This window comes from Cereibacter changlensis JA139, assembly GCF_003034985.1.
Classification (GTDB): Bacteria; Pseudomonadota; Alphaproteobacteria; order Rhodobacterales; family Rhodobacteraceae; genus Cereibacter; species Cereibacter changlensis.
The window spans coordinates 1-42,398 of the sequence record NZ_PZKG01000029.1; the positions used below are offsets into that span (position 1 = coordinate 1).

The following is a 42,398-nucleotide window of genomic DNA, read 5'->3' on the forward strand; positions in this document are numbered from 1 at the left end:
AGCATCTGCTCCTTCAGCGGGATGCCGAGCTTGGCATAGGTCGCCAGCAGCTTGGGGTCGACCTCGTCCAGCGACTTCGGCTTGCCCTCCATGCTCTTGGGGCTCGCGTAGTAGTAGATGTCCTGGTAGTCGATGTCCGGGTAGTTCAGCATGGCCCAGCGGGGCTCCTGCATCTGCAGCCAGCGGCGATAGGCGGTCAGCCGCCACTCCAGCATCCACTCCGGCTCGCCGTTCTTGGCCGAGATCAGCCGCACGATGTCCTCGTTCAGCCCCTTGGGGGCGAAGTCCATCTCGATCTCGGTGTCCCAGCCATACTTGTACTTGCCGGACATCGCATGGACGGTCTCGATCGTCTCCCGGTCGACGCCTTCGCGGACCTCGGGAACGTCGATCTCTTCAAGTGCTGTCATCGGTGTCAATCTCCGTTCCTGTGCGGGGCTATCCCCTGTTCCTTACGCGGCCCGCGCCCGGTGCCTCGCCCGCGCGGCGCGCCAGGCGTCGGCGAAGCGCATCACCTCGGCCTCTGTCGTCATGGGCCCCAGCGAGACCCGGATCGCCGACGCGGCGGCGACCTCGTCGAAACCCATCGCCTTGAGTACGCGGCTGGCGCGCACCTTCCCCGACGAGCAGGCCGAGCCCGCGGAAACCGCGAAACCGGCAAGGTCCATCTGCATCACCTGCGTTTCGCCCTTCCAGCCCGGCGTGACAAGGCACAGCGTGTTGGGAAGCCGCATCGCGTCTTTCCCGACAGAAATAGTTCCTTTCTCGTCACCACACAATGCCGAATCTAGAATATCTCTAAGTTGCGCAACTTGTTCCCAGACGCCGGCGGAAAGATCGCGCGCCGCCGCCTCGGCCGCCGCGCCGAAACCGGCGATGCCGATCAGGTTCTCGGTGCCGGCGCGACGTCCCATCTCCTGCCCGCCGCCTTTCAGCTGCGCCGGAACGTCCAGCCCCCGCCGCAGGATCAGTGCGCCGATCCCCTTCGGACCGCCCAGCTTGTGCGCCGAGATCAGCGCCATGTCGCAGCCGAGCCAGTTGAAGGCGAAGGCCACCTTGCCGAAGGCCTGCGTCAGGTCGCTGACCGCCAGCCCCTCCGGCAGCGCCTGCATCACCCCCGTCTCGGAATTTGCCAGCTGCAGCGCGCTCCGCGCCGGATCGGTCACCGCCACCCGCCCCGACGCATCGACGGCGAGCGAAGGTTCGCACCAAGCGGCTACCGCCTCGTGCTCCAGATCGGCACAGACGAGGCCCCGCCCGGCGCAGGCCAGCGCCGCCGCTTCGGTCGCGCCGGAGGTGAAGACGATATCCGCCCCCTCGGCCCCCAGCGCCGCGGCGATCTGCCCGCGCGCCCGCTCCACCAGCGCCTTGGCCGCCCGCCCCTCGGCATGGACCGAGGAGGGGTTGCCCACGAGGTCCATCGCCTCGATCATCGCCGCCCGCGCCTCGGGGCGCAGCGGCGTCGTCGCGTTCCAGTCGAGATAGCCGCGCGTCACCATCCCCGCGCCTCCGGTCCCCGCCGCCTCACTCCTCGTCCACCACGCGGAACAGCGCCGGCACCGCCGGACAGGGGCGCATCTCGTTCTTGATCACGTCCGACAGCCGGGTCTGGTGCAGGAAAACATAGACATGCGCCGAAAGCCCCTCCCAGAGCCGATTGGTCAGCGACTGCGCCCGGCTGCCCGAGACGCCGCCATTGGCCCCCGCCCCGGTATGCATCGCGTTCACCGTCTCCTCGACCGCCTCCATGATCTCGCTGACCCGGATCGAATCCGCCGAGCGCGCCAGCCGGTAGCCGCCGCCCGGACCCCGCACCGCCTCGACCAACCCGGCGCGGCGCAGCTTGACGAAGAGCTGCTCCAGATAGGGCAGCGAGATGTCCTGCCGCCGCGACACTTCGGCCAGCGACACCAGCCCCTCGTCCGGGGTCTTCTTCTGGGCCAAGGCCAGATCGGCCAGAGCCACCATCGCATACCGTCCCTTGGTCGACAGTTTCATCGCAGTCTCCGCCCAAATCCATTGACGCCAAGCGGCAGGCCGCTTAACTCCTCTACACTTCCGGGGCGCCCTGCCCTTTGGAACCGTTCTAAGTTCTCCGACCGATTTCGTCAACAATCGTCGGACAAGAAAGAGGCGAGCGATGCCCGAAGTCATTTTTGCCGGCCCCGAAGGTCGGCTCGAAGGTCGCTATCATCCGCAAAAGGAACGAGACGCCCCCATCGCCATCGTGCTGCACCCCCATCCGCAGTTCGGCGGCTCGATGAACAACAAGGTTGTCTACAACCTGCATTATGCCTTCTATCGCCTCGGCTTCACAGTGCTTCGCTTCAACTTCCGTGGCGTCGGACGGTCGCAGGGCGAATACGACCAGGGCATCGGCGAATTGTCCGACGCGGCCTCTGCGCTCGACTACCTGCAGTCGATGAACCAGAACGCCAAGCACTGCTGGGTCGCGGGCTTCTCCTTCGGGGCCTGGATCGGCATGCAGCTCCTGATGCGCCGCCCCGAGATCACCGGCTTCATCTCGGTCTCGCCGCCGGCCAACATGTATGATTTCTCCTTCCTCGCGCCCTGCCCCTCCTCCGGCCTGATCATCAACGGCACCGCCGACCGGGTGGCCCAGCCGAAGGATACGGTGACGCTGGTGAACAAGCTGCACGAGCAGAAGGGCATCAAGATCACCCACGAGCAGATCGAGGGAGCCGACCACTTCTTCAAGGACGAGGAAGCCCATATGACGCCGATGATCTCGACCGTGTCGAGCTATGTGAAGCGGCGGCTCACCGAGGCCTCGCGTTGACCGACCGGCTGGAGGCCCAGTTCGCCTTCCTGAACGAGGCCGACAGGCTGAAATCGGTGCTGCGCGCCACCACGCTCTGCGACGGCTCGCGGCGCGAGAATTCGGGTGAGCATTCCTGGCATCTGGCGCTCTACGCGCTAGTGCTGGCCGATCAGGCCGGCCCCGGCGTCAACATCGACCGGGTGGTCAGGATGCTGATCCTGCACGATCTGGTCGAGATCGACGTGGGCGACGTGCCGATCCATTCGGCGAATGGCGCGGCGCATGGCTCGGAGGCCACGCTGGTCGCCGAGGCCCGCGCCGCCGACCGGATCTTCGGCCTGCTGCCGCCCGACCTCGGCGCCGAACTGCGCGCCCTCTGGGCCGAGTTCGAGGCCGCCGAAACCCCCGACGCCATCTTCGCCAAATCGCTCGATCGGGTGCAGCCGGTGATGCACAACATCGAAAGCGGCGGCGGCACCTGGACTGAATATGCCGTCACCGCCGAGCAGCTCGAGGCCCGCGTCGGCGCCAAGATCGCCCGCGGCGCCCCGCGGCTCTGGGACTATGTGAAGGCGCGCAGCGCCCGTTTCTTCAAGGTATCCGCATGACCCCGCAGTACGACCCCGCCCTTGACGACGAGGCCCTGAAGCAGCTGCTGGAAGACGGCGCGCTCTCCGTCGGCTCGCTCGACGCTCTCGCCCATCTCGCCGGCCGGCTCGAAGCGCTCGACGAATGGGTGCACACGCTGGAAGTGACCGAATGCCGCGGCGAGCGCGAGGTGGGCCGGATCGACCTCTCGATCATGGGGCTCGACGGCGAGGACGAGTGGGATGTGCCGCTGGAACCCGCGCGGATGCGGGCGCTGCTGCAGGACAAGCTCGCCCGGATGCGCGAGACCGGCGCCGCCTTCCGCTTCGATCTCTGGCTCGGCGAAACCGCCGAAGACCCCGCCTGAACGGTATACCGCCGCATACAACTCTTTCCAATTCCGGTGGGATCGGCTATGTCCGGGCCACCGCAACCAGCCTCAGGAGGCCTCATGTCGAAGATCAAGGTAGCCAACCCCGTCGTCGAGCTCGACGGCGACGAGATGACCCGGATCATCTGGGACTTCATCAAGCAGAAGCTTATCCTGCCCTATCTCGACATCGATCTGGCCTATTACGACCTCGGCATCGAGGAGCGTGACCGCACCAACGACCAGATCACCATCGACGCGGCGCATGCGATCCAGAAGCACGGCGTCGGCGTGAAATGCGCCACCATCACCCCGGACGAGCAGCGGGTCGAGGAATTCGGCCTGAAGCAGATGTGGAAATCGCCGAACGGCACGATCCGCAACATCCTCGGCGGCGTGATCTTCCGCGAGCCGATCATCTGCAAGAACGTGCCGCGTCTGGTGCCGGGCTGGACCCAGCCGATCGTCGTCGGCCGCCACGCCTTCGGCGACCAGTACCGCGCGACCGACTTCCGCTTCCCGGGCAAGGGCAAGCTGACGATCAAGTTCGTCGGCGAGGACGGGACCGTCATCGAGCGAGACGTGTTCGACGCGCCCTCGGCCGGCGTGACCATGGCGATGTACAACCTCGACGACAGCATCATCGATTTCGCCCGCGCCTCGATGAACTACGGCCTGGTCAAGGGCTGGCCGGTCTATCTCTCGACCAAGAACACCATCCTCAAGGCCTATGACGGCCGCTTCAAGGACCTGTTCCAGAAGGTCTATGACGAGGAGTTCGCCGACAAGTTCAAGAAGGCCGGCATCACCTACGAGCACCGGCTGATCGACGACATGGTGGCCTCGGCGATGAAATGGTCGGGCGGCTATGTTTGGGCATGCAAGAACTACGACGGCGACGTGCAGTCCGACACCGTGGCCCAGGGCTTCGGCTCGCTCGGTCTGATGACCTCGGTGCTGATGACGCCGGATGGCAAGACGGTGGAGGCCGAGGCCGCCCATGGCACGGTGACGCGGCACTTCCGCCAGCACCAGCAGGGCAAGCAGACCTCGACCAACTCCATCGCCTCGATCTTCGCCTGGACCGGCGGCCTGAAGCACCGCGCCAAGCTCGACGACAACGCGCAGCTCCTGCGCTTCGCCGAGACGCTTGAGAAGGTGACTGTGCAGGCGGTCGAGGACGGCCACATGACCAAGGACCTGGCGCTGCTGGTCGGCCCGGACCAGAAATGGCTGACCACCATCGGCTATCTCGAGAAGGTCGACGAATACCTGAACAAGGCCCTCGTCGGCTGAGAAGACACAGGGCGGCCCCGATGCGGGCCGCCCCCTCCCATTTCACCTTGCCTAAATATCCCACGGGGTGATGAGCGAGGTGAAATCCTCCAGTGGAGGATTTCAGCGAAGAACGCCCGGCCCGTGGCCGGGCTGGGGGGCGTGAAGCGCCCGGCGCTCCCCGACAGGCGCGACCTCTCCAAACCGCGCCAAAGTTTCGCAGAAACTTTGTCCCCGTTCCGAGTTCCCCGATGACCGATCCCGCCCGCCACAGCCTCACCGAAGACGCGCAGGCGCTGGCCTATGGCGCGGGGATGGCGGCCTTCGGCATCACGCTCCTTACGCATCTCGGCCTCGTCACCGGCCAGACCGCCGGGCTCGCCGTGCTGATCTCCTACGCCACCGGCTGGGGCTTCGGCCCGGTGTTCTTCGTGATCAACATCCCCTTCTACTGGATCGGCTACCGCCGCATGGGCTGGCAGTTCACGCTGAAGACCTTCCTCGCCGTCGGCCTGCTCTCGGCCCTCAGCCTCTGGATGCCCGGCTGGGTCAGTTTCGCCAGCCTGAACCCGATCTTCGGCGCCATCCTGTTCGGCGCGGTCTCCGGCTCGGCGCTCTTGGCGCTGTTCCGCCACGGCGCGAGCCTCGGCGGCGTCGGCATCCTCGCCCTCCTCCTGCAGGACAAGACCGGCTTCCGCGCCGGCCATACCCAGCTCCTGTTCGACGCCGCGCTCTTCGCCGTCGCGGCGACGCTGCTCGACTGGCGCACCGTGGCGCTGTCCTTCCTCGGGGCGCTGGTGGTGAACCTCGTCATCGCCATCAACCACCGCCGCGACCGCTATATCGCCACCTGAGCCGGAAATCTGCCGCCCGCGATGCTGCCGGTGCGAAGACCTCTGGTGTTTTCGGGGCTTCTCCTGTAACGCCGCCCCAACTTCTGACAAAACCAAAGAGAGTCCCCCGATGGAGCTTCGCAACATCGCCATTATCGCGCACGTCGACCATGGCAAGACAACCCTGGTGGACGAGCTGCTCAAACAGTCCGGCGCCTTTCGCGACAACCAGGCCGTCGCCGAACGGGCGATGGACAGCAATGACATCGAGCGCGAGCGCGGCATCACCATCCTCGCCAAATGCACCTCGCTCGAATGGGCGGGCAAGCGCATCAACATCGTCGACACCCCCGGCCACGCCGACTTCGGCGGCGAGGTGGAGCGGATCCTGTCGATGGTCGATGGCGTGGTGCTCCTCGTCGACGCCGCCGAAGGCCCGATGCCGCAGACCAAGTTCGTCACCGCCAAGGCGCTGGCCCTCGGCCTGCGCCCGATCGTGGTGCTGAACAAGGTCGACAAGCCGGACGCCGAGCCCGACCGCGCGCTGAACGAGGTCTTCGACCTCTTCGCCAACCTCGGCGCCGATGACCACCAGCTCGATTTCCCGGTGCTCTACGCTTCGGGCCGCTCCGGCTGGGCGGACGAGGCGCTGGACGGCCCGCGCAAGGACCTCTCGGCCCTCTACGAGCTGGTGCTGCGCCATGTGCCGCAGCCCAAGCAGCTGTCGCGCCGCGACGAGCCGTTCCAGATGCTGGCGACCACGCTCTCCGCCGACCCCTTCATCGGCCGCATCCTGACCGGCCGCGTCGAGGCCGGCACGCTGAAGGCCGGCGACACGATCAAGGCGCTGCACCGCGACGGCGAGAAGATCGAGCAGTTCCGCGTCTCCAAGGTCCTCGCCTTCCGCGGCCTGTCGCAGACCCCGATCGATCTGGCCGAGGCCGGCGACATCGTCACCCTCGCCGGCATGTCCAAGGCCACCGTGGCCGACACGCTCTGCGACCTCTCGATCGACGTGGCGATCCCGGCGCAGCCGATCGACCCGCCGACCATCTCGGTCACCTTCGGCATCAACGACTCGCCGCTGGCCGGCAAGGACGGCTCCAAGGTGCAGTCCCGCGTCATCCGCGAGCGGCTGATGAAGGAGGCCGAGATCAACGTCGCGATCAAGGTCACCGACTCGCCCACCGGCGATTCCTTCGAGGTCGCCGGCCGCGGCGAACTTCAGATGGGCGTGCTGATCGAGAACATGCGCCGCGAGGGCTTCGAGCTCTCGATCTCGCGCCCGCGCGTGCTGTTCCAGGAGATCGACGGCGTCCGGCACGAGCCGATCGAGGAAGTCACCATCGACGTGGATGACGAATTCACCGGCGCGGTGATCGAGAAGCTGACCGGCCCGCGCAAGGGTGATCTGGTCGAGATGAAGGCCGCGGGCGCCGGCAAGACCCGGATCATCGCCCATGTGCCCTCGCGCGGCCTGATCGGCTATCACGGCCAGTTCCTGACCGACACCCGCGGCACCGGCGTCCTGAACCGCGTATTCCACGAATGGGCCCCGCACAAGGGCCCGATCGAGGGCCGCCGCGCCGGCGTGCTGATCTCGATGGAAAGCGGAACCTCGGTCGCCTATGCGATGTGGAAGCTGGAAGACCGAGGCCACTTCTTCATCGGCGTTCAGGAAGCGGTCTACACCGGCATGATCATCGGCGAGCACAACCGGGACAACGACCTGGAAGTGAACCCGCTGAAGGGCAAGCAGTTGACCAACGTCCGCGCCTCCGGCACCGACGAGGCCGTGCGCCTGACGACGCCGGTTAGGCTCTCGTTGGAGCAGGCCATCGCCTATATCGACGATGACGAGCTGGTCGAAGTGACGCCGAAGAACATCCGCATGCGCAAGCGCTACCTCGACCCCCACGAGCGCAAGCGCCAGTCGCGCGCCAGCTGAGCCGCCGACGCCCGAAAACCAGAAGGCCGCGCCCAGAGCGCGGCCTTTGTCTTTTGTGGCATGGTTCGCGCCGCCCGCCGCCTAGGCCGCGGCGCGGCGCGCCTCGGGCAGGAAGGGCTCCACCGTCACCGCCTCGCCCTCGAAGGTGCAGAACGACCCCGGCGCCACCGCCTGCCAGTCCCCCTCGTCGCTCTCCAGGGGCTCCGACACCACCGCCCGGCCCTGCCGCCGCGCGCTCCAGCGGTGATAGAGTGTCGGCGCATGCTCGTCGCTGGCATAGCGCACCGCATGGAGCCGCTCGCCATCCGACAGCGCCGCCGTCAGCCGCAGATGCGGGGCGCAGCCCTTCTCGCGGCTGATCGTCTCGAAGCGCCGCACCGCCCGCTCCAGCGCGCCCTTGGGGTCCTCCGCAAGCCCCTCGGCCAGGGCGACCAGAAACAGGGCCTCACTGTCGGTCGCGCCGCGCCGGTGCGGGTAGAGCCCGTCCGGCACCAGCATGTCGGCATCGCGGCGGAAACTGTCATAGCCGCCGACCTGCCCGTTGTGCATGAAGCTCCAGCGACCAACCGCGAAGGGATGGCAATTGTTGCGGCTGGTCGCCGTGCCGGTCGAGGCGCGGACATGGGCGAGGAACAGCCGCGACTTCACCTGCGCGGTCAGGCTGCGCAGGTTCGGGTCCGACCAAGCCGGCAGCACGTCGCGGTAAAGCCCCGGCTCGGGCCGCTCGCCGTACCATGCGATGCCGAAGCCATCGGCATTGATCGCCGTCTTGCATTCGGTGGCGCAGTGGCTCTGGTGGATCAGGGAATGTCCGGGGCGGCTGACGATCTCCTCGAGGAAGATCGGCGCGCCGATGTAGGCGGCCCAACGGCACATCTCAGAAAGCCCCCGCTCGAAGGCCCGAAGTCACAAAAGCCTGCCCGTTCATCGCTGCCCCGGTTCTTGTTTGGCCAAGCATAGCAAAGCCCCGAACCGCAGGCATCATCAAAACGTCACAGACCGGAGCCCCCAATCATCATCTCGGCCCAAAAATCCCACGGGGGTGGAGTGCGGCAAGGATATCCTCCGGTGGAGGATGTCCCGCGCGGAACGCCCGGCCCCTGGCCGGGCTATGGGGCGTGAAGCCCCCGGCGGGTAGCCGCCAGAGCCTCACTCGGACTCTTCGACCACCACCAGATCGCGCACCGAGGCGCCGCGGGCATTGTCCAGCGCCGCCTGATACTCGGCCGAGTTGTAGCAGGCCACCGCCGCCTCCAGCGACGGAAAGCGCGCCACCACATTGCGCGAGCGGTCACGCCCCTCGAGCTGCACATGCCGCCCGCCGCGGGCGAGGAAAACCCCGCCATGCGCGGCAATGGCCGGCCCCGCGCCTTTGGCGTAGAGCGCATAGGCCTCCGCGTCGGTCACCTCGACATTCGCGATCCACAATGCCGTCGCCATCTCAGCCTCCGATCACGGCTTCCGCCGCCTTCACTGCCGCTTCCGCTTGCGAGGCATCCGCCGCCCCGGCCTGCGCCATGTCCGGACGGCCACCGCCGCCCTTGCCGCCAAGCGCCTCGGCCGCCGCCTTCACCAGCGTCACCGCCGAGATCCGGTCGGTCAGATCCGCCGTGACACCCGCCGCCAGCGCCGCCTTGCCGCCGGTGTCGGAGATCAGCAGCACCGCGCCCGAGCCGACCCGTGCCTTCATCTCGTCGATCAGCCCCGGCATGTCCTTGCCGGCAACGCCCTGCACGATCTGCGCGAGGAACTTCACCCCGCCGATCTCCTTGGCCTCCGCCGCGGCGCCGCCACCCATCGCGGCCTCGCGCCGCAGCTGCGCCACCTCGTTGGAGAGCTGCCGCCGCTCCTCGACCAGCGCCTTCACCCGGTCGACGACCTCCGCCGGCGCCGCCTTCAGCGCCCCGGCCACCTCGGCCAGACGCTTCATCTGCTCGTTGAGATAGGCCAGCGCCCCCTCGCCGGTCAGCGCCTCGACCCGCCGCACACCGGCGGAGGAGGCGGAATCGCCGAGGATCACGCAGAGCCCGATATCGCCCAGCCGCGCCACATGGGTGCCGCCGCAGAGCTCGAGGCTGTAGGTCCGCCCGTCGGCGCCCTTGCCCGAGCCCTCCTGCACGCCCATCGACACGACGCGCACCTCGTCGCCGTATTTCTCGCCGAACAGCGCCTGCGCCCCCAGCGCCCGCGCGTCGTCGGGGGTCATGATCCGGGTCTCGACGGCGCCGTTCGAGCGGATGAAGCCGTTCACCTCGGCCTCGACCTGCGCCAGTTCCTCGGGCGAGAGCGCCTTGGAATGGCTGAAGTCGAAGCGCAGCCGGTCCGGCGCGTTGAGCGAGCCGCGCTGAGCCACATGGTCGCCGAGCGCGCGCCGCAGCGCCTCGTGCAGGAGGTGCGTCGCCGAGTGGTTCGCCCGGATCGCCGAGCGCCGCGCGTGATCCACCACCAGCGAGGCGCCCTGCCCCTGCCGGATCTCGCCCTCGGTCACTTCGGCGAAATGGATGAACAGCCCCTGACCCTTCTTGGTGTCGGTGATCCGCGCCACGCCGCTGTCGGTCTTCAACAGGCCGGTGTCGCCCACCTGTCCGCCCGATTCCGCATAGAACGGCGTCTGGTTCAGCACGATCTGCACCGTGTCGCCGGCCTTTGCCACATCGACCGCGCCGCCCATGACCAGCGCCAGAACCTGACCCTCGGCCGTCTCGGTGTCATAGCCGAGGAATTCGGTCGCGCCGTGCTGCTCGGCCAGATCGAACCAGATCGCCGCATCCTTGGTCTCGCCCGACCCGGCCCAGCTGGCGCGCGCCTTGGCCTTCTGCTCGGCCATCGCCGCGTCGAAGCCCTCGGTATCGACCGCCAGCCCCTTCTCGCGCGCCGCGTCCTGCGTCAGGTCGAGCGGGAAGCCGTAGGTGTCGTAAAGCTTGAAGGCCGCGGCCCCCGGCAGAGCCTGCCCCTCGCCAAGACCCGAAACCTCATCCTCCAGCAGCTTCAGACCGCGGTCCAGCGTCTGGCGGAAGCGAGTCTCTTCCAGCCGTAGCGTCTCCTCGATCAGCGCCTGCCCGCGCTGCAGCTCCGGATAGGCCCCGCCCATCTGCCGCACCAGCGCCGGCACCAGACGGTGCATCACCGGGTCCTGCGCGCCTAGCTGATGCGCGTGGCGCATCGCGCGGCGCATGATCCGCCGCAGCACATAGCCACGCCCCTCGTTGGAGGGCATCACCCCGTCGGCGATCAGGAAACTGGTCGAACGCAGGTGGTCGGCGATGACGCGGTGATGCGTCTTGCCGGGGCCGTCCGGGTCCGAGCTCGTCGCATGGGCCGACGCCTCGATCAGCGCGCGCATGAGATCGGTGTCGTAGTTGTCGTGCTTGCCCTGAAGCAGCGCGCCGATCCGCTCCAACCCCATGCCGGTGTCGATCGACTGCGACGGCAGCGGCGTCATCGACCCGTCGGGATGCTGCTCGTTCTGCATGAAGACGAGGTTCCAGATCTCGATGAAGCGATCGCCATCCTCGTCGGCCGAGCCGGGCGGTCCGCCCCAGATCTTGTCGCCATGGTCGAAGAAGATCTCGGTGCAGGGGCCGCAGGGGCCGGTCGGGCCCATCATCCAGAAGTTGTCGTTGGTCGGGATGCGGATGATCCGGTCATCGGTCAGCCCGGCGACCTTCTTCCAGATCGCCGCCGCCTCGTCATCGGTGTGATAGACGGTGACCAGCAGCCGGTCCTTCGGGATGTCGAAATCCTTGGTCAGCAGCTCCCAGGCGAAGGGGATCGCCTCGTTCTTGAAATAGTCGCCGAAGCTGAAATTGCCCAGCATCTCGAAGAAGGTGTGGTGCCGCGCGGTATAGCCGACGTTGTCGAGGTCGTTGTGCTTGCCGCCCGCGCGCACGCATTTCTGCGCGGTGGTGGCGCGCTTGTAGTCGCGGGTCTCGACCCCGGTGAAGCAGTTTTTGAACTGCACCATCCCCGAGTTGGCGAACATCAGCGTCGGGTCGTTGCGCGGGACCAGCGGCGAGCTGTCGACCACGCGATGGCCGTTGCGTTCGAAGAAATTGAGAAAGGTGGAGCGGATATCGTTCAGCGACGGCATGCAGGGCCCCCATGTCAGGCGGATGGCGTGTTCGGCGTTCCGTTTAGCCCTGCCGGCGGGGGCTGTCCACCGCGACCGCGCCGCGCCATGCAAAAGGGGCCGGCGCTTCTGCGTCCGGCCCCTCGCTCGCAGCTTCGCTGCTTACATGTCGACGATTTCATCGTCCTTGCCGCCCTCGGGCGCGCTGAAGTCCAGACCGTGCGAGGCGCGGATCTTCTCCTCGATGTCGGCGGCGACCGAAGGGTTCGACTTCAGGAAGGTCTTGGCGTTCTCGCGTCCCTGGCCGATCCGCTCGTCGCCATAGGAATACCAGGAGCCGGATTTCTCCACCACGCCGGCCTTCACCCCCAGATCGACCAGCTCGCCGACCTTGGAGATGCCCTCGCCATACATGATGTCGAATTCGACCTGCTTGAAGGGCGGCGCCACCTTGTTCTTCACCACCTTCACCCGGGTCGAGTTGCCCACCACATCCTCGCGCTCCTTGATCGAGCCGGTGCGCCGGATGTCGAGCCGGACCGAGGCGTAGAATTTCAACGCGTTGCCGCCGGTGGTGGTCTCCGGGCTGCCGAACATCACCCCAATCTTCATGCGGATCTGGTTGATGAAGATCACCATGCAGTTCGAACGGCCGATCGAGGCGGTCAGTTTGCGCATCGCCTGGCTCATCAGCCGGGCCTGGGCGCCCATCTGCATGTCGCCCATCTCGCCCTCGATCTCGGATTTCGGCGTCAGCGCCGCCACCGAATCGACCACGATCAGGCTTACCGCGCCGGAGCGCACCAGCGTGTCGACGATCTCCAGCGCCTGCTCGCCGGTGTCGGGCTGGCTGATCAGCAGTTCGTCGAGGTTCACGCCCAGCTTCTTGGCATATTGCGGGTCGAGCGCATGTTCGGCGTCGACGAAGGCGCAGACGCCGCCCTTCTTCTGCTCCTCGGCGACCACATGCAGGGTGAGCGTGGTCTTGCCCGAGCTTTCCGGCCCGTAGATCTCGATGATGCGGCCCTTGGGCAGGCCGCCGATGCCCAGCGCGATGTCGAGCCCCAGCGAGCCGGTCGAGGTCGCCTCGACATCCATCACCGGGTTGTTCGCGCCGAGCTTCATGATCGAGCCCTTGCCGAACTGCCGTTCGATCTGTGCCAGCGCGCTTTCCAGCGCCTTCGCCTTGTCCATCTCGCGCTTTCCGTTCAAATCGAGGAGGTTCGCCGTCGCCATGTCCTGATCCTTATTCCACAGCCGCGGGTGCGCAGCAATCGTTCCTGGTGTTCCCCAAGTGTTCCTGCCGTTATGCGATCAAAACGGGAACAATACAACTGTTTTCTGGTGAATCCAGCTTTTTCAGAAAAGAGTTACGGTCTAGTTTACGCCGGAGGCCGGAAGCGGTTGCGGTGGTGAAAAGGAAGAGTGATGCTGGTTTTCTGGGAGCAAAGGCTGGCGTTTCTCGCCACGCCGAAGACAGGTTCGACCGCCATCGCGGCGGCGCTCGAATCGCTGGCCACCCTGTCCTTCCAGCGCCCGCCGGTGCTCAAGCACACCACCGCCCAGCGCTACCGGCGGTTCCTCGGCCCCTATTTCGCCGCCGCCTCGGGCCATGACTTCACCGTGGTCGCGCTGATGCGAGAGCCGCGCTCCTGGCTGGGCAGCTGGTATCGCTACCGCCAGCGTGACGAGATGACCGAGACGGAGAAGAGCACCCGGGGTCTCAGCTTCGACGACTTCGTGCGGGCCTATGTCCGCGATCCGCAGCCGGAGTATGCGGCGGTCGGGTCGCAGGCGCGCTTCCTGCAGCCGCGCAACGGGCCGGGCGTCGACCGGCTGTTCCGCTACGAGGAGATCGACCGGCTGGTCGACTTCCTCGAGGACCGGCTGGATTGCCGCATCACCCTGCCGCGGCTGAACGTCTCTCCGGAGGCGGAAATGGACCTTTCGCCGGAGACCGCCGCACTGCTGCGCCAGGTTGCGGCCCGGGATTACGCGCTCTACGACAGCCTCGGCTGAGCTTCACTGCAGCTGGCCCTGCACCGTCGCCGTCAGCTCGGTCAGCGAGAAGGGTTTCGGCAGGAAGACCGAGTTCGGGATCCGCGCCTTGGTGCCCGCCAGGCATTCCTCGGCATAGCCGGAAACGAAGACCACCCTCACCTCCGGCCGGTCCTCCAGCGCCCTCCGCACCCAGGTGGGGCCGTCCATCCCCGGCATCACTACATCGGTGACGAAGACATCGACCTCCAGCGCGGAGTCCTCCAGCGTGTGCAGCGCCTCCTCGGCATTTTCGGCCTCGAGCACGGTGAAGCCGCGCATCCTGAGCGCGCGCGAAGCGAAGGCCCGCACCGGCGCCTCGTCCTCGACCAGCAGCACCACCCCCTCGCCGCAGCGCATCGGCGCGCGGGGGGCGGGCGCGGGCCGCGCCGGCTCGGGCAGCGGCAGGTCGTGGATCGGGAAATAGAGATGGAAGACCGAGCCCTCCCCCGGTTCTGAATCGACGAAGATGAAGCCGCCGGACTGTTTCACGATACCGTAAGCGGTCGAGAGCCCGAGCCCGGTGCCCTCCCCCGGCCGCTTGGTGGTGTAGAATGGCTCGAAGATCTTCTGCAGCCGGTCGGCGGGGATGCCGGTGCCGGTGTCCTGCACATGGATCAGCGCGTAATTGCCCGCCGGCACCACCGCCCGGTCGCGCCTGAGCTCTTCGGTCAGGGTCACCGCCTCGGTAGAAATGCGGATCACGCCGCCCTCCGGCATGGCGTCCCGGGCGTTCACCACCAGGTTCATCAGCACCTGCTCCAGCTGCCGCTTGTCGGCGCGGATCGGCCCCAGGTCGGCGGCCGGGGACAGCCGCAGGCTCACCCGCTCGCCGACCAGCCGGTTCAGCAGATGGGTGAGATCGGACAGCACCTCCTGCAGGTCGACCCGCTCGGGCTGCAGCGTCTGCTTGCGCGAGAAGGCCAGCAGCTGGCCGACGAGGCTGGCGGCGCGATTGGCGTTCTGGTGGATCTGCACCAGATCGGCATATTCCGGGTCCTCGCGCTCGTGGCGCAGCAGCAAGAGGTCGCAATGGCCGGAGATCGCGGTCAGCAGGTTGTTGAAGTCATGCGCGATTCCGCCGGCAAGCTGGCCGATGGCCTGCATCTTCTGGCTCTGGACGAACTGCGCCTCCAATGTCTTCAGCGCCGTCGCGTCGTTCAGCACCGCCAGCACCGCGGGACGGCCGCGCTCGACGATGCGGCGCAGGGTGATCTGCAGGAACACGTCCTCCTCGGCGCGGCGCAGGCGCAGCACCTCGGCCCCGCCGGGGCTGCGCTCAGTCGCGACATCCGCCAGCCAGTCCGAGACCGAGCGGCCGAGCCCCTCGAAGAGATCGGCGAATTCCGCCTCCGCCCCGGGCGCCAGCCAGAGCAGGTCGCGCGCCGCCCGGTTGGCGGCGTGCAGGCCGCCGTCGCCCTCGAATTTCAGCAGCGCCACCGGCAGATGTTCGAAATCGGCCATCACCTCATCATCGGCCCGACAGCACGGCGCCGGCAGCAGGTAGACCTCGCGCCGCTCGCCCGGCCCGGCGATCTCCACCGGCAGGGCGCGCAGCTGGCCCTCGGCCGCGCGGATCTCGACCTCCTCTCCCGGACGCGGCGGGCCGGAAACGAACAGGCTGTCCAGCTGGTCGGGCCGCCGCCCCAGCAGGCGGCGCATCGCCTCGTTGCTGAACAGCACGACGCCGGCCTTGTTGGCGATCAGCATCGGCAGGCTCAGCGTCTCGGCCCCGCGGCCCTGGCCGGGGCGGTCGAGAAACTCTTCCAGCCGCCATAGGAAGCGCGCCTTGCCGATCCGGTGCACCGAAAGCCGGGTGTGGCCGCGCCGGGTCGCCACATCCTCCCGTGCGCTGCCGCCCTGGGCGGCGCGGCATTGCAGCCGGTAGAGCACCGAGGCCGGGCTGGCGAAATGGTCCTTCAGCGCGGCGAGCAGGGTGGAGCCGACGCCCTCGCCGAAGCGCTCCGCCGCGGCGGCGTTCTGGAAACCGATGCGGCCGAGCGCATCGGTGCTGAAACAGGGCGAGGCGTCCTGACCGATCAGCCGTCGCAATCGCCCATTCAGCCGCCGGTCGCCGATCCAGCCGAGCACCAGCAGCAGCCGCGAGACAATGACCATCCCGGCGAAGGTCAGCCCGGCGACCCCGGCGATCATCCGCAACTCGGTATCGCGGGTCAGCGAGGCCACCGCGAAGCTGGCGAGCGCCACGGCGATCAGCAGCCAGAGCCGCGAGGAGAAGCTGCGCGCCGTCCCGATCAGATCCAAGGCCTGTGCCACGGTCACCCATCCTGCTGGAGTCGCCTCGCACCCCATTCAGGACCAGAACGTTTAATCAGGACTTAACCGCCGGGCAGAAATCCGCGCTCAGGGCGCCGCCAGCAGGCTAAGGAAGAAGCCGTCGCCGCCGTCCAGCGGTGTCAGCACCCGCTGGTCGCGGCGCTGCCAGCCGGGGTGGCGCACGAGGAAAGCCTCGACCTGGGCCTCGTTCTCCACCGACAGCAGCGAGCAGGTGGCATAGGCCAGATGCCCGCCGGGCGCGACCAGCGGGGCCACCCGGTCGAGGATGTCCGCCTGCAGCGCGCAGAGCGCCTGCAGCCGCGCCTCGGTCAGCGCCCATTTCGCTTCGGGCGCGCGGCGCCAGCTGCCCGAGCCGCTGCAGGGCGCATCGGCCAGCACCAGGTCGAAGGGCGCCTGGCGCGAGACCGCCGCGCCGTCGAGCAGCGCCACCCGCTCGCCCGCCCGCTCGGCCCGCACCGGCAGGTCGCGCATCCGCCCGGGATCGGCGTCATGGGCGAAGAGCGCCAGCCGCGCCCGCGCCGCCATCGCGAGCGTCTTGCCGCCGCCGCCGGCGCAATAATCCAGCACGCGCTGCCCCGCGACCAGAGGCAGCGCCTCCACCACCGCTTGCGAGGCGGCATCCTGCAGCTCCACCAGCCCCTCGGCATAGATGCGCGAGGCATGGATCTTGCGCGCGCCGGCGGTGACCTGCAGCGCGGTGGCGGCCAGCGGGTGCGGCTCGGCGATGATGGCCTCAACCGCGAGCCTCTGCCGCGCCTCCTCAAGGCTGCACCGCGCGGTGTTCACCCGCAGGAAGACCGGGGCGCGGTGGCGCAGCGCCTGCATCACCGGAGCGAAGCGCTCGCCCAGGCTGTCGCGCAGCTGCGGCGCCAGCCAGTCGGGGCAGTCCAGCGCCTCCAGCTCGGAGAGCGGCGGGCGGGGCTCCAACTCCTCCTCGGTCAGCGGCGCCGGGGCATGGCCCTCGCCGGTGAAGAGGCCAGCGGGGTCAGTCCCCGCCGCACGCAGCCCGCCGAGGATCAGCCCGCGGCCTCCCAGCCCGCCCATCGCCGCGAAGGAGCGGCGGCAGCGCAGCGCTTCGAACACCAGGTCGCGCACCGCCGCCCGGTCGCCCGAGCCAGCGAATCGGCTGGCGCGGCCCCAGTTGGTCAGCGCCTGTTCGGCGGAGGCCCCGGCGAGCACCCGGTCAAGGATCTCGATCGCGGCGGAAAGGCGGGCGGAGGGTGTCATCTGGGTCTCGTGCTGCTTCGGGTCAGGATGGCGCGCGGCGTCAGCCCAGCGCCGCGCGGCGGAAAAACGCAAAACCTTGGTTCCGCGCCGCTTTGCCACCATCGGAACGCATGACACGTCGCGGGAAGCATGGCAAACAGGTCGCGACCCCAGCGACGAGACCCAGATGGCCCTGAACTTCCGGCAGACCGAGATCCTTGAAATGGCCCGCAGCGAAGGCCGCGTGGTGGTGGAACAGCTGGCCGAGCGCTTCGCCGTCACGCTGCAGACCATCCGCCGCGACCTGACCGAGCTGTCGGAGGCGGGACTTCTCGACCGGGTGCATGGCGGCGCGGTGATGCGCACCGGCGTGTCGAACATCGGCTACGAGGAGCGGCGGCGGATGAACGACGCCGCCAAGGCCGCGATCGGCCGCTGCTGCGCCAAGGCGATTCCCGACAACAGCTCGATGATCCTCAACATCGGCACCACCACCGAGGCGGTGGCGCGCGAACTGCTGAACCACCGCAACATCACCGTGGTCACCAACAACATGAACGTGGCCAATATCCTCGTCGCCAACGAGAGCTGCGAGATCATGGTGGCGGGCGGCGGGCTCCGGCGGTCGGACGGCGGGTTGGTGGGGGATCTCACCACCCAGTTCATCGAGCAGTTCAAGGTCGATTTCGCCATCATCGGCATCTCGGCGCTGGACCGCGACGGCGACCTGCTGGATTTCGACCTGGCCGAGGTGCGGGTCGCCAAGGCGATCATCCGCCAGTCGCGCCAGACCTTCCTCGTCGCCGACGCCTCCAAGCTCGACCGCTCGGCCCCGGTGAAGCTGGCCTCGCTCTCCGAGATCGACGCGATCTTCACCGACCGCGCCCTGCCCGACGACCTGATGGCGCGCTGCGACGCCTGGCACACCGCCGTCCATCTGGGCTGACCCCGGACTGTGTCCGGATTCCGTCGCCGATCACGGATTCGGGAGCGGGCCTGCTTGACAAGCCCCCCATTCATCCCACATCGGGAGCTATCGCATGGCTCTCCCGCCCCCCGGCGGGAGAGCCATGCGGGCAACCGCCTCATCAGGCGGTTCTACGATGTCCGGGCCCCTCTGGCGAGAGAACTGCGGCACTCTCGTGATGTCGGCATCGCAGCGTCAATGCCGCCTGGATACTTCTCCATGACCCTTCTTCCCTCGCATGCGCGCTCCGGCGCCTGCTTCCTTCCGACGCCGACCTTTGGACCCGGGGCCAGCGCATGACCACCGTCACCCACAAAGCCCCGATCCGCTACTTCACCTGGGCCTTCATCGTCACCGCCATCGGCCTCGCGCTGGGGGCGCTGCTCGGCTGGCAGAGCACCGGCACGGTCTCGGGCACGCTGTCGATCTTCTTCATCGTCACCGTGCTGGCGGTGCTGGAGATCTCGCTCTCCTTCGACAACGCCATCGTCAACGCCAACAAGCTGAAGACGATGACCCCAGTCTGGCAGCACCGCTTCCTGACCTGGGGCATCATCATCGCCGTCTTCGGCATGCGCATCGTCTTCCCGCTGCTGATCGTGGTGATCGCCGCCAATATCGGGCCGATCGACGCGCTGGTGCTGGCCGCCTCGCAGCCCGAGGAATACGCCCGCATCATGCATGACGCCCACCTGCCGATCGCGGCCTTCGGCGGTGCCTTCCTGATGATGGTCGGCCTGTCCTACTTCTTCGACCACGAGAAGGACGTGCACTGGGTCGCCTGGATCGAGGAGCAGGCCTCGCGCTATTCCTCGATCCGCGGCATCGAGGTGGCGGTGGTGCTGTCGATCACCCTCGCCTTCTCGCGGCTGCTGGAGGGGCCGGAGGCGCAGGTCTTCGTCAATGCGGCGATCTACGGCCTGCTGACCTTCCTGCTGGTCGAGGTGCTGGGCGGCTTCCTCGACGCCAGCCAGCAAACCACCGACGTGGCGGTGAAGGGCGGGCTCGGCGCCTTCCTCTATCTCGAGGTGTTGGATGCCTCCTTCTCCTTCGACGGGGTGATCGGGGCCTTCGCGCTGAGCCAGAACCTGTTCGTCATCGCCATCGGTCTGGGGATCGGCGCGATGTATGTCCGCTCGATGACCATCATGCTGGTCGAGCACGGCACGCTGGCGCAATACCGCTACCTCGAGCACGGGGCCTTCTACGCGATCCTGATCCTGTCGGTGATCATGTTCGTGCAGACGATCTACCACATCCCGGAAGTGATCACCGGGCTGGGCGGCGCGGCGCTGATCGGGGTCTCTCTCTGGTCCTCGATCCGCTGGAACCGGAACAATCCCGAACCGCTGGCGGAGGCGACGGCCTGACGGCCGGAGCAGTACCAGTGAAACGGAAGGCCCGCGGCGACGCGGGCCTTTTCTTTTGCGGTGTCAGAACCGGGTCGGGAAATCGGCTTCGTTGATGCCGAGTCTCCGCAGATCCTCGGCGCTGGGACGGCGGTGGTAACGGACCGCCGCGCTGACGGAAAAGGCTGCACCGAACACATCCAGGAGCCCGACGAGGCTGCGGACGGTCGAGGTGGTCAGGCCGGTCATGATGGTCTCGCTTTCCTGATTGCTGCGATGGGGCGAGACTGGGCCGGAACCGGATCGGCGGCCTTGACCGATATCAAGCGGGAATGGCCGCTCTGGGTGGGGGCGTTCGGTTTTCACGCGTGAAAATGGAGGTAACCCATTGTTTTTGATGCGTGTCCTATGTTCTGTTAGTACGGTGTTAACCTTCGGCAGGCGGCTCTGTGCCGGAAGGTCGCAGGTGGTGCAGGGACCGCCGCGCCAGCCGGGCCGGCGGCGCGTCCGGGGCCGGCCCCGGAGGGCTGTCTGCCCTCCGGACCTCCCGAGGATATTTGGGCAAGGTGAAAGGGTGGAGGGCGGAGGGCTCTGCGGCTGGCGCGGGGGCCGGCTCTGTGCCGGAAGGTCGCAGGTGATGCGGGGACTGCCGCCAGCCGGGCCGGCGGCGCGTCCGGGCTGGCCCCGGAGGGCATGTCTGCCCTCCGGACCTCCCGAGGATATTTGGGCAAGGTGAGAGGGGTGCGGGCTCTGCCGACGGCGCCGGGTCAGGCGCAGGCGGCGGGGGAAGCGCGGCCCGGGGGCGCGGGCTGCGGTGCGGAGCCGGGGCGCGGGAGCGGGAGGAGAGGCGGAGAGCGGGTGGGCCTCGGTCAGAGCACCACGATGCCGGAATGCTTGGCCTTGTGCTCCGGCTCGACATGGATGCTGACCCGGCTGTCGGGCACCACCCGGTGCAGCGCGGTCTCGATCCGGTCGCAGATGTCATGCGCCGCGGCGACGGTGGTCTCGCCGGTGACGACGAGGTGGAAGTCGATGAAGGTCACCTGCCCCGCATGGCGGGTGCGCAGGTCATGCGCCTCCACCGCGCCGCTGGCCTCGGCCGAGATCACCGCCTTCACCGTCGCCAGCGTCTCGTCCGAGACGGATTCGTCGAGCAGTCCGCTGAGCGAGGTGGACATCACCTTCCAGCCCGACCAGAGGATGTTCACCGCCACCAGCGCCGCCAGGAGCGGGTCGAGCACCGACCAGCCGGTCGAGATCGCCAGCAGCACCCCGGCGGTGACGCCGATCGAGGAGACCACGTCGGTCAAGAGGTGACGGCCGTCGGCCACCAGCGCCGGCGAGCGCAGCAGCCGGCCGCGGGTGATCAGGATCCAGCACCAGAAGGCGTTCAGCAGCGAGGCGCCGACATTGACCGCCAGCCCGTTCAGCGGCGCGTCGAGCGGCATCGGGGCGAGGAAGCCGTGATAGGCCTCGCGCAGGATCAGGAGGGCTGCGATGATGATCATCACGCCTTCGAGCACGGCGCTGAGGAATTCGGCCTTGTGATGGCCGTAGGGGTGATTGGCGTCGGCCGGGATTGCCGCGACCCGGATCGCCACCAGCGCGACGATGGCCGTCGCCACGTTGACGATGCTCTCCATCGCGTCGGAGAGAAGCGCGATGGAGCCGGTCATCCGCCAGGCGAGCGTCTTCAGACCGAGCACCAGGATGCCAACGATCAGGCTGCCGATGGCCAGCTTCACGACATGGGTCATCTGTGCGCTCCGGCCCCGGGGAATGAGAGCGGCTGTCTAGCGAAAGCGGGCCCGCGGTTCAAGGGCCTAATAATCTGAGAATGTCTCGCATTCTCATGGACTTGCGCTGAGGCAGGGCCCCGGCCTCAGGCCGGCGCCCACTCTGCCCCCGCATGGCCGCGCAGATAGCCGTTGGCGAGCTGCCCGCCCGGCGCTGCCGCACGGGCCGCGGCCTCCAGCGCCGGGCCGGCCTTGCCTGCCGCGATCGCCGCCTCGAACTCCCGCGCCAGCGCCACCATGTTGCCGGTCTGCGGCGAGAGCCGCAGCGCCGAGACCTGCGCCGCCGCCAGCGCGCCGATCTCGCCCCCGGCAAAGGAGGTGGCCGCCGACAGCGTCTGCACCCCGTTCACCGCGAGGAAGCGTTCGCCGTCCAGCGTATCGACCTCGCGCCCGTCGGGATCGGCGTTGCAGATGAACTGGCAGCTGTCCTTCGAGCGGTTGTGCAGCCGCGCATGATAGCAACGCCCCGAGATCGCCAGCGGCTGCCGCCCAAAGCCCCAGACCTCGACCGCCACGCCGCGCTCGGCCCCCGCGGCCGCCAGCTTGGCTGCCGAGGCCAGCGGCAGCTCGTTCGGCAGGCAGATCCGCTTCGCCCCGCGCTCGGCCAGCCAGTCGAGCGTGCCGATGTTGTAGACATTGATCAGCGGGCTCACCGAGAAGGGTGTGCCCTTCGGCAGATAGGCCAGTGTCGTCAGGTCCGAGATCTCGACCCCCACCCCGGCATCGACCAGCTCTTCGGTCAGCTGCCGTTCGCGTTTCAGCGTGACGAGGGCGAGCGAGGTCAGCCAGACCTCCTTGCCCGCCGCCTTCAGCCGCTCCACCGCCACCGGGATTTCGCCCTGCCAGAACGGCAGGCGCTTGGAGCAGACCAGTTCGCCCAGCACGACGCGGGCCACCGGGGCCTCGTCGGCGATGCGGGCGTAGAAATCGCGGATGCGGGGGGCCTCCCAGAAGAACTGGATCGGGCCAAGGGTGAGATCCATGATGTTACCTCCAGGTCTTGGCATAGGCGCCGGTGGTCGAGGCCTGCCCTTCGGACAGGGCGGCCAGCGCCGAGGTCGGCATCGGCCGCCCCGCCTCCAGCGCATCGACGGCGGCGCGGAACGAGCGCACCACCTGCGCGACATAGGACCGCGAGCGTTGCCGCCCCTCGATCTTCAGCGCGGTGACGCCGGCCTTCTTCAGCTGCGGCAGAAGCTCGGTCGCGTTCAGTGACACCGCGTCTTCGAAGATATGCCCGGTCTCGTCGCCCGAGGTGAAGCAGCCCTTGCAGAGCGTGGGATAGGGCGCGGGCTCGGAGGCGCCGACGCGGTGGATGGTGAAATTGCCAAGCCGCGCCGCCAGTTGCGCGCCTTCCTGCACATATTCCACCTCGGAGGCGGGCGAGCAGACGCCGTTCATGTTGGGCGATTGCCCGGTGGCATAGGAGGACAGCGAGCAGCGGCCCTCGGCCATGACGCAGAGCCCGCCGAAGACGAAGACCTCGGTCTCCACCTCGGTCTCGCGGTTGATCGCGGCGATCTCGGCCACGGTCAGGACGCGGGGCAGGACGACGCGGCTGACGCCGAATTCGCGGGCGTAGAAGTTGATCACATCGGCATTGGCCGCCGCCGCCTGCACCGAGAGGTTGCGGCGCAGCTTGGGGTGGTGCTTGGCGGCATGGGCGAGGAGGCCGATGTCGGCCAGGATCACCGCATCGACGCCGGCCTTTTCGGCATCGGCCACGGCGCGGTGCCAGATCGCCTCGTCCCCGGCGCGGGGGAAGGTGTTGATCGCCACCAGCACCTTGGCGCCATGCCGATGCGCGAAGGCCACGCCCTCGGCCAGTTCGGGACGCGAGAAGTTCAGGCCGGGGAAGTTGCGCGCATTGGTCTCGTCGGCGAAGCCGCAATAGACCGAATGGGCGCCCGCCTCGACGGCGGCGCGCAGGGCGGCGGGGGTGCCCGCAGGGCAGACCAGTTCCATCAGTTCACTCCAGAGGCGCGGTGCAGGGCCACGCCGGTTTGTCGCTCCAGCAGCGCCACCACCGGGCGCAGCGCCCGCGCCAAGGGCGGGGCGAGATGCTGCAGCTCTTCCATGATATCAAGCTCGGCATTGTCGATCGCATTGCGCAGGGCCAGCGCCGCCGCCGTATCCCCCGCGATCACCAGATCGCGCGAGAAGAACAGCGCATCGCCATCCACCGCCCCATGCACCAGCGCGAAGAGCGCCGAGAGCTTGCCCGAGATCCTGCAATCGGTGCCGGCGTCGTCCTTCTGCAGCCGGATGCGCGGCACGCCGCCCGGCAGGGTCAGGACCATCACCACGGGCAGGTCTGTCGGATCGAGCGCGAAAGTGGCGCCGGCATGGTAGCCGAGCCGCGAGACGATCTCGGGGTGGCGGGCGGCGATGCGGCGGGCGAGCAGGGTCAGCGCCACCGAGGCGGGCGGCTTCGGCAGAAGCCCGGCGAGCCGCGACAGCGGCGGGGCGAGAGTGGGCAAAGCGGTCATGGCGCACCTTCCGATCGGATGGGGCGGGTCTAGCAGCCGTGTCGCGGGTGAGAATTGATGTAAATCAAGCCATTGCATGGACGGGGCTGCTAGGCCGCTCGAAACAGACCGAAAGCCCCCGATGCGCAGCCTGCCCGTCTTCCCCGATCTTCGTTCCTTCACCGACTGGTGCGCCGCAAAAGGCCAGCTATTGCGGATAGTTGATCCGGTCTCGCTGCAGCAGCAAACCACCGCCGTCGCTGACCGCGTGCTGCGCGCCGGCGGGCCGGTGCTGCGCTTCGACCATGTGACGGGGCCTGCGGGCCGCGTCGCGATGCCGCTGCTGGCCAATCTCTTCGGCACGCGCGAGCGGGTTGCGGCGGGGCTGGGGCTGACGCTGGACCAGATCCCCGAGCTCGGCGCCTTTCTTGCCGCGCTGCGCACCCCTGCCCCGGTCGCCGGCATGCGCGACGCGCTGTCGCGCTGGCCGCATCTGCAGGCCGCGCTGAACACAAGGGCCAAGGTGGTGCGCTCCGCCGAGGTGCAGGAGGTGGTGCAGACCGCGCCCGACATGGGCAGGATCCCGGTGCCGACCTGCTGGCCGGGCGATGCCGGGCCGCTGATCACCTGGCCGGTGGTGCTGACCCGGCCCTATGGCTCGGCGCAGGAGGATACAGCCGCCTACAACGCCGGGGTCTACCGGGCGCAGGTCATCGGGCATGACCGGCTGATCATGCGCTGGCTCGCCCATCGCGGCGGCGCGGGGCATCACCGGACGTGGGAGCGCGCGGGCCAGCCGATGCCCGTGGCCCTCGCCCTCGGCTGCGATCCGGCGCTGCTTCTGGGCGCCGCCCTGCCCCTGCCGGAACAGGTGTCGGAGCTGACCTTCTCCGGCGTGCTGCGCGGCGCCCGCACCCCGCTCGTCGCGGCGAAGACCGTGCCGCTGATGGTGCCCGCCAATGCCGAGATCATCCTCGAGGGCTGGGTGCATCCCGGCGAGACGGCCCCTGAAGGCCCCTTCGGCGACCATACCGGCTATTACAACTCGGTCGATCAATTCCCGGTGCTGCGGCTTTCGGCCATCACCCATCGCCGCGATCCGGTCTATCTCACCACCCACACCGGCCGGCCGCCCGACGAGCCCTCGGTGATCGGCGAGGTGTTCAACGAGCTGGCGCTGCCGGTCTTCCGCCAGCAGATCCCCGAGCTGCGCGATCTCTGGCTGCCGCCGGCCGCCTGCTCCTACCGCATCGCCATCCTGTCGATCGACAAGCGCTATCCCGGTCAGGCGCGGCGGGTGATGCTGGCGCTCTGGGGGATGCTGGCGCAGTTCTCCTACACCAAGATGGTGATCGTGGTGGATGCCGACATCAACCCGCGCGACTGGAACGATGTCGCCTGGGCCATGGCCACGCGGATGGACCCGTCGCGCGACGTGACGATCCTTGACCGGACGCCGATGGACTACCTCGATTTCGCCTCGCCCGAGCCGGGGCTGGCGGGCAAGATCGGCATCGACGCCACCAACAAGATCGGCCCCGAGACGACCCGCGACTGGGGCGAGGTCATGGCGCAGGCGCCCGAGGCCGAGGCCTTCGCCGAACAGCTTCTGGCGCGGCTGGGGCAACGGCGATGAGGGTGGTTCTGGGGGTTGCCGGCGCGTCGGGCGCGGCCATCGGGCTGGCGGTGGCCGAGGGTCTCGCCCGGCTGGGGGCCGAGATCGACCTCGTGGTCAGCAAGGCGGGCGAGCGGACGCTGGTCGAGGAGATCGGCCCCGACGGGCCCGCGCGGCTGAGGGCGCTGGCGACCCGCACCCATGCCATCGGCAATATCGGCGCGGCCATCGCCTCGGGCTCCTGCCCGGTGGCGGGGATGATCGTCGCGCCCTGCTCGATGCGCAGCCTCGCCGCCATCGCCATCGGGCTCGACGACAACCTGTTGACCCGCGCCGCCTCGGTGCAGCTGAAGGAGCGGCGGCGGCTGGTGCTGATCGCCCGGGAAAGCCCGCTGACGCTGGCGCATCTGCGCAACATGACCACCGTGACCGAGATGGGCGCCATCGTGGCGCCGCCGGTCCCGGCCTTCTACCTCAACCCCGTCGATCTGCAGGCGGTGGTCGGGCAGATCGCCGCCCGGGCGGTGGACCTGATGCAGCTCGGCCCGCCGCAGGCGCGGGCCTGGGGGTAGTCCCCGGGCGAGCGCACGAAAAACCCTTTCACGCGGACGGCGCTGCCGATTGTCGCCGAAAGTTCAGATCCCTGTCACCGCCGCGTTGCCTGAGCGGCGGACTGATCTGGCCTTCCCAGCCCCGTGAACGGAGTTTCCCATGATCAATCGCCTGCTTCTGTCGAGCCTCGCCCTGCTGCCGCTGGCCGGCGCCGCCAGCGCGGAAGAGCGCTTTCCGGCGCGGCTTTCCGGCCATGCCGTGCTGCCGGCGCTGAGCCTTGTCGCCCCGCCCGCCGACGCGCCGCGCGACGCCTGGACCAGTGGCAAGTTCACCGGCGCCGCGCGCAACGACCGGCCGATGACCGTGATGGGCGACACCGGCGCCTCGCATGGCAAGCGCGCCACCGGCATCAGCCTGCCCTTCCTCGGCCAGCCGCTGCAGGGCTTCTCCGGCTTCGCCATGCAGCGGGCCGAGGACGGCTCGATCTACGCGCTGACCGACAACGGTTTCGGCACCAAGGCCAACAGCCCGGATGCGCTGCTGTTCTTCCACCGCCTGACCCCGGATTTCGAGACCGGCGCGGTGGAGCTGCACGAGACCGTCTTCCTGCATGACCCCGACCGCAAGGCGCCGTTCCGCATCGCCTATGAGGGTACCGACAGCCGCTATCTGACCGGCGCCGATTTCGACCCGGAGAGCATCCAGCTGCTGGATGGCGAACTGTGGATCGGCGAGGAGTTCGGCCCCTGGCTGATCCGCGCCGATCTCGACGGCCGGGTGACCGGCGTCTTCGCCACCCGGCAGGGCGGGACCGAGCTGCGCTCGCCCGACAATGCGGCGCTGAAGATCCCGGCGGAAGCGGGGGTGGATTACACTGTCGCCCGCTCCGGCGGTTTCGAGGGCATGGCGCTGCAGCCGGGCTCGAACCTGCTCTGGGCCATGCTGGAGAAGCCGCTGCTCGGGTCCAATGGCGCGCCGGCGGGCAATTTCCTCACCGTGCTGGCCTTTGACCCGGCGAAGGAGGAGTGGACCGGCGACAGCTTCAAGTTCGCGCTGGCCGAGGGGGCGACGGCGATCGGCGATTTCAACTTCATCGACGAGACCCGGGCGCTGGTGATCGAGCGCGACAATGGCGAGGGCGATCCGAGCCTGAAGTGCGCGGGCGAGCCGGCGGCGGATTGCTTCCCCGATCCGGCGATGCTGAAGCGCGTGGTGCTGATCGACACCGCCACCCGCGACGCCGAGGGCTTCGTGCGCCGCATCGGCCATATCGACCTGATGGACATCGAGGACCCGGAGGGGCTGAACCGGCTGCCGACCGCCGCGAACCGCGATCTGGCCGGGAAGATGACCTTCCCCTTCTTCACCATCGAGGATGTGATGCGGGTGGACGAGACGCATATCCTCGTCGCGAACGACAACAACCTGCCCTATTCCTCGGGGCGGGATCTCGACGCCGCGGCGCAGAACGAGTTCATCCTGCTGAGCGTGCCGGAACTGCTTTCGGCTAAATGAGCCCCCCGGCGCGGGCGCGGGCGCCCGCGCCGGAACTGAACCTAATGCGCGGGCGTCAGCGCCCGCGCCCCCGATCGACACGAAACCGTCGCAGAGCCGAAACGCAGCCGTCGCAAAGCCGCGGTAGCTCTGCAGCCGTCAGATCATGAGCGGGGATGCACAGCCGTGCAAGAACGGGATCACCTCAGCGTCGAGGGGCTTCAGGCGGGATACGGGGCCGGGCTGGTGCTGAAGGGCATCGATCTGGCGGTGCCGAAGGGCCAGTTCGTCGCCCTGCTGGGCTCTTCGGGCTGCGGCAAGACCACCCTGCTGCGCAGCATCGCCGGTTTCGAGACGCCGCGCGCCGGGCGCATCCTGCGCGACGGGGCCGAGATCACCGCCCTGCCCCCGGACCGGCGCGGCATGTCGATGGTGTTCCAGTCCTATGCTCTGTGGCCGCACAAGACCGTGGCGCAGCACATCGGCTACGGGCTGGCGCTGCGCGGCCTGCCCCGGGCCGAGATCGCGGCGCGGGTGGCCGAGGTGCTGGCGATGCTCGGGCTTGCCGGGCTGGAGGGGCGCAAGCCCGCGGCGCTGTCGGGCGGCCAGCGCCAGCGCGTGGCGCTGGGCCGGGCGCTGGCGGTCAGGCCCGACATCCTGCTGCTGGACGAGCCGCTCTCCAACCTCGACGCCCGCATAAGGCTGCAGCTGCGCGGCGAGATCCGTGCGCTGCAGCAGGCGCTGGGCATCACCGCGATCCATGTGACGCATGACCGCGAGGAGGCCATGGTGATGGCCGACCGCATCGTGATCCTCGACCAGGGCGTGATCCGGCAGGATGGCAGCCCCGAAGAGATCTACAACCGGCCGAATTCCGGCTTTGTCGCCGCCTTCATGGGGGCCGAGAACCTGCTGGCGCTGGAGGCGGTGGCCGGGGACGGCGGGGTCCGGCTGCCGGCCTCCGAGTGGAACCGGGCGCTGCCCCTGCCCGGGCTGCGCCCCGGCCCGGTGGAGGCGCGGTTCCGCGCCGAGGCGGCGGTGCTGCAGCCGGTCGATGCGCCCGAGGCGGCGCCGGGGGTGCTGTCGCTCTTTGGCCGGGTGACCGGCTGCAGCTATCCCGGCGGCTGCTGGCGGCTGTCGCTGCGCATCGGGCAGGCCCAGGTCGAGGCGCTCGCCCCGATGCCGCATGTCCCCGGCAGCGCCGTCCGGCTGGACGTGCCGCCAGCCCAGCTTTTCCTCTTCGCCGCCCCGGCAGACGGGCGCGGCGACACCCACGGTCCACGGACCGTCCCCGAGCCTCAACCCCAACGGAGTTTCCGATGAAAACCACCTTCGCCACCGCCCTGGCCTTCGGCGTCTCGCTGAGCCCGGCGTTCGCCCAGGAGCTGACCGTGCTCACCGCGGGCGACCAGAACATGGTCGATTACGTGAACGAATACCTCGGCCCGCTGTTCGAGGCCGAGCACCCGGGCGTCACCGTGCGCGCCGTGGGCACCGGCCCGGGCGACGCCGGGTCGCAGAAGATCCTCGAGCGCTTCGAGGCGCAGGCCGGGGCGAATGCCTCGGTCTGGGACACCGACGTGGCCGTGGTGCACGAGAAATTCGCCGGGCCGATGGTGACGGCGGGCTATCTCGCCGCCTATCGCGACGCGATCACGACCGGGTCGCTGGTCACCCGCGCCAATGCCGACATGGCGCTGGGGGCCGAGGTGAAGGGCTATGTCATGCCGATGTTCAACAGCCAGACCGCGCTGGCCTACAACCCGGCGATGGTCGAGACCCCGCCGCAGAGCTATGACGCGCTGAAGGCCTGGGCGGCCGAGCATCCCGGCCAGTTCGGCTACAACGGCATCAAGGGCGGCGCCTCGGGCGTCAGCTTCGTCATGGGCTGGATCTACGCCTATGGCGAGGGCGACGCCGCCAAGCTGATGAACGGCCCCTTTGAGGAAGCCGAGACCGGCAAGTGGGACAAGGCCTTCGACGAGCTGGCGGCCTTCACCAAGAACGCCACGCTGACGGCGGGCAATGCCGGCACGCTCGACATGCTGGCGCAGGGCGAGATCGCCATCGGGCCGGTCTGGGTCGACATGTTCTATTCCTGGAAGGCCAACGGCCAGCTGCCGGAAGACTTCCGTCTGGTGCTGCCGGAGCCGGGCATGCCGGGCCAGCCGATGCATTACGTCATCCCGGAGAAGGCCCCGAACGCCGATCTCGCGCGCGCCTTCGTCGAGCTGGCGACCAGCCCGAAGGTGCAGGCCGAAGGCATCGTCGAGCGCTTCAACTGGTATCCGGGCATCGACGCCGGCCATGTGCAGGCCGAGCTGCCGGCCGAGACCTGGGACAAGCTGTTCACCGACGTGACGCCGGACCAGCTGGCCGCGCGCGGCAAGCCCTTCCCGATCGCGCCCTACAACATCGCGATCCTCGAGGCCTACGAGCGCCATCTGGCGCAGTGAGCCTCAGCCTTCGGCCCGGCCCCTGACGGGGGGCTGGGCCTTCTCCGCGTCCAACGCCGATCCGACCCAGGACACCGCATGCCCTCTCCCGCTCTCCCGCGCCACCGCTCCGCCCTGCCCGGCCTGCTGCTGGTCGCCCCGGCGCTGGCCATGGTGCTGGTGTTCTTCGTGCTGCCGCTGGCCGCCTCGGTCACCGGGGCCTTCGCCACCGAAGAGGGCCGGAGCCTCGCCAATTTCGCCAAGATCGCCGATCTCTACCTGCCGGACATCCTGTTCACCCTGCTGGTCATCGGTCTTTCCACCCTGCTCATCGCAGTCTTCTCGCTGGCCATCGCCGGCTACCTGACGCTGGGGCGCAACCCGCGCGCCGTGGCGCTGCTGCGCTGGCTTTATCGCTGGCCGTTGTTCATCCCCTTCATCGTCACGGCGCAGGTGCTGCGCACCTTCCTCGCCAAGAACGGCATGCTGAACGGCGGGCTGGAGCTGGTGGGGCTGGTCGATCCGGCGACGGCCTCGAACTGGCTCGACGGCCGGGCCATCGTCTTCGCCTTCGTCTGGAAGCAGACCCCCTTCGTCACCCTGCTGGTTGCCGGGGCCATGACCTCGCTCGACCGCGGCACCATCGAGGCCGCGCTGAACATGGGGGCGAGCCGGCTGCGCACGCTGTGGGACATCGTGACGCCGCAGGTGGCGGGCACGCTGATGACCGGGCTGATCTTGTCGATCGTCACCATGATGTCGGTGCTCTCGGTGCCGATGATGCTGAACGCCACCGCGCCGACCACCATCACCGCCGACATCGCCTTCCGCATCAACGCCTACGGCGATTACGGCGTGGCCAATGCGCTGGGCGTGGTGTCGCTGCTGATGACCTCGGGCTTCGCCATCCTCTACCTCCGCCTCGGCCTGAAGGAACGCACATGACAAGGCTGCTCTGGATCCCGCGCGGCATCGGGCTGGGCCTTCTGGCCTTCCTGATCTTCGGCCCGCTCTTGAACCTGCTGCTCTGGGCCTTCGCCGAGAAGTGGTTCTACCCGAATGCGTTTCCCAGCGACTGGGGTTTTTCCTACTGGGGGCGGGTGTTCTCGCCGCGCGGCGCCGCCTGGGAGGCGCTGGGCAACAGCCTGACCGTGGCGCTGCTGACGGTGGCGCTGTCGCTCATGCTGTCGATCCCGGCGGGCTATGCGCTGGCGCGGCTGCCCTTGCCGGCCAAGGCGCTGATCCTTCTGTCCTTCCTGATCCCGCAGGCCTTTCCGAACCTGACGGTCTACGTCAACATCGCCCGGATCTTCTACCAGTTCGGCCTGAACGGCACGATTGCCGGGGTAGTGATCGTGCATACGGTGCACGGGCTGGTGCTGTCGGTCTGGATCGCCACCGCCGCCTTTTCCGCCGTGCCGCGCGACGGCGAGGAGGCGGCGCGCTCGATGGGCGCCGGGCCGTTCCGGGCCTTTCGCGACGTGACCCTGCCGCAGGCGCTGCCGGGGCTTCTGGCGGCGGCGATCTTCGTCTTCCTCGAGTCGCTCGACGAGTTCACCGGCAGCTATTTCGTCGGCGCGCCGGATGTGCAGATGCTGCCGCTGACCCTGTTCACCGCGGCGGGGGGCGGCAATTACCAGATCGCCTCGATCACCGCGCTGCTGCTGCTGGTCCCCTCCATCGGCTTCATGCTGCTGGTGGAGCGGTTCCTGAAGGCCGACGTGCTGGCGCGGGTGGGCAAGTAGATGCCGGACCGCAACCAGGGCTTCGTCAGCGCCGACGAGGTGGCGCGGCGGGCGGGCGTGTCGCGCTCGGCGGTGTCGCGCTGCTTCACCCCCGGCGCCTCGATCGCGCCGAAGACCCGCGCCCGCGTCATGGCGGCGGCGGAAGAGCTGGGCTACCGGGTGAACGACCTCGCCCGCGGTCTCTTGGCCCGGCAGAGCCGGCTGGTCGGGCTGGTGGTCAGCCGGCCAGAGCTCGGCTTCCGGGCGCATCTGGTGGCCGAGCTGTCGCGGGCGCTGATCCGCCAGGGCTCGATCCCGCTGATCATCGACACCGGCGACACCAAGACCGATCTCGCCGCCGCCTGCGAGATCGTCATCGGCCACCGCGCCTCGGCCACCATCGTGCTGTCCGGCTCGCCGCCGCCCGAGGTGGTGGCGCTGGCCCGGCTGAACGGTCAGCCGCTGGTCGCCATCGGCCGCAACGAGCCCGAGGTCGACACCGTGCATATCGGCAACGAGGCTGCGGCGCGCACTGCCGCCCGGCGCTTCGCCGCCAGCGGCGCGCGGCGGCTGGGGCTTGTCGGCTCGGCCTCGGCCACGCCGATGATCGTGGAGCGCGAGGCGGCCTTCCTTGCCGAGGCGGCGCTGCTCGGCCTGCCGCTGGCCTGGGAGCGCGGCGCCGACAGCGACTATGCCGGCGGACGGCAGGCGGCCGAGGCGCTGCTGGCGGCGGCCGACCCGCCCGACGCGCTGTTCTGCGTCAACGACCTGATGGCCTTCGGCGCGCTGGACGTGGCGCGGCGGCGCGGGATCGACGTGCCCGGGGCGCTGCAGGTGATCGGCTTCGACGACATCCCCGAGGCCGCCTGGGAGGCCTATCGCCTTACCAGCTTCCGGCAGGACCCGGCGCTGATGGCGGAAAAGGCGCTGGAGCTGCTTGCCCGCCGCCGCGCGGCGCCCGAGCTTGCGCCGATGACCCTGCGCCTCGCCGCCGACCTCGTCTGCCGCGGCACCACCCGCCCCCTGCCCTGAGGACCCTGCCGATGAAGATCATCCAGCTCTCCGACCCGCATCTCGCGCAACCCGGCCAAAGGGTCGGCGGCCGCGACCCCGAGGCCGGGCTTGCCCGCGCCATCGCCGACATCAACCTGCGCCATGCCGATGCCGATCTGGTGGTGATCTCCGGCGACCTGAGCGACGACGGCAGCCCCGAATCCTACGCCACGCTGGAGCGGCTGCTGGCGGCGCTGCTGCCGCCCGTTCGGCTGACGCTGGGCAATCACGACGACCGGCCGGCCTTCCTCGCCCGCTTCCCGGGGCTCGCCTGCGACAGCGGCCATGTGCAGAGCATGACGGCGCTGGGCGAGACCCGGGTGATCCTGATCGACACGCTGGAGGAGGGCGAGGTCGGGGGGCGGCTCTGCGAGAAGCGGCTCGATTGGCTGGAGGCGCGGCTGGCCGAGGCGGCGGCCTCTGACGTCGCGCTGTTCCTGCACCACCCGCCGATGCCGATCGGCCTGCCCGCGCCCGACGCCTGCCGGCTGGAGCCCGGCTCCGCCGAGGCGCTGGCCCGGCTCTGCGCGCGGCATGGGAGGGTGCGGCATCTTTCGGCCGGTCATGTCCACCGCCCGAGCGCCGGGCAGTGGCAGGGCCTGTCGGTCAGCACGGTGCGCAGCACCTGCCAGCAGACGGCGCTGCTGTTCGAGAACCGCTTCGCCACCGCGGACGAGGCGCCGGGCTACGGCATCCTGCTGCTGGACCCCGAGGCGGTTACGATGCATTTCCACCAGCTGCCGCACCCGGGCAGCTGAGCGGGAGGCGGCGCCGGCCGCCTCCCCGCAGGGTCAGCCATCCTTGCGGATGCGGGCGTTCGAGGGGTCGAAGGGCGAATCCTCCACCACCGTCACGTCATAGAGCTCGCGGAACATGCGCACCTTCAGCTTCTGGCCGACTTCGGCCAGATCCGAACGCACATAGCCCATGCCGATCTGCTTGCCGAAGGCCACCGACCAGCCGCCCGAGGTCAGACGGCCGATCTTCTCGCCGTCATGCAGCAGGGCTTCCTTGCCCCAGGGGTCGGCATCGGCCGGTCCGTCGATCAGCACGGTGACGCATTTCGAGCGGATGCCGGTATCGAGCATCGCCTGCTTGCCCTGGAAGTCCTTCGAGAGGTCGATGAAGCGGTCGAGACCGGCCTCCATCGGCGTCGCGTCGCGGCCCAGTTCGTTGCCGAAGGCGCGGTAGGATTTCTCCTGCCGGAGCCAGTTCTGCGCCCGCGCACCGACGAGCTTCAACCCGTGCTTCTCGCCCGCCTTCAGGAGCAGGTCCCAGAGATAGGCCGACATCTCGATCGGGTGGTGCAGCTCCCAGCCGAGCTCGCCGGTATAGGCGACGCGGATGGCGCGGACCGGGCACATGCCGAGCTCGATGTTGCGGTAGCTGAGCCAGGGGAAGCGCTTGTTCGACAGCACCGTGGCCGGGTCGGCATCCTTGACGATCTCGTTCAGGATCGCGCGGGAATTGGGGCCGGCAAGGGCGAAGACGCCGTATTGGGTGGTGACGTCGTGGATGTCGATCCAGCCGAATTCGGCCATCTTCTCGGCGGCGCATTGCTTGAGATAGTCGGCGTCATAGGCCGTCCAGGCCCCGGCGGAGACGAGGTAGTATTCGTTCTCGGCGAAGCGGACGATGGTGTATTCGGTGCGCGTCGTGCCGGTGGCGGTCAGCGCATAGGTCAGGTTGATGCGGCCCACGGCGGGCAGCTTGTTGCAGGTGAACCAGTCGAGGAAGGCGGTGGCGCCGGGGCCGCGCACCAGATGCTTGGTGAAGGCGGTGGCGTCGATCAGGCCGGCCGTCTCGCGCAGCGCCTCGGCCTCGGCCTTGGCGTATTGCCACCACTCGCCGCGCCGGAAGCTGCGGCTGTCGTGGTCGAAATTCGACGGCGCATCGAGCGGACCGTAGTAGTTCGGCCGCTCCCAGCCGTTCACCTGACCGAATTGCGCGCCGAGCGCCTTCTGGCGGTCGTAGACCGGGGCGGTGCGCAGCGGGCGGCAGGCTTCGCGCTCCTCGTCCGGGTGGTGCAGGATGAAGACATGCTCATAGCATTCCTCGTTCTTGCGCGCCGCGTATTCCGTGGTCATCCACGAGCCGTAGCGCTTGGGATCGAGCGAGGCCATGTCGATCTCGGCTTCGCCCTGGGTCATCATCTGCGCGAGATAGTAGCCGGTGCCGCCCGCCGCGGTGATGCCGAAGGAGAAGCCCTCGGCCAGCCACATGTTGCGCAGCCCAGGAGCCGGGCCGACCAGCGGGTTGCCGTCGGGGGTGTAGCAGATCGGGCCGTTGTAATCGTCCTTCAGGCCGACCGTTTCCGACGAGGGCAGACGGTGGATCATCGACATGTATTCCTCCTCGATCCGCTCCAGATCGAGCGGGAAGAGGTCGGCGCGGAAGCTCTGCGGCACGTCATAGAGGAAGCGCGCCGGGGCGTTGCGCTCGTAGGGCCCGAGGATCCAGCCGCCGCGCTCCTCGCGGACATACCACTTGGCGTCGGCGTCGCGCAGCACCGGGTGCTGCGGGTTGGTCTTGCGCCATTCGACCAGCGCGGGGTCGGGTTCGGTCACGATATACTGGTGCTCGACCGGGATCGCCGGGATCTTGATCCCGAGGAGCCGCGCGGTGCGCTGCGCATGGTTGCCGGTGGCGGTGACCACATGCTCGGCATGGATCTCGAAGGTCTCCTCGGAGGCCACGAGATTGCCGCCCTGCTCCACCATCCGGGCGCAGGTGACGATCCATTCGCTGCCGGTCCAGCGGTAGCCGTTCACCTGGATCCGCCGCTCGATGGTCGCGCCGAGTTGCCGCGCGCCCTTGGCCATCGCCTGCGTCACGTCGGCCGGGTTGATGTAGCCGTCCTGCGGGTGGTAGAGCGCGCCCTTCAGATCCTCGGTGCGCACCAGCGGCCAGCGCTCCTTGATCTGCGCCGGGGTGAGGAATTCATGATAGACCCCGGCGGTCTCGGCCACGGACGAGTAGAGCATGTACTCGTCCATCCGCGCATCGGTCTGGGCCATGCGCAGGTTGCCGACGACGTAGAAGCCCGGGTTCAGCCCGGTCTCCGCCTCGAGACCCTTGTAGAAGTCGACCGAATACTTGTGGATGTGGGTGGTGGCGTAGCTCATGTTGAAGAGCGGCAGAAGCCCCGCGGCATGCCAGGTGGAGCCGGAGGTCAGCTCGTCGCGCTCGATCAGCATGGTGTCCCAGCCGGCCTTGGCGAGGTGATAGGCGATCCCGGTTCCGACGGCGCCACCACCGACGACAAGGGCTTTCACATGGGTCTTCATCGGGGCAACTCCGTACGGCAGGGTTTTGCGCATACATGCCCTAACGCGGCCGCGCGCGACAAGTCAGCCCGACATTTGGCGTCCGAAAACGACATGGGGGTAAGAAGCTGGCTTGCGGGGTGCCTGTGGTCGGCGGCGCAGCGGGGGGTTTCACACCCCCCGCACCCCCCGTGGGATATTTGAGGACAGAAAATGAGGGGAGGTCAGGTGCGGCGCAGTTTGCCCAAGGTCGCCGAGGCGGCGAAGGCCAGCGCGGCGGCGGCGACGATGGAGGGGCCGGCGGGGGTGTCGTAGAGGAGCGAGAGCTGCAGGCCGCCGAGGGTGGCCGCGCCGCCGATCAGGGCGGCGAGAACGGCCATGGATTCGGGCGTGCGTGCGAGGCCGCGCGCGGCGGCGGCGGGGATGATGAGCATGGCGGCGATGAGGAGCGCGCCGACCACCTTCAGCGCCACGGCGACGGTCAGGGCCAGCGCCAGCGTCAGGATCAGCCGCTCGCGGTCGGGATCGAGGCCCGAGGCATGGGCCAGATCCTCGTTCAGCGTCGAGGTCAGGAGCGCCGACCAGCGCCAGATCAGCAGGGCCACGACCAGAGCGGCCCCGCCCCAGATGAAGACGAGATCGGCGGCGGAGACGGCGAGGATGTCGCCGAAGAGATAGGCCGAGAGGTCGGTGCGCACCCCCGGAACGAAGCTGACGGCGACGAGGCCGAAGGCCAGCGCCGAATGGGCGAGCACGCCCAGCGTCGTGTCCATCGCCCAGCCGCGCGCGGCGAGGCTGGAGACGGTGAGCGCCATGAGGAGCGCGACGGCGAGCGTGCCGAGGCCGACGGGCAGGTCGCTCGCCAAGGCCAGCGCCACGCCGAGGATCGCGGCATGCGAGGTCGCGTCGCCGAAATAGGCCATGCGGCGCCAGACCACGAAGGCGCCGAGCGGCCCCGCCGCCAGCGCCACGCCGATCCCGGCGAGGGCGGCGCGGATCAGGAAATCGTCAAACATGGTCGTGCTCCGCGGCATCGTGGTCATGCGCATGCGGATGGGCATGGTCATGCGTATGGTCGTGATCGTGGCTGTGCTGGTAGAGCGCCAGCGCGCCCTGCGTGCCCAGACCGAAGAGCGCGCGGTATTCCGGCGCGTTCGACACCACCCGCGGCGTGCCCTGGCAGCAGACATGGCCGTTGAGGCAGATCACCCGGTCGGAGGCCGACATCACCACATGCAGATCGTGGCTGACCATCAGCACCGCCGCCCCTGTCTCGGAGCGGACCTCCTCGATCAGCCGGTAGAAGGCGGCCTCGCCGGGCTGGTCGAGCCCCTGCGTCGGCTCGTCGAGGATGAGCAGGTCGGGCGTGGTCAGCAGCGCGCGGGCCAAGAGTACCCGCTGGAACTGGCCGCCGGAGAGATCGGCCATCTGCCGCTCGCGCACCTCGGGCACCCCGACCCGCTCCAGCGCCGTGCGGGCCTCGGCCTCGCTGCGGCGCTGCGGCAGCGACAGGAAGCGGCGGACGGTCAAGGGCAGGCTGCGGTCGATGTGCAGCTTCTGCGGCACATAGCCGATGCGCAGCCCCGGCTTGCGCGTCACCTCGCCGCCGGCGGACGGCAGGATGCCGAGGAGCGCGCGCAGGAGCGTGCTTTTCCCCGAGCCGTTCGGGCCGACGATGGTGACGATCTCGCCCGCGGCGACCGACATGCTGACCCCGGTCAGCACCTCGGCGCCACCGAGACGGATGCTCAGGCGATGCGCGGCGATCAGGCTCATGCGGCGGCCTTGCAGCCGGGGCAGAGGCCGACCGCCTCGATGTTGCTGCGCTCGATGCTGAAGCCGAGCGAGGTCGCCGCCTGATCCAGCGCCGCGCGCACCGGCTCGGCCGGGGCCTCGGCCACGGCGTCGCAGAGCCGGCAGATCAGGAAGGCGGGCGCATGGGCGGTGCCGGGATGCATGCAGGCGGTGAAGGCGTTGAGCCGGCGGATGCGATGGGCGAAGCCCTGCTCCACCAGGAAGTCGAGCGCGCGATAGGCCACGGGCGGCTGGTTGCCGAAGCCCTCCTTCGCCAGCCGCTGCAACACGTCATAGGCGCCGAGCGCGCGGTGCTCCTCCAGCAGGATCTCCAGCACGCGGCGGCGCACCGGGGTCAGCCGCGCCCCGGTCTCGGCCGCCATGCTTTCGGCGCGGGCGAGGAGGTCGCCCGAGCAATGGCTGTGGTCATGCGCAGCGAAGGCGAGCGGCTTGGACATGCTTGGCCCCTTGACGTGTTATGCTATAACATACTACCGATCCCGGAGAGTTCAAGGAAAGGCGAAACCATGCGTTATACCATATCATCCGCAGTGACGAGTCTGCTGATCGCCCCGGCGGCCCTCGCCGAGGTGCCGCTGGTGGTCACCGACATCCCGCCGGTGCACTCGCTGGTGGCGCAGGTCATGGGCGATCTGGGCGCGCCGGAGCTGCTGCTGGACCGCGGCGCGGATGCGCATTCCTTCCAGCTGCGGCCCAGCCAGGCGCGGTCGCTCTCCACCGCCGGGCTGGTGATCTGGATCGGGCCTGAGATGACGCCCTGGCTCGACCGGACGCTGGGGAGCCTGGGGGCCAAGGCGCAGCTCAGGCTCTCGACCGTGGCGGGGCTGCATGTGCAGGACTATGGCGACGCCGCTGCGCATGAGCATGAGGGGCATGAGCAGGAAGAGCATGCCGACCACGATCACGCGGAGCACGCGCATGAGGAGCATGCGGAGCACGATCATGCCGAGCATGAGCATGAGGCCGAGCCGGCGGGTCACGACCATGATGCCGAAGAGGCCAGCCACGAGGGCCACAGCCACAGCGGGCTCGACCCGCATCTCTGGCTCGATCCGGCCAATGCGCGGCTCTGGCTGCCGGCGATCGCCGCCGAGCTGGGCAAGCTCGATCCCGAGAATGCCGCGACCTATGCCGCCAATGCCGAAGCGGCGGCGGCGGGGGTCGCCCGGCTCGATGCCGAGACGGCGGCGCGGCTGGAGGCCGTGCAGGACCGGCCCTTCGTCGTGTTCCACGATGCCTATGGCTATTTCGCGGCGCATTACGGGCTCGAGGTCGCCGGGACGGTGGCGATCGGCGACGCCTCGGCCCCCGGTGCGGCGCGGCTGAGCGCGCTGCGCGAGGAGCTGGCGGCGGAGGGCGCGGTCTGCATCTTCCCCGAGGTGCAGCACGATCCGAAGCTGGTGGCGCAGCTGGCCGAGGGCACGCCGGTGAAGATCGGCGCGCCGCTCGATCCTCAGGGCGCACAGCTGGAGCCGGGCGCGGGGCTTTATGCCGAGCTCATGACCGGGCTCGCCACGACGCTGACCGACTGTCTCGCTGAGCGCTGAGCCTTGGCGGGCCAGCCTTGACCGGACCAACCGGATCGGCAAAGGCTGGCCCGCCAGCGAGGAGAGCGACGTGACAGGCCAGATCACCCCTTTCGGAACCGCGCCCGACGGTCGGCCCGTCGAGCGCATCACCCTGCGCAACGCCGCGCTGACCGTGCAGCTGCTGACCCGGGGCGCGGTGGTGCAGGATCTGCGGCTGGCGGGTGTGGACTGGCCGCTGACGCTGGGCTCGGCGGATCTGGCGGCCTATGTCGGGCCGCTCGGCTATTACGGCGCGGTGGTGGGGCCGGTGGCCAACCGCATCGCCGGGGCCTCGGCGCTGATCGACGGCACGCGCCATGACTTCCCGCCGAACGAGGGGGGGAACCTGCTGCATGGCGGGCGCTTCGGCACGCAGGCGCGGGTCTGGGACATTGCCTCGGTCGGCGAGACCTCGGCGGTGCTGCGGCTGGCGCTTGCGGCGGGCGATCAGGGCTTTCCCGGCGCGCGGGTGATCGAGGCGGGTTTCGCGCTGGAGGGCGCGACGCTGGTGCTGCGGCTGAGCGCCACCAGCGACGCGCCGACACTGATGAACCTCGCCAATCACAGCTACTGGAACCTCGACGGATCGGAGAGCATCGCCGGGCACCGCCTGACCGTGGCCGCGGACCGGGTGCTGGAGACGGTGGCGGGCCTGCCCACCGGCCGGGTGCTGCCGGCAGCGGGCGCCTTCGACCTGCGGCAGGGTCGGGTGATCGACCTGAGCGAGGGCTTCGACCACAACTTCTGCCTTGCCGATGCGCCGCGCGGGCTGACCGAAGTGGCCGAGCTGGTGGGGCAGTCGGGAGTGCGGCTGAGGCTCGCCACCACGGAGCCGGGGCTGCAGGTCTACGATGGGGTTTACATCGACAGCGAGGGCTTCGCCGGGCTGCAGGGCCGACCGCTCCGCAAGCACGAGGCGATGGCGCTGGAGGCGCAGCGCTGGCCGGATGCGCCAAACCACCCGGGCTTCCCCTCGATCCGGCTGGATCCGGGCCAGACCTACCGGCAGGAGACGCGGCTGAGCTTCGACCGGCTGTAACGGCTCCTCCGGGCGCCATGGCAGCGACCTTCGCGCGGAAGTGACTGGCGCCCCGCGCCGCCCAAGTGCGACTGGGCAGCACGCGCTCCCTCCCCGTCTCGACCGCGGCAGCGCCGTCCGAGTGGGCCTCGATGGCCCCGAGGAGGGCTCCCCCCGGCGCGCCGTGGCCGGGACCAAGACACAAAGCAGTCGGCCCCTCGGCATCCCCGCATGCCCATAGGCGGCACGCGTCCCCCGTCGCGACCGCGGCAGCGCCGTCCGAGTGGGCCTCGATGGCCCCGAGGACGGCTCCCCCCGTCAGTCCAGCCGGAACAGCTTGTCGCGCGAGGTGGCGCCGCGCAGCAGGGTCAGGCGGGTTTTGGCCACCCCCAGCGCCTTGGCCAGCAGGGCCACGACCGCCTTGTTGGCCTTGCCGTCCTCCGGCACGCAGGTGACATGGATGCGGATCTGGCCCTCTTCCAGCACCACCCGGTCACGCGACGCGCGGGGCGTCACGCGGACGGCGAGCATGGCGCCGGGTTGGGCAAGGGAGCTCAGGTCGGTCATCGCTTTCCTCTTTCCCCCGGCATAGCCCGCTCTTAGGCTCGGGGCAAACGGAGGTGCGGATGACGACGGGTTTCTACTGGGACGAGCGCTGCTTCTGGCATGGCGGCGGGAACTATGCCTTCACCCTGCCGGTGGGCGGGCTGGTGCAACCGCTCGCCGGCGGCCTGCCGGAGAACCCCGAGACCAAGCGGCGGCTGCGCAACCTCCTGGAGGTGACCGGGCTGATCCGCGACCTTGCCGCCAGCTCCGCGCCCGAGGCGACGGCGGAAGACCTGCGCCGGGTGCATCCCGCAAGCTATCTCGACGCCTTCAAGGCGATGTCGGATGCCGGCGGCGGCGAGCTCGGCCTGCGCACGCCGTTCGGGCGCGGCGGCTACGAGCTCGCGGCGCTCTCCGCCGGGCTGGCCAAGGCGGCGCTCGGCGACGTGCTGCGCGGCAGGCATCGCAACAGCTACGCGCTGAGCCGCCCGCCGGGGCATCACTGCCTGCCGGATTTCCCCAATGGCTTCTGCCTGATGGCCAATATCGCCATCGCCATCGAGGCGGCGCGGGCCGAGGGGCTGACCGAGCGGGTCGCGGTGATCGACTGGGATGTGCATCACGGCAACGGCACCGAGGCGATCTTCTACGACCGGGCCGATGTGCTGACCATCAGCCTGCATCAGGAGCGCAACTATCCGATGGACACCGGCGAGGCCTCGGCGCGCGGGACCGGCGCGGGGCTGGGGACGAACATCAACATCCCGCTGCCGCCCGGCACCGGGCATCGCAGCTATCTCGAGGCGATGGAGCGGATCGTGCTGCCCGCCCTCGCCCGCTTCCGGCCCGACGCCATCGTGGTGGCCTGCGGCTTCGACGCCTCGGCGGTGGATCCGCTGTCACGCACCATGGCCACGGCCGAGACCTTCCGGCTGATGACCCGCATGGTGATGCAGGCGGCGGATGATCTCTGCGACGGTCGGCTGACGCTGGTGCATGAGGGCGGCTATTCCGAGGTGCATGTGCCGTTCTGCGGCCATGCCGTGCTGGAGGAGCTGTCGGGCAGCGCCGCCACGGCCCCCGATCCCCTGGCCGAGACGCTGAGGCTGCGCCAGCCCGGCCCGGGGTTCGACGCCTATGTCGGCGGGCTGATCGGCGAGATGGCCGGGCTGTTCGCCAGCCCGGCCTGAGGCGCGTCAGCGCCAGAGCGCGGCGATGCCGAAGAGCAGCGCGCCAGCGGCGAAGAAGCCGAGCCAGCTGAGCAGCGCGTTGCGCACCTCGGCCTTCGAGGCGCCGCCGCCGGCATTCCTACGGCCGGGCCGGGTC

39 protein-coding genes and 1 pseudogene are annotated in these 42,398 nt (G+C 69.0%); 21 read left to right on the forward strand and 19 right to left on the reverse strand.

Going from position 1 to position 42,398, the window contains the following annotated elements:
• The 3 genes and pseudogenes from C5F48_RS08705 to iscR all read right to left on the reverse strand — a co-directional run.
• Nucleotides 1–410, reverse strand: a pseudogene (locus C5F48_RS08705) (Fe-S cluster assembly protein SufB); the annotation flags it as partial.
• Nucleotides 411–452: 42 nt separating this feature from the next.
• Complete coding sequence (locus tag C5F48_RS08710; protein WP_107663519.1) at nucleotides 453–1,499, reverse strand: cysteine desulfurase family protein; 1,047 nt, start codon at nucleotides 1,497–1,499, stop codon at nucleotides 453–455.
• A gap of 25 nt (nucleotides 1,500–1,524) precedes the next feature.
• Complete coding sequence (gene iscR / locus C5F48_RS08715; RefSeq protein WP_107663520.1) at nucleotides 1,525–1,998, reverse strand: Fe-S cluster assembly transcriptional regulator IscR; 474 nt, start codon at nucleotides 1,996–1,998, stop codon at nucleotides 1,525–1,527.
• A gap of 142 nt (nucleotides 1,999–2,140) precedes the next feature.
• On the opposite strand from iscR, the gene C5F48_RS08720 reads away from it, so the two are divergent.
• From C5F48_RS08720 to typA, 6 genes are all read left to right on the forward strand, one after another.
• Nucleotides 2,141–2,800 carry an alpha/beta hydrolase gene (locus C5F48_RS08720; protein WP_107663521.1) on the forward strand — a complete coding sequence of 220 codons (660 nt, stop codon included), beginning with the start codon at nucleotides 2,141–2,143 and terminating at the stop codon, nucleotides 2,798–2,800.
• On the forward strand, nucleotides 2,797–3,390 hold the full coding sequence (locus C5F48_RS08725; RefSeq protein WP_107663522.1) for an HD domain-containing protein: 594 nt from the start codon (nucleotides 2,797–2,799) through the stop codon (nucleotides 3,388–3,390). The genes C5F48_RS08720 and C5F48_RS08725 overlap by 4 nt, the downstream gene beginning before the upstream one ends.
• The gene (locus C5F48_RS08730) at nucleotides 3,387–3,737 is read left to right on the forward strand and encodes a hypothetical protein (RefSeq protein WP_107663523.1); all 351 of its coding nucleotides are present in this window, start codon (nucleotides 3,387–3,389) and stop codon (nucleotides 3,735–3,737) included. Before C5F48_RS08725 ends, C5F48_RS08730 begins: the two co-directional genes overlap by 4 nt.
• Before the next feature lie 84 nt (nucleotides 3,738–3,821).
• Nucleotides 3,822–5,036 carry an NADP-dependent isocitrate dehydrogenase gene (locus C5F48_RS08735; protein WP_107663524.1) on the forward strand — a complete coding sequence of 405 codons (1,215 nt, stop codon included), beginning with the start codon at nucleotides 3,822–3,824 and terminating at the stop codon, nucleotides 5,034–5,036.
• A 230-nt stretch (nucleotides 5,037–5,266) separates the two neighbouring features.
• Entirely contained in the window at nucleotides 5,267–5,869 is a 603-nt protein-coding gene (locus C5F48_RS08740) for a YitT family protein (RefSeq protein WP_107663525.1), read from the forward strand.
• A gap of 109 nt (nucleotides 5,870–5,978) precedes the next feature.
• The gene (gene typA, locus C5F48_RS08745) at nucleotides 5,979–7,796 is read left to right on the forward strand and encodes a translational GTPase TypA (protein WP_107663526.1); all 1,818 of its coding nucleotides are present in this window, start codon (nucleotides 5,979–5,981) and stop codon (nucleotides 7,794–7,796) included.
• Nucleotides 7,797–7,877: 81 nt separating this feature from the next.
• Here the strand turns inward: typA and C5F48_RS08750 are convergent, their stop codons facing one another.
• From C5F48_RS08750 to recA, 4 genes are all read right to left on the reverse strand, one after another.
• Entirely contained in the window at nucleotides 7,878–8,672 is a 795-nt protein-coding gene (locus C5F48_RS08750; RefSeq protein WP_107663527.1) for a class II glutamine amidotransferase, read from the reverse strand.
• 273 nt (nucleotides 8,673–8,945) lie between these two features.
• Nucleotides 8,946–9,236, reverse strand: a complete 291-nt coding sequence (locus C5F48_RS08755; RefSeq protein ID WP_107663528.1) for a DUF1330 domain-containing protein — start codon at nucleotides 9,234–9,236, stop codon at nucleotides 8,946–8,948.
• 1 nt (nucleotide 9,237) lies between these two features.
• On the reverse strand, nucleotides 9,238–11,886 hold the full coding sequence (alaS, locus tag C5F48_RS08760) for an alanine--tRNA ligase (protein ID WP_107663529.1): 2,649 nt from the start codon (nucleotides 11,884–11,886) through the stop codon (nucleotides 9,238–9,240).
• Between the two features lie 141 nt (nucleotides 11,887–12,027).
• A complete protein-coding gene (recA, locus tag C5F48_RS08765) occupies nucleotides 12,028–13,101 on the reverse strand; it encodes a recombinase RecA (protein ID WP_107663530.1) in 1,074 nt (357 codons plus the stop codon).
• 192 nt (nucleotides 13,102–13,293) lie between these two features.
• Between recA and C5F48_RS08770 the strand changes: the two genes are divergently transcribed.
• Nucleotides 13,294–13,884, forward strand: coding sequence for a hypothetical protein (locus C5F48_RS08770; RefSeq protein WP_107663531.1), 591 nt, complete (start codon nucleotides 13,294–13,296; stop codon nucleotides 13,882–13,884).
• Nucleotides 13,885–13,887: 3 nt separating this feature from the next.
• On the opposite strand, the gene C5F48_RS08775 is transcribed toward C5F48_RS08770, so the two are convergent.
• Together C5F48_RS08775 and C5F48_RS08780 are read right to left on the reverse strand one after the other, a co-directional pair.
• Nucleotides 13,888–16,056: an ATP-binding protein gene (locus C5F48_RS08775; protein ID WP_245941316.1), complete on the reverse strand. Its 2,169-nt coding sequence runs from the start codon at nucleotides 16,054–16,056 to the stop codon at nucleotides 13,888–13,890.
• Nucleotides 16,057–16,266: 210 nt separating this feature from the next.
• Complete coding sequence (locus tag C5F48_RS08780; RefSeq protein ID WP_107663555.1) at nucleotides 16,267–17,427, reverse strand: RsmB/NOP family class I SAM-dependent RNA methyltransferase; 1,161 nt, start codon at nucleotides 17,425–17,427, stop codon at nucleotides 16,267–16,269.
• 166 nt (nucleotides 17,428–17,593) lie between these two features.
• On the opposite strand from C5F48_RS08780, the gene C5F48_RS08785 reads away from it, so the two are divergent.
• Nucleotides 17,594–18,352 (forward strand): DeoR/GlpR family DNA-binding transcription regulator, encoded by a 759-nt coding sequence (locus C5F48_RS08785; RefSeq protein ID WP_107663533.1) that lies wholly within the window; start codon nucleotides 17,594–17,596, stop codon nucleotides 18,350–18,352.
• A gap of 317 nt (nucleotides 18,353–18,669) precedes the next feature.
• Nucleotides 18,670–19,743, forward strand: coding sequence for a DUF475 domain-containing protein (locus tag C5F48_RS08790; RefSeq protein WP_107663534.1), 1,074 nt, complete (start codon nucleotides 18,670–18,672; stop codon nucleotides 19,741–19,743).
• Nucleotides 19,744–19,806: 63 nt separating this feature from the next.
• Here the strand turns inward: C5F48_RS08790 and C5F48_RS25120 are convergent, their stop codons facing one another.
• The 5 genes from C5F48_RS25120 to ubiT all read right to left on the reverse strand — a co-directional run bounded on the left by C5F48_RS25120 (nucleotide 19,807) and on the right by ubiT (nucleotide 24,007).
• Nucleotides 19,807–19,971, reverse strand: coding sequence for a hypothetical protein (locus C5F48_RS25120; RefSeq protein ID WP_170139567.1), 165 nt, complete (start codon nucleotides 19,969–19,971; stop codon nucleotides 19,807–19,809).
• Nucleotides 19,972–20,591: 620 nt separating this feature from the next.
• Entirely contained in the window at nucleotides 20,592–21,479 is an 888-nt protein-coding gene (locus C5F48_RS08795; protein WP_107663535.1) for a cation diffusion facilitator family transporter, read from the reverse strand.
• Nucleotides 21,480–21,604: 125 nt separating this feature from the next.
• A complete protein-coding gene (ubiV, locus tag C5F48_RS08800) occupies nucleotides 21,605–22,501 on the reverse strand; it encodes a ubiquinone anaerobic biosynthesis protein UbiV (RefSeq protein WP_107663536.1) in 897 nt (298 codons plus the stop codon).
• A 4-nt stretch (nucleotides 22,502–22,505) separates the two neighbouring features.
• Nucleotides 22,506–23,483 (reverse strand): ubiquinone anaerobic biosynthesis protein UbiU, encoded by a 978-nt coding sequence (ubiU, locus tag C5F48_RS08805; protein ID WP_107663537.1) that lies wholly within the window; start codon nucleotides 23,481–23,483, stop codon nucleotides 22,506–22,508.
• The gene (gene ubiT / locus C5F48_RS08810) at nucleotides 23,483–24,007 is read right to left on the reverse strand and encodes a ubiquinone anaerobic biosynthesis accessory factor UbiT (RefSeq protein WP_107663538.1); all 525 of its coding nucleotides are present in this window, start codon (nucleotides 24,005–24,007) and stop codon (nucleotides 23,483–23,485) included. Before ubiT ends, ubiU begins: the two co-directional genes overlap by 1 nt.
• A 121-nt stretch (nucleotides 24,008–24,128) precedes the next feature.
• Here ubiT and C5F48_RS08815 point away from each other — a divergent pair, with 121 nt between their 5' ends.
• The 9 genes from C5F48_RS08815 (at nucleotide 24,129) to C5F48_RS08855 (ending at nucleotide 33,617) form a co-directional block, all read left to right on the forward strand.
• Nucleotides 24,129–25,622, forward strand: a complete 1,494-nt coding sequence (locus C5F48_RS08815; protein ID WP_107663539.1) for a UbiD family decarboxylase — start codon at nucleotides 24,129–24,131, stop codon at nucleotides 25,620–25,622.
• Nucleotides 25,619–26,173, forward strand: coding sequence for a UbiX family flavin prenyltransferase (locus C5F48_RS08820; protein WP_107663540.1), 555 nt, complete (start codon nucleotides 25,619–25,621; stop codon nucleotides 26,171–26,173). Before C5F48_RS08815 ends, C5F48_RS08820 begins: the two co-directional genes overlap by 4 nt.
• 139 nt (nucleotides 26,174–26,312) lie before the next feature.
• Nucleotides 26,313–27,668 carry an esterase-like activity of phytase family protein gene (locus C5F48_RS08825; RefSeq protein WP_107663541.1) on the forward strand — a complete coding sequence of 452 codons (1,356 nt, stop codon included), beginning with the start codon at nucleotides 26,313–26,315 and terminating at the stop codon, nucleotides 27,666–27,668.
• Between the two features lie 165 nt (nucleotides 27,669–27,833).
• Entirely contained in the window at nucleotides 27,834–28,970 is a 1,137-nt protein-coding gene (locus tag C5F48_RS08830; protein ID WP_107663542.1) for an ABC transporter ATP-binding protein, read from the forward strand.
• Nucleotides 28,967–30,103 (forward strand): ABC transporter substrate-binding protein, encoded by a 1,137-nt coding sequence (locus C5F48_RS08835; RefSeq protein WP_107663543.1) that lies wholly within the window; start codon nucleotides 28,967–28,969, stop codon nucleotides 30,101–30,103. Before C5F48_RS08830 ends, C5F48_RS08835 begins: the two co-directional genes overlap by 4 nt.
• A 78-nt stretch (nucleotides 30,104–30,181) precedes the next feature.
• Nucleotides 30,182–31,027, forward strand: a complete 846-nt coding sequence (locus C5F48_RS08840; RefSeq protein ID WP_107663544.1) for an ABC transporter permease — start codon at nucleotides 30,182–30,184, stop codon at nucleotides 31,025–31,027.
• On the forward strand, nucleotides 31,024–31,827 hold the full coding sequence (locus C5F48_RS08845) for an ABC transporter permease (RefSeq protein WP_107663545.1): 804 nt from the start codon (nucleotides 31,024–31,026) through the stop codon (nucleotides 31,825–31,827). Before C5F48_RS08840 ends, C5F48_RS08845 begins: the two co-directional genes overlap by 4 nt.
• Complete coding sequence (locus C5F48_RS08850) at nucleotides 31,828–32,838, forward strand: LacI family DNA-binding transcriptional regulator (RefSeq protein ID WP_107663546.1); 1,011 nt, start codon at nucleotides 31,828–31,830, stop codon at nucleotides 32,836–32,838.
• Between the two features lie 11 nt (nucleotides 32,839–32,849).
• On the forward strand, nucleotides 32,850–33,617 hold the full coding sequence (locus C5F48_RS08855) for a phosphodiesterase (RefSeq protein WP_107663547.1): 768 nt from the start codon (nucleotides 32,850–32,852) through the stop codon (nucleotides 33,615–33,617).
• Between the two features lie 33 nt (nucleotides 33,618–33,650).
• Here the strand turns inward: C5F48_RS08855 and C5F48_RS08860 are convergent, their stop codons facing one another.
• The 4 genes from C5F48_RS08860 to C5F48_RS08875 all read right to left on the reverse strand — a co-directional run bounded on the left by C5F48_RS08860 (nucleotide 33,651) and on the right by C5F48_RS08875 (nucleotide 38,377).
• Complete coding sequence (locus C5F48_RS08860; protein ID WP_107663548.1) at nucleotides 33,651–36,146, reverse strand: GcvT family protein; 2,496 nt, start codon at nucleotides 36,144–36,146, stop codon at nucleotides 33,651–33,653.
• 203 nt (nucleotides 36,147–36,349) lie between these two features.
• Nucleotides 36,350–37,141, reverse strand: a complete 792-nt coding sequence (locus tag C5F48_RS08865) for a metal ABC transporter permease (RefSeq protein WP_107663549.1) — start codon at nucleotides 37,139–37,141, stop codon at nucleotides 36,350–36,352.
• Nucleotides 37,134–37,901: a metal ABC transporter ATP-binding protein gene (locus tag C5F48_RS08870; protein WP_107663550.1), complete on the reverse strand. Its 768-nt coding sequence runs from the start codon at nucleotides 37,899–37,901 to the stop codon at nucleotides 37,134–37,136. The genes C5F48_RS08865 and C5F48_RS08870 overlap by 8 nt, the downstream gene beginning before the upstream one ends.
• On the reverse strand, nucleotides 37,898–38,377 hold the full coding sequence (locus tag C5F48_RS08875; protein ID WP_107663551.1) for a transcriptional repressor: 480 nt from the start codon (nucleotides 38,375–38,377) through the stop codon (nucleotides 37,898–37,900). The genes C5F48_RS08870 and C5F48_RS08875 overlap by 4 nt, the downstream gene beginning before the upstream one ends.
• Nucleotides 38,378–38,446: 69 nt before the next feature.
• On the opposite strand from C5F48_RS08875, the gene C5F48_RS08880 reads away from it, so the two are divergent.
• Both C5F48_RS08880 and C5F48_RS08885 read left to right on the forward strand, forming a co-directional pair.
• Nucleotides 38,447–39,487 carry a zinc ABC transporter substrate-binding protein gene (locus C5F48_RS08880; RefSeq protein ID WP_107663552.1) on the forward strand — a complete coding sequence of 347 codons (1,041 nt, stop codon included), beginning with the start codon at nucleotides 38,447–38,449 and terminating at the stop codon, nucleotides 39,485–39,487.
• 70 nt (nucleotides 39,488–39,557) lie between these two features.
• On the forward strand, nucleotides 39,558–40,547 hold the full coding sequence (locus tag C5F48_RS08885) for an aldose epimerase family protein (protein ID WP_245941304.1): 990 nt from the start codon (nucleotides 39,558–39,560) through the stop codon (nucleotides 40,545–40,547).
• Between the two features lie 297 nt (nucleotides 40,548–40,844).
• Here the strand turns inward: C5F48_RS08885 and C5F48_RS08890 are convergent, their stop codons facing one another.
• A complete protein-coding gene (locus C5F48_RS08890) occupies nucleotides 40,845–41,093 on the reverse strand; it encodes a DUF167 domain-containing protein (protein ID WP_107663553.1) in 249 nt (82 codons plus the stop codon).
• A 59-nt stretch (nucleotides 41,094–41,152) separates the two neighbouring features.
• On the opposite strand from C5F48_RS08890, the gene C5F48_RS08895 reads away from it, so the two are divergent.
• Nucleotides 41,153–42,262: a histone deacetylase-like amidohydrolase gene (locus C5F48_RS08895; RefSeq protein WP_107663554.1), complete on the forward strand. Its 1,110-nt coding sequence runs from the start codon at nucleotides 41,153–41,155 to the stop codon at nucleotides 42,260–42,262.
• Nucleotides 42,263–42,398 lie beyond the last annotated feature (136 nt).

What these genes read in the sequence shown, in the direction of transcription:
- C5F48_RS08710 (WP_107663519.1), bottom strand. Translation starts at nt 1,499, where the DNA reads ATGGTGACGCGCGGCTATCTCGACTGGAACGCGACGACGCCGCTGCGC.
- iscR (WP_107663520.1), bottom strand. Translation starts at nt 1,998, where the DNA reads ATGAAACTGTCGACCAAGGGACGGTATGCGATGGTGGCTCTGGCCGAT.
- C5F48_RS08720 (WP_107663521.1), top strand. Translation starts at nt 2,141, where the DNA reads ATGCCCGAAGTCATTTTTGCCGGCCCCGAAGGTCGGCTCGAAGGTCGC.
- C5F48_RS08730 (WP_107663523.1), top strand. Translation starts at nt 3,387, where the DNA reads ATGACCCCGCAGTACGACCCCGCCCTTGACGACGAGGCCCTGAAGCAG.
- C5F48_RS08735 (WP_107663524.1), top strand. Translation starts at nt 3,822, where the DNA reads ATGTCGAAGATCAAGGTAGCCAACCCCGTCGTCGAGCTCGACGGCGAC.
- C5F48_RS08740 (WP_107663525.1), top strand. Translation starts at nt 5,267, where the DNA reads ATGACCGATCCCGCCCGCCACAGCCTCACCGAAGACGCGCAGGCGCTG.
- typA (WP_107663526.1), top strand. Translation starts at nt 5,979, where the DNA reads ATGGAGCTTCGCAACATCGCCATTATCGCGCACGTCGACCATGGCAAG.
- C5F48_RS08750 (WP_107663527.1), bottom strand. Translation starts at nt 8,672, where the DNA reads ATGTGCCGTTGGGCCGCCTACATCGGCGCGCCGATCTTCCTCGAGGAG.
- C5F48_RS08755 (WP_107663528.1), bottom strand. Translation starts at nt 9,236, where the DNA reads ATGGCGACGGCATTGTGGATCGCGAATGTCGAGGTGACCGACGCGGAG.
- alaS (WP_107663529.1), bottom strand. Translation starts at nt 11,886, where the DNA reads ATGCCGTCGCTGAACGATATCCGCTCCACCTTTCTCAATTTCTTCGAA.
- recA (WP_107663530.1), bottom strand. Translation starts at nt 13,101, where the DNA reads ATGGCGACGGCGAACCTCCTCGATTTGAACGGAAAGCGCGAGATGGAC.
- C5F48_RS08770 (WP_107663531.1), top strand. Translation starts at nt 13,294, where the DNA reads ATGCTGGTTTTCTGGGAGCAAAGGCTGGCGTTTCTCGCCACGCCGAAG.
- C5F48_RS08775 (WP_245941316.1), bottom strand. Translation starts at nt 16,056, where the DNA reads ATGATCGCCGGGGTCGCCGGGCTGACCTTCGCCGGGATGGTCATTGTC.
- C5F48_RS08780 (WP_107663555.1), bottom strand. Translation starts at nt 17,427, where the DNA reads ATGACACCCTCCGCCCGCCTTTCCGCCGCGATCGAGATCCTTGACCGG.
- C5F48_RS08785 (WP_107663533.1), top strand. Translation starts at nt 17,594, where the DNA reads ATGGCCCTGAACTTCCGGCAGACCGAGATCCTTGAAATGGCCCGCAGC.
- C5F48_RS08790 (WP_107663534.1), top strand. Translation starts at nt 18,670, where the DNA reads ATGACCACCGTCACCCACAAAGCCCCGATCCGCTACTTCACCTGGGCC.
- C5F48_RS25120 (WP_170139567.1), bottom strand. Translation starts at nt 19,971, where the DNA reads ATGACCGGCCTGACCACCTCGACCGTCCGCAGCCTCGTCGGGCTCCTG.
- C5F48_RS08795 (WP_107663535.1), bottom strand. Translation starts at nt 21,479, where the DNA reads ATGACCCATGTCGTGAAGCTGGCCATCGGCAGCCTGATCGTTGGCATC.
- ubiV (WP_107663536.1), bottom strand. Translation starts at nt 22,501, where the DNA reads ATGGATCTCACCCTTGGCCCGATCCAGTTCTTCTGGGAGGCCCCCCGC.
- ubiU (WP_107663537.1), bottom strand. Translation starts at nt 23,483, where the DNA reads ATGGAACTGGTCTGCCCTGCGGGCACCCCCGCCGCCCTGCGCGCCGCC.
- ubiT (WP_107663538.1), bottom strand. Translation starts at nt 24,007, where the DNA reads ATGACCGCTTTGCCCACTCTCGCCCCGCCGCTGTCGCGGCTCGCCGGG.
- C5F48_RS08815 (WP_107663539.1), top strand. Translation starts at nt 24,129, where the DNA reads ATGCGCAGCCTGCCCGTCTTCCCCGATCTTCGTTCCTTCACCGACTGG.
- C5F48_RS08820 (WP_107663540.1), top strand. Translation starts at nt 25,619, where the DNA reads ATGAGGGTGGTTCTGGGGGTTGCCGGCGCGTCGGGCGCGGCCATCGGG.
- C5F48_RS08825 (WP_107663541.1), top strand. Translation starts at nt 26,313, where the DNA reads ATGATCAATCGCCTGCTTCTGTCGAGCCTCGCCCTGCTGCCGCTGGCC.
- C5F48_RS08835 (WP_107663543.1), top strand. Translation starts at nt 28,967, where the DNA reads ATGAAAACCACCTTCGCCACCGCCCTGGCCTTCGGCGTCTCGCTGAGC.
- C5F48_RS08840 (WP_107663544.1), top strand. Translation starts at nt 30,182, where the DNA reads ATGCCCTCTCCCGCTCTCCCGCGCCACCGCTCCGCCCTGCCCGGCCTG.
- C5F48_RS08845 (WP_107663545.1), top strand. Translation starts at nt 31,024, where the DNA reads ATGACAAGGCTGCTCTGGATCCCGCGCGGCATCGGGCTGGGCCTTCTG.
- C5F48_RS08850 (WP_107663546.1), top strand. Translation starts at nt 31,828, where the DNA reads ATGCCGGACCGCAACCAGGGCTTCGTCAGCGCCGACGAGGTGGCGCGG.
- C5F48_RS08855 (WP_107663547.1), top strand. Translation starts at nt 32,850, where the DNA reads ATGAAGATCATCCAGCTCTCCGACCCGCATCTCGCGCAACCCGGCCAA.
- C5F48_RS08860 (WP_107663548.1), bottom strand. Translation starts at nt 36,146, where the DNA reads ATGAAGACCCATGTGAAAGCCCTTGTCGTCGGTGGTGGCGCCGTCGGA.
- C5F48_RS08865 (WP_107663549.1), bottom strand. Translation starts at nt 37,141, where the DNA reads ATGTTTGACGATTTCCTGATCCGCGCCGCCCTCGCCGGGATCGGCGTG.
- C5F48_RS08870 (WP_107663550.1), bottom strand. Translation starts at nt 37,901, where the DNA reads ATGAGCCTGATCGCCGCGCATCGCCTGAGCATCCGTCTCGGTGGCGCC.
- C5F48_RS08875 (WP_107663551.1), bottom strand. Translation starts at nt 38,377, where the DNA reads ATGTCCAAGCCGCTCGCCTTCGCTGCGCATGACCACAGCCATTGCTCG.
- C5F48_RS08880 (WP_107663552.1), top strand. Translation starts at nt 38,447, where the DNA reads ATGCGTTATACCATATCATCCGCAGTGACGAGTCTGCTGATCGCCCCG.
- C5F48_RS08890 (WP_107663553.1), bottom strand. Translation starts at nt 41,093, where the DNA reads ATGACCGACCTGAGCTCCCTTGCCCAACCCGGCGCCATGCTCGCCGTC.
- C5F48_RS08895 (WP_107663554.1), top strand. Translation starts at nt 41,153, where the DNA reads ATGACGACGGGTTTCTACTGGGACGAGCGCTGCTTCTGGCATGGCGGC.